The 43,508-nt window shown below is 36.7% G+C and carries 40 protein-coding genes and 2 pseudogenes; 21 read left to right on the top strand and 21 right to left on the bottom strand.

Annotation, left to right across the window (positions count from 1 at the left end; genetic code table 11):
- Nucleotides 1–325: 325 nt before the first annotated feature.
- Nucleotides 326–673, top strand: coding sequence for a four-helix bundle copper-binding protein (locus JMM81_RS20325; protein WP_256243369.1), 348 nt, complete (start codon nucleotides 326–328; stop codon nucleotides 671–673).
- Between the two features lie 160 nt (nucleotides 674–833).
- Here JMM81_RS20325 and JMM81_RS23305 read toward each other — a convergent pair whose 3' ends face one another.
- Both JMM81_RS23305 and JMM81_RS20320 read right to left on the bottom strand, forming a co-directional pair.
- On the bottom strand, nucleotides 834–1,187 hold the full coding sequence (locus JMM81_RS23305) for a four-helix bundle copper-binding protein (RefSeq protein ID WP_483862177.1): 354 nt from the start codon (nucleotides 1,185–1,187) through the stop codon (nucleotides 834–836).
- Nucleotides 1,188–1,646: 459 nt separating this feature from the next.
- Nucleotides 1,647–2,582, bottom strand: a complete 936-nt coding sequence (locus JMM81_RS20320) for an LCP family glycopolymer transferase (protein ID WP_256243368.1) — start codon at nucleotides 2,580–2,582, stop codon at nucleotides 1,647–1,649.
- 741 nt (nucleotides 2,583–3,323) lie between these two features.
- Here JMM81_RS20320 and JMM81_RS20315 point away from each other — a divergent pair.
- Nucleotides 3,324–6,623, top strand: coding sequence for a trifunctional glycoside hydrolase family 18/polysaccharide deacetylase/glycosyltransferase family 2 protein (locus JMM81_RS20315; RefSeq protein WP_256243367.1), 3,300 nt, complete (start codon nucleotides 3,324–3,326; stop codon nucleotides 6,621–6,623).
- A 520-nt stretch (nucleotides 6,624–7,143) separates the two neighbouring features.
- Here JMM81_RS20315 and JMM81_RS20310 read toward each other — a convergent pair.
- A complete protein-coding gene (locus JMM81_RS20310; protein ID WP_256243372.1) occupies nucleotides 7,144–7,785 on the bottom strand; it encodes a DUF421 domain-containing protein in 642 nt (213 codons plus the stop codon).
- Between the two features lie 553 nt (nucleotides 7,786–8,338).
- Here JMM81_RS20310 and JMM81_RS20305 point away from each other — a divergent pair.
- The gene (locus JMM81_RS20305; protein ID WP_256243366.1) at nucleotides 8,339–8,467 is read left to right on the top strand and encodes a hypothetical protein; all 129 of its coding nucleotides are present in this window, start codon (nucleotides 8,339–8,341) and stop codon (nucleotides 8,465–8,467) included.
- 113 nt (nucleotides 8,468–8,580) lie between these two features.
- On the opposite strand, the gene JMM81_RS20300 is transcribed toward JMM81_RS20305, so the two are convergent.
- Entirely contained in the window at nucleotides 8,581–9,372 is a 792-nt protein-coding gene (locus tag JMM81_RS20300) for a phosphosulfolactate synthase (RefSeq protein ID WP_256243365.1), read from the bottom strand.
- A gap of 161 nt (nucleotides 9,373–9,533) precedes the next feature.
- On the opposite strand from JMM81_RS20300, the pseudogene JMM81_RS20295 reads away from it, so the two are divergent.
- Nucleotides 9,534–10,076, top strand: a pseudogene (locus JMM81_RS20295) (MFS transporter); the annotation flags it as partial.
- Nucleotides 10,077–10,244: 168 nt separating this feature from the next.
- Here JMM81_RS20295 and JMM81_RS20290 read toward each other — a convergent pair.
- From JMM81_RS20290 to JMM81_RS20250, 9 genes and pseudogenes are all read right to left on the bottom strand, one after another.
- Nucleotides 10,245–10,532, bottom strand: coding sequence for a hypothetical protein (locus JMM81_RS20290; RefSeq protein ID WP_256243364.1), 288 nt, complete (start codon nucleotides 10,530–10,532; stop codon nucleotides 10,245–10,247).
- Nucleotides 10,533–11,098: 566 nt separating this feature from the next.
- Entirely contained in the window at nucleotides 11,099–11,983 is an 885-nt protein-coding gene (locus JMM81_RS20285) for a glycine betaine ABC transporter substrate-binding protein (protein ID WP_256243363.1), read from the bottom strand.
- Between the two features lies 1 nt (nucleotide 11,984).
- Entirely contained in the window at nucleotides 11,985–12,638 is a 654-nt protein-coding gene (locus JMM81_RS20280; protein WP_256243362.1) for an ABC transporter permease, read from the bottom strand.
- On the bottom strand, nucleotides 12,635–13,765 hold the full coding sequence (locus JMM81_RS20275; protein ID WP_256243361.1) for a betaine/proline/choline family ABC transporter ATP-binding protein: 1,131 nt from the start codon (nucleotides 13,763–13,765) through the stop codon (nucleotides 12,635–12,637). The genes JMM81_RS20280 and JMM81_RS20275 overlap by 4 nt, the downstream gene beginning before the upstream one ends.
- A gap of 134 nt (nucleotides 13,766–13,899) precedes the next feature.
- Nucleotides 13,900–14,076 carry a hypothetical protein gene (locus JMM81_RS20270; protein ID WP_256243360.1) on the bottom strand — a complete coding sequence of 59 codons (177 nt, stop codon included), beginning with the start codon at nucleotides 14,074–14,076 and terminating at the stop codon, nucleotides 13,900–13,902.
- Between the two features lie 442 nt (nucleotides 14,077–14,518).
- A complete protein-coding gene (locus JMM81_RS20265) occupies nucleotides 14,519–14,881 on the bottom strand; it encodes a Na-translocating system protein MpsC family protein (protein WP_256243359.1) in 363 nt (120 codons plus the stop codon).
- A gap of 178 nt (nucleotides 14,882–15,059) precedes the next feature.
- Nucleotides 15,060–15,637, bottom strand: a pseudogene (locus tag JMM81_RS20260) (carbonic anhydrase).
- A 28-nt stretch (nucleotides 15,638–15,665) separates the two neighbouring features.
- Entirely contained in the window at nucleotides 15,666–18,290 is a 2,625-nt protein-coding gene (locus tag JMM81_RS20255) for a DUF2309 domain-containing protein (protein WP_256243357.1), read from the bottom strand.
- Nucleotides 18,290–19,822 (bottom strand): NADH dehydrogenase subunit 5, encoded by a 1,533-nt coding sequence (locus tag JMM81_RS20250; protein ID WP_256243356.1) that lies wholly within the window; start codon nucleotides 19,820–19,822, stop codon nucleotides 18,290–18,292. Before JMM81_RS20250 ends, JMM81_RS20255 begins: the two co-directional genes overlap by 1 nt.
- Before the next feature lie 1,355 nt (nucleotides 19,823–21,177).
- Here JMM81_RS20250 and JMM81_RS20245 point away from each other — a divergent pair.
- The 10 genes from JMM81_RS20245 to JMM81_RS20200 all read left to right on the top strand — a co-directional run bounded on the left by JMM81_RS20245 (nucleotide 21,178) and on the right by JMM81_RS20200 (nucleotide 31,262).
- Nucleotides 21,178–21,882, top strand: coding sequence for a DUF421 domain-containing protein (locus JMM81_RS20245; protein WP_256243355.1), 705 nt, complete (start codon nucleotides 21,178–21,180; stop codon nucleotides 21,880–21,882).
- Between the two features lie 513 nt (nucleotides 21,883–22,395).
- Nucleotides 22,396–22,794: an uberolysin/carnocyclin family circular bacteriocin gene (locus tag JMM81_RS20240; RefSeq protein WP_256243354.1), complete on the top strand. Its 399-nt coding sequence runs from the start codon at nucleotides 22,396–22,398 to the stop codon at nucleotides 22,792–22,794.
- A 101-nt stretch (nucleotides 22,795–22,895) separates the two neighbouring features.
- A complete protein-coding gene (locus JMM81_RS20235) occupies nucleotides 22,896–23,552 on the top strand; it encodes a YIP1 family protein (RefSeq protein ID WP_256243353.1) in 657 nt (218 codons plus the stop codon).
- A gap of 34 nt (nucleotides 23,553–23,586) precedes the next feature.
- Nucleotides 23,587–25,188, top strand: a complete 1,602-nt coding sequence (locus JMM81_RS20230; protein ID WP_256243352.1) for a M48 family metalloprotease — start codon at nucleotides 23,587–23,589, stop codon at nucleotides 25,186–25,188.
- 80 nt (nucleotides 25,189–25,268) lie between these two features.
- A complete protein-coding gene (locus tag JMM81_RS20225) occupies nucleotides 25,269–25,796 on the top strand; it encodes a stage II sporulation protein M (RefSeq protein WP_256243351.1) in 528 nt (175 codons plus the stop codon).
- Nucleotides 25,797–26,953: 1,157 nt separating this feature from the next.
- Nucleotides 26,954–27,523 carry a hypothetical protein gene (locus JMM81_RS20220; RefSeq protein ID WP_256243349.1) on the top strand — a complete coding sequence of 190 codons (570 nt, stop codon included), beginning with the start codon at nucleotides 26,954–26,956 and terminating at the stop codon, nucleotides 27,521–27,523.
- Between the two features lie 11 nt (nucleotides 27,524–27,534).
- Nucleotides 27,535–28,269, top strand: coding sequence for an ABC transporter ATP-binding protein (locus tag JMM81_RS20215; protein ID WP_256243348.1), 735 nt, complete (start codon nucleotides 27,535–27,537; stop codon nucleotides 28,267–28,269).
- Between the two features lie 12 nt (nucleotides 28,270–28,281).
- Nucleotides 28,282–29,409 (top strand): efflux RND transporter periplasmic adaptor subunit, encoded by a 1,128-nt coding sequence (locus JMM81_RS20210; protein ID WP_256243347.1) that lies wholly within the window; start codon nucleotides 28,282–28,284, stop codon nucleotides 29,407–29,409.
- On the top strand, nucleotides 29,402–30,082 hold the full coding sequence (locus JMM81_RS20205; protein ID WP_256243346.1) for an ABC transporter ATP-binding protein: 681 nt from the start codon (nucleotides 29,402–29,404) through the stop codon (nucleotides 30,080–30,082). Before JMM81_RS20210 ends, JMM81_RS20205 begins: the two co-directional genes overlap by 8 nt.
- Nucleotides 30,072–31,262, top strand: coding sequence for an ABC transporter permease (locus tag JMM81_RS20200; RefSeq protein WP_256243345.1), 1,191 nt, complete (start codon nucleotides 30,072–30,074; stop codon nucleotides 31,260–31,262). The genes JMM81_RS20205 and JMM81_RS20200 overlap by 11 nt, the downstream gene beginning before the upstream one ends.
- Nucleotides 31,263–31,542: 280 nt before the next feature.
- Here JMM81_RS20200 and JMM81_RS20195 read toward each other — a convergent pair whose 3' ends face one another.
- A complete protein-coding gene (locus JMM81_RS20195; protein ID WP_256243344.1) occupies nucleotides 31,543–31,731 on the bottom strand; it encodes a hypothetical protein in 189 nt (62 codons plus the stop codon).
- Between the two features lie 2,030 nt (nucleotides 31,732–33,761).
- On the opposite strand from JMM81_RS20195, the gene JMM81_RS20190 reads away from it, so the two are divergent.
- Together JMM81_RS20190 and JMM81_RS20185 are read left to right on the top strand one after the other, a co-directional pair.
- On the top strand, nucleotides 33,762–34,139 hold the full coding sequence (locus tag JMM81_RS20190; RefSeq protein WP_256243343.1) for a PilZ domain-containing protein: 378 nt from the start codon (nucleotides 33,762–33,764) through the stop codon (nucleotides 34,137–34,139).
- 131 nt (nucleotides 34,140–34,270) lie between these two features.
- On the top strand, nucleotides 34,271–34,444 hold the full coding sequence (locus JMM81_RS20185; RefSeq protein WP_256243342.1) for a hypothetical protein: 174 nt from the start codon (nucleotides 34,271–34,273) through the stop codon (nucleotides 34,442–34,444).
- Nucleotides 34,445–34,493: 49 nt separating this feature from the next.
- Here the strand turns inward: JMM81_RS20185 and JMM81_RS20180 are convergent, their stop codons facing one another.
- The 4 genes from JMM81_RS20180 to JMM81_RS20165 all read right to left on the bottom strand — a co-directional run bounded on the left by JMM81_RS20180 (nucleotide 34,494) and on the right by JMM81_RS20165 (nucleotide 35,755).
- Nucleotides 34,494–34,625, bottom strand: coding sequence for a YvrJ family protein (locus JMM81_RS20180; RefSeq protein ID WP_256243341.1), 132 nt, complete (start codon nucleotides 34,623–34,625; stop codon nucleotides 34,494–34,496).
- A gap of 91 nt (nucleotides 34,626–34,716) precedes the next feature.
- Nucleotides 34,717–34,935: a DUF2922 domain-containing protein gene (locus JMM81_RS20175; RefSeq protein ID WP_256243340.1), complete on the bottom strand. Its 219-nt coding sequence runs from the start codon at nucleotides 34,933–34,935 to the stop codon at nucleotides 34,717–34,719.
- 34 nt (nucleotides 34,936–34,969) lie between these two features.
- Nucleotides 34,970–35,188, bottom strand: a complete 219-nt coding sequence (locus JMM81_RS20170) for a DUF1659 domain-containing protein (RefSeq protein ID WP_256243339.1) — start codon at nucleotides 35,186–35,188, stop codon at nucleotides 34,970–34,972.
- A gap of 84 nt (nucleotides 35,189–35,272) precedes the next feature.
- The gene (locus JMM81_RS20165; protein WP_256243338.1) at nucleotides 35,273–35,755 is read right to left on the bottom strand and encodes a sigma-70 family RNA polymerase sigma factor; all 483 of its coding nucleotides are present in this window, start codon (nucleotides 35,753–35,755) and stop codon (nucleotides 35,273–35,275) included.
- Nucleotides 35,756–36,314: 559 nt separating this feature from the next.
- Here JMM81_RS20165 and JMM81_RS20160 point away from each other — a divergent pair.
- Together JMM81_RS20160 and JMM81_RS20155 are read left to right on the top strand one after the other, a co-directional pair.
- Complete coding sequence (locus JMM81_RS20160) at nucleotides 36,315–36,791, top strand: YsnF/AvaK domain-containing protein (protein ID WP_256243337.1); 477 nt, start codon at nucleotides 36,315–36,317, stop codon at nucleotides 36,789–36,791.
- A gap of 79 nt (nucleotides 36,792–36,870) precedes the next feature.
- Complete coding sequence (locus JMM81_RS20155; RefSeq protein ID WP_256243336.1) at nucleotides 36,871–37,398, top strand: YsnF/AvaK domain-containing protein; 528 nt, start codon at nucleotides 36,871–36,873, stop codon at nucleotides 37,396–37,398.
- A 190-nt stretch (nucleotides 37,399–37,588) separates the two neighbouring features.
- On the opposite strand, the gene JMM81_RS20150 is transcribed toward JMM81_RS20155, so the two are convergent.
- Both JMM81_RS20150 and JMM81_RS20145 read right to left on the bottom strand, forming a co-directional pair.
- Nucleotides 37,589–38,848: a hypothetical protein gene (locus tag JMM81_RS20150; protein ID WP_256243335.1), complete on the bottom strand. Its 1,260-nt coding sequence runs from the start codon at nucleotides 38,846–38,848 to the stop codon at nucleotides 37,589–37,591.
- Between the two features lie 39 nt (nucleotides 38,849–38,887).
- Nucleotides 38,888–39,853 carry a hypothetical protein gene (locus tag JMM81_RS20145; RefSeq protein ID WP_256243334.1) on the bottom strand — a complete coding sequence of 322 codons (966 nt, stop codon included), beginning with the start codon at nucleotides 39,851–39,853 and terminating at the stop codon, nucleotides 38,888–38,890.
- Nucleotides 39,854–40,378: 525 nt separating this feature from the next.
- Here JMM81_RS20145 and JMM81_RS20140 point away from each other — a divergent pair.
- The 3 genes from JMM81_RS20140 (at nucleotide 40,379) to JMM81_RS20130 (ending at nucleotide 43,077) form a co-directional block, all read left to right on the top strand.
- Entirely contained in the window at nucleotides 40,379–41,161 is a 783-nt protein-coding gene (locus JMM81_RS20140; protein ID WP_256243333.1) for a hypothetical protein, read from the top strand.
- A 729-nt stretch (nucleotides 41,162–41,890) separates the two neighbouring features.
- Nucleotides 41,891–42,439, top strand: a complete 549-nt coding sequence (locus JMM81_RS20135) for a CBO0543 family protein (protein WP_256243332.1) — start codon at nucleotides 41,891–41,893, stop codon at nucleotides 42,437–42,439.
- 221 nt (nucleotides 42,440–42,660) lie between these two features.
- Nucleotides 42,661–43,077, top strand: a complete 417-nt coding sequence (locus JMM81_RS20130; RefSeq protein WP_256243370.1) for an OsmC family protein — start codon at nucleotides 42,661–42,663, stop codon at nucleotides 43,075–43,077.
- 121 nt (nucleotides 43,078–43,198) lie between these two features.
- On the opposite strand, the gene JMM81_RS20125 is transcribed toward JMM81_RS20130, so the two are convergent.
- On the bottom strand, nucleotides 43,199–43,369 hold the full coding sequence (locus tag JMM81_RS20125) for a hypothetical protein (RefSeq protein WP_256243331.1): 171 nt from the start codon (nucleotides 43,367–43,369) through the stop codon (nucleotides 43,199–43,201).
- Between the last annotated feature and the right edge of the window lie 139 nt (nucleotides 43,370–43,508).

Genomic DNA, 43,508 nt, shown 5'->3' with positions numbered 1-43,508 from the left:
TTCAGCCGGGGTTTGAACCCCTACTGAATCAGAGAGCTTTTTGCATTCATCCCCCACTTACAGAAGTGGCGGACTTCTGTACCTGTCGCAAGCTTTCGGTACAAAAAGCATTTGCTGAATGAAGTTAAAATCAATGAAAGAAAGTATTTTATCGTTTTGGGGATACAATTTCATCTGAGCTTGATGACGATGTGGCGATAACCCTTACACTAAAGTAAACAGTTTAATTACTAAAGGAAAAACTATATATAATCATGTCAGGTTTTGTATAAAAAAAGGTGAATAGAAGATAATAGCCTTGACTACATTTAATGGAGGTTTTAATATGGGTGTATTATCAATGTCGCCAACAAATATGGATAGTTGTATTGAAGTATGTGTGAAATGTGCAAGAGCTTGTGAAGAATGTACAACGGCTTGCTTACAAGAACCTGATGTACAAGCAAGAGTGAAATGTCTCCAAACGCTGAATGATTGTGCTGAAATTTGTTTACAATCAGTGGCTTACATGTCTCGAAATAGTGCATTCTCAAAACAATTCTGTCAACTTTGTGCAGCTATTTGTGAAGCATGTGCGATGGAATGTGAGAAGTTTCAAGACGCGCATTGTCAAGAGTGTGCTAAAATCTGCCGTCAGTGTGCTGAAGAATGTCGTAAAATGGCTACAATGTAAAGTAAAAAGCAGGTAACATATTGTTACCTGCTTTTATTCGAATTACTGGTAAAAAGGAGGAGTTTCATGAGGCTAAGTGAAGTCATCATTTTGGAACTACTGATGTTCATTTCAATATTTGCTCCTCTATCGATACTTGCTTTTCTTTCAATTTTTGGAGCTATGCAGACATAGCATAGGCACGACATTCTTGTGCGCAATGCAAGCAGACTTTACCACACCTTTGCGATAGTTCATCAGGGTGCTGCAAACAATGGTTACCACAAACTTCGCAAATCTGTGCACATAATGAAGCCATTGATTTTGCAAAGTAGCTACAACGGGCAATGTATTTAGCAGTTAAAGTACATATATCTGCACAGTCCCTAAGCAATCTTAATTGCTCTTTTCTATGGCTAGAACCTTCCATTTGTATAATTGAATACTCCGTAAATTCACAAATAGCTTCACAATTTTGAATAGTTTCCAGAACTCTATGATGGGACACGTGACTTTGATCTTGATGATGAGACATGTGACTTTGATCCATATGATGGGACATGTGACTTTGATCCATATGATGGGACATATTCTGATACATTCAATTTCCTCCTTAGAATTTAAAACTTGTAACACAATTCATCCTATGTATAGATGCTTGCCTATGATTTAGGCATTAATCTATTTATAAAAATTCTCCCCACGTTTCAAACAAGTCCTTTATTCTATATCTCTTATAAACGTCCTGCAAATCGATCAAAATAAATTTTTGTGAAACAAGATGTTTCAGGTCCTGCCTAGATAGTACCAGCCTATCTAATTTCCAAATATCTAGATGATGCCTGGCACCCATTTCGCTCAGTCGCTCTCACTGTGACCCAGACTATTTTCAGTTCCACGTTACCTCGTTGAAGTATAAAAAAGTGCCTGTCCCCTACAAGCCACGGGGATCAGACACCTTTTTTATTTCCTAATTTGCGCTTTGTGAAGAAAGCTATTCAATCGTTAAATGTTCTTTAAGCATTTTGGACAGGTTTGTACGTTCAGTCTCAGGTACAAAGTAGTAATAGACCTCTTCGATTTCTTTCCCTGTTCCGTTAATTTGAATTTGTTCAAAGTGATGCCGAGCTTCCTTGTAATTCGCTTGGATCACTTTTATTTCATCAAAGGTTAAATTGGTTTTCACATTATTTCCAATGACATCTAATATGTTCCCGTAGTTTGCCAGTGTTTTTGTGGAGGCACCTTCTTCAATTACAGCCTGGATAATCTTGCGTTGGCGTTCTTGCCGTCCAAAATCACCGTTTGGATCTAACTTACGCATTTGAGAATACTTTAAGGCTTCCTCACCATTCAATTGCAATGGGCCTACAGGAAAGTCTACCCCTTTATATGTAAAGTCTAAGGTGTTATTCACTGTAATCCCGCCAACAGAGTCTACAAGGTCTTTAAAACCGTCCATATTGACTTTCACGAAGTAATCAATCGGGATATCTAGGAAACTTTCAACCGTTTTGATTGTCATATCAATCCCGCCATATGTATAGCTATGGTTCATTTTATCCTTTGTTTCTTTCCCGATTATTTCGGTATGTGTGTCCCGGGGAACGCTTACCATTTTTACAGATTGGTCGTCAGGATTGATGGTTAATACAATCAATGAATCCGGACGTCCGCGGTCTCCCTCGCGCTGGTCAACACCAAGCAATAATATGGATATTGGGTCTTTCTTAGTCAAATCTACCACACGCTTTTCGAATTCTAAACGGTTAAGTGGTTCATGTGTTTGTTTAAATGTACTGGCAACAGAGTTATACACTGAAAAGCCGTACACTCCTGCACCTACAATAAGAAGCAAAATGACTCCAATGGTAATGTTAAACCCGAGCCGCTTTTTTTTATGCTTAGGAGATTTGTGTTCCTGTTTCATTCTCACACTTCCTTTGCGCTAAACTTGTTTCAGTTTATCATCTAAAAAAACAAACAGGTATACTTCAAATTCACTAGAAAAATGACGACTATGACTGTAATGCGGGTAAATAGATAACCTTGGATAGGTAGGATGACCCTTTTTGAAGATAGAAACCTTTATATAATACTTATTTTCTATAGATAAATCATCAAAATGAGCATTTCTACTAAAGGGTTTCTTACAATAAATGAGAGGGTTATCCCTAAATAACTGGAAACATCATATAAAAGGAACAACCTTGCTTTGGTTATAGAAGCGCTTGCTGGATTATTGGCCTAAATGAATTTCAAATCAAACATTTCCATTTTTTAGATAATATATAAGGATTATGCCTTAAAGACAGTCATTTTTCTGGTTTTATGTATTAAATATTGAACATATCAGCTTATTTATTTTTTAATAGTCTACTGCTACTCTTGTATAGGAATCATGTAAACTACCATTTGAGGGATAATTATCCATTAAAAGGTAGAAACGGATCAGGAAGTGTGTACCTCATTTTCAGCATAAAAAACAAAGGGATTGGAAACTTTAGATCCCTTTGTTTTTCATGCTGACTGGACTATGAAATCGCAAAGTTTTTGTGAACTTTTTAACAATATATGTCTGATTTACTAGTAAAAACATATGTCATAAAAAGTGGGGATGTGAAAGTGTTTAAGCAAAGGCAAATAAATGATGCAAGGTAGGTAGCCAACCATGTCCAAAAAGATATCTTCTTATAATAGAAGAAAAAAAAATAAAAAGGGGAACGCCCCCCTTGATAAACCGTTTATTTTTGAAACAAAATCAAACAAAAGATGGGGCGTATTGATCTGTTCTTTCACTCTAGTGGTCATCGTTTCCTGTATGGTCCTATTCATGTCTGGGTTAGGCATCTATTTTAATCCGATCATGCCTGAAGTAGAGACAAAAGAAACGAATGAATTTTCGCATATTGCTCCATCCGGAGTAACCGACTCTTCTGCTACTTTTTTACATACTGATACGAACGAAAAGTTTCTTCAAGAAAAGATAACCCACAACCAAGATGTGTATGCTTTCCATGTTAATTGGGATAAAAATAGTGAACTTTCATTAAGGCGTAATATTGATACGATCGATGTGCTGATTCCCCAATGGTTTCGTTTAACTCCTGATTTAGAAGTTGAAAGCAATATTCAAATGGAAATAGGGGAACTGGCAAAAAAGAATAACGTGAAAGTTGTACCATTAATTAACAATGAACAGAATGGCGAGTGGAACCAGAAAACAATACATAAGCTATTGAGTTCGCCTGAAGAACAAGCGAAATTGATAAAAAATCTACATACACAAATTAAAAAGTATGGATATGATGGAATCAATATTGACTTTGAGAATATCAACAAGAGTGATCGAGATTTATTGACCGATTTTATGAGGGACCTTTACAAGGTTTTTCATGCAGAAGGCCTATCTGTATCCATCGATGTACCGCCGGCAAATGAGGCATTCGATTACAAGGCATTGGAAAATCATGCTGATCAAATCATTTTGATGTCATACGATGAGAATGTCCTTAATCCTGGCTCGATTGCCTCGTCTTCATGGTTTAAAGAAAACCTCTCCCAAATATCCAAGGACAAACTGATTGTTGGTTTGGGCAATTATGGCTATGATTGGGATTGGGAAAGCAAACAAGCTGGGGAAGCCGTATCCTTTGATGATGTCACTAGGCTGATAGAAAAGGCAGACCTGAAAATACAATGGGATGACATGAGCCAAACGCCTTATCTTAAATATAGGGAGAACAACAAGGTGCATGAAATCTGGTTTTTGGATAGTGCGACCTTCTATAACCAATTGAAAATGTCTGCCCAGGCTGGAACCCAGGGAATTGCATTATGGCGTCTCGGAACCGAGGACCCCTCTGTTTGGGATATTTTAAAAGAAGAAAAGACGGAAGAATTGCTTACGGTTAAAAATGGAGACACTATCTATAGCACGGGAGAAGGAAATATATTTCGTGCTATAGAGAACGGGGCAGAAGGCGAACGCAGCCTTCAATTTGATGATGCTGGTTTCATTACAAGTGAAGCCTATGTAAAAAACCCAAAATCCTCAGAATTTGAACGGTTAAGCCAGCCATCCGATAAAGAGATCGTCTTAACCTTTGATGACGGGCCCGACCCTAAATACACAGAAGATATATTAAAAACCCTGAAACACTATCAAATCCCGGCCACGTTTTTTATCATCGGCAAACAGGCGATGCTCCATCAGGGTATCGTTGAACAAATGTATCGGGACGGCCATGAGATTGGCAACCATACGTTTTCACATCCATATATAAATCAACTATCGGATGATCAATTAAAGCTTGAACTAAATAGTACTCAGCGCATCATTCAAGGGATAACCGGCCATACGTCCTTATTATATCGGTCCCCATATGGAGATGAAGAAGCAAAGTACCTTCAGCCCTCTTTTCAAAGAATGCACGAGATCACTCAAATGGGCTATGTTACCGTTAATTATGATATTGATGCAAAGGACTGGAAGCTGCGTGATAGCAAGGCCATTGTTGAAAATGTGCTCAATCAGGTATCAAGCGGTGATATTATTTTGCTGCATGACGGGGGTGGAGACAGGGAGGCAACCGTTCAGGCCCTTCCAAAGTTGATTGAACAATTGCAAAGCAAAGGCTATACATTTGTGACGATCAGCAAGCTAATGGATGAAAGCCAAAGCAGTATCCTATCTCCGGTTCCAGATGTGGAAAACCCAATCGTGCAAAGCACAAAAGTGATGTTGTTCAATATAACGAACTTCAAGTACCTCATTTCCATTTTGCTTTATGGTGTGCTTTTTATTGCGCTTCTGCGCCTTTTAATCCTTGCTTGTTTAGCATTTAAGCATAAAAAACAGGCTCAGGACGAACCTCCGAGAGATTCCTTTACTCCATTTGTGAGTGTTATCATTGCTGCCTACAATGAAGAGAAAGTGATAAATAGGACCATTCAGTCGATCTTGAAAAGCGATTATCCAAGCCTTGAAATCCTTGTAGTCGATGATGGCTCTAAGGATCAGACGTCTTTGGTTGTATCGAAGCATTTCTCTGACAATGAAAAGGTTCACCTACTGCATAAGAAAAACGGAGGAAAAGCATCGGCCATTAATATGGGAAGCAAAAGGTCAGCAGGGGACATCCTTGTTGCGATCGATGCGGACACCATTGTCCCGCCTGAAGCGATTTCGCTGCTTGTCCGCCACTTTGCAGATGAAAAGGTGGCAGCAGTGTCCGGGAATGTGAGGGTTGGAAATGTGCACAATTTATTGACAGCCTGGCAGCATGTTGAGTATGTCACCGGGTTTAATCTGGAAAAACGTGCTTTTGACACCCTAAATTGTGTAACGGTTGTCCCAGGAGCCATAGGTGCGTGGCGCAAACAGGCCATTAAAGAGCTTGGTTATTTTTCAGCCGACACATTGGCAGAGGATACAGATCTGACCTTAAGTATTCTAAGACGGGGTCACAAAGTAATAATCGATGAACAGGCATATGCCTATACAGAGGCACCAGAAACGGTTAGCGATTTTCTTAAACAGCGGTTTAGATGGACCTTTGGAACATTACAATGCTTTTGGAAGCATAAGAAAGCGTTTGGGAGAAGGAAGCATAAATCACTAGGATTCATTGCTCTTCCCAATATACTGCTATTTCAATTTGGCGTCCCTTTATTTGCACCATTTTTAGATTTGTTGTTTATTCTAGGAATCGTAGTAGGCGATGTGAAAAAGTCATTATTGGTTTTTGGCTGTTACTTTATCACGGATCTCCTGATTAGTTTAGTTGCTTTCAGAATGGAGAAGCTTAGCCCAAAGCCACTGATGACCCTGATCTTGCAAAGAATGGTCTACCGTTACTTATTGCTTTTTGTTATCTGGAAATCGATTCTCACAGCCCTAAAAGGGAACCGGGTCGGCTGGAACAAGTTAGAACGGTCCGATAATCTCGATCTGAAGGATGCAGGATAATGGTACTTTGCCCCTGAGGCATTACTTGTGGAAAGCAAGAGGATGGTTTAAGACTAGTAATTACTTTAAGAAAACAATATGTATTTTATCCATGTACTGTAGGAAAAAAGGGTTCTGGTGCAAATACTTGAAGAAAATATAAAAAAGCGAAGGATTTCTAGTGACCCCTGGTCCTATGCAACTAGTCCAAACAGTTGATGGATGAATTCTTTTTGATTTTGGACAGACTTCTCCCTTTGGAGAGTCTGTCCTTTTTTAGAGTACTAGTATCAGTATGTCCAAGATTCAAAGATTACTTACAAGTGGTTTGGAATTTTTGCACCAGAACCCTTTTCCTTACTAAGCGACGTGCTATTCGACGCAGGGGGAGCCTTTCAGAGCGTTACCTCGTCATTCGACCCCTCGACATAACCCTTCAGTTTCAGAAACCTAAAACTGCCTGACCTTTACCGAAATTGTGTGACCACATTTCATTTGAGCCAGGAACATTTCGCACCAATCATTGCCCCCGTTATTGAGATTATTGTAAATGCTTGGGTGGGGCGTTTTTATGTACTTTATTCTGAACTTCTGCGAATATGTCCTCTTGGCTTTCGGCCTTATACTGTTTGTTTATCAAGTTTAAAGTGTCATTTATATGAGTAAGTTGCGAATTACTAGGTATCAAATTAATCATTGTTTGTTTGAAATCTTCAAATTCCTTTTTCGTTACAGGCTGAGCATCCTGTTTCAACTCAAAACCTAATTGACCATTTGGTTCTAATGTTGCCCATTTTACGTCACTAATTTTAGATACACTTTTTTGTCTGAGTTTCATTTCAAGTTGGTCCACCGATAACCTAAGTTTCATCAAGTTTTTTTCATTCAACATTCCGTTTTCGATTACCACCTTTGCTTTACCTGTAATCGCTTTTTCAAAACTGTCAGATTTCATTTGTATAAATTCCATTACTAATAGTGTTCCGACAAGAACACCACCAACCAAAAAGGTTGTCCAAATATTTTTTCCTGCTACAGGTTGAATTAATAAAGACCCAATCCCAATCATAATAACAGTTTCAGCCAATGTCATTTGTGGAATTGTTTTCCTACCTGCAATTCTCAAAAGTACTGTTCCCACAAAAACGATCAATATCGCTTTCCATATATAATCCCATTCCATAAAATAAATAACCACCATTCGTTTGAAAAGAGTTAATGATATCTTTCCCAACTTACCCTCTATTATCCATTAAAAACCTCCGTTATTACACCTTCCCTTCACCATAATATCGATCGAAGTTTTAACTTTGATCGATTGACTAGCTTTCTTAGCTTCCAGTAGGAAATGTTCCAGTGTCCTACCAGCCGAAGATTAGAAGGATTGTCCTGTTTTACAATTTGGAAGGTAAGGAAAAATATTAAATAAAAGCAACCGTATAGCTGCTATCCACTGTTTTGAAGGTTTTCGGCTTGTTCCGTATGGAAGCGTTAGCCGTAAATGGAACAGGAACCTATGAATTGTTAAGAAAATCGCCTTTTCCTTTCTTACAGGCTCTATTGTTGTCACCCAAAGAAGGTTCTGAAAGGATTCTGAAATTCATTGTTTTAACCTTTAGTTCACTAAATCCTTATTCTTAAAGGAAATCGCAGCCTAAAGGCTACTGTGGTTTGGAGTTGTATATAATCAACCAATGCATGGTGACACCAAAGTTGGAACAAGCAGTTTGCCAGAAATGGAACCAGACATTGCACTTTGGGGCTGGGCGGACGTTTATATGGGGAAAATGCCTTTAAAAGGGGTTACATTGCAAGTCAATGTTGAGAGTCAGTCCCTACCAAAGACTAAATTCAACAGACTATAAAAAAGCCCCCTTTAGAGGGCCTTAAGGAATTCGAATTGGAATTGCTAGTTCTACTTTTAGAATGTTTAAATATATGATGTTTTATACGTAATATATTTTTTGCTAATCATTCTTCATTTTATATAAAATGTCTTATGACGGTAATTTGTATTCACGTTCTCCTCCAAATAAAAGGTTTCACTTCTTAATCCACACCGTTGAGCTTCTAAAAGTAATACATCTCTTAATTTCACATTTCCTAAATTAACATTCGTTCCAATTTCATTAATAAAATACATTTGGTGTTTTGCAGTAGGAGCTTCAAAAATAATTTTTTGGCTATCTATATCTTTTACTAACTCGCTAATCAAATCGGATTTGATGTTGCCATTTTTTTGATAAATACCAGAAGTGCCTGAATCTCTCCCTTCTGTAATCACATATTCGCTTCCTGCCTCTAATAATAACCTTATTTCTTCCTTCCACTCGGAAATAGGCATCTCTTGATCAGAGTCTTTTGATCCTACTTCTGCTATAATGTGAAAATCCTTTTTGATTTCAGAAATCAATTTGAGACGTTCGTATAGAGAAATATTTAATGTACCGTTTGATATTTCAACCCATTCAATCCCTAGATTGCATAAAAACTTTAAATATTCAGTAACTTTTCTTTGTTGATAGCATTTTTCAAATAAAGTGCCTCCACAATACGGTTCTATTTGAAATCCCTTATACAGATCTACCTTTTCCTTTAAGTTTGGTGTTACATAAGCAGACCCTATTCCAATTTTAGCAATATCAATAACCGGATGATAATCATCTAAAATATTTTTTAATTCCCCGATCGAAGTTCCTAAATCGATAATGGACGTAAGACCGTATGTCCGCTTTCCTGTAGTCCTTTTAGGTATCTCTAAAAAATCCATTGCATTCAACTCCTTAATTTTTACGTTAGACTATTCAAAAATTGGGCAAAGGTGTAGATTTTAGGTTTGTACCCCCAAAAATAGGCAATAATCTTCAATAAATGCTTTCGTCATATCAAACAATAAAAGAGTTACAGATTCTACTATCAGGGGTGTCATTCATGCCAAAGCAAAAACAAAAAGGAATGACAATTATTGCAATCGGATCCATTCCACTTATACTTGTTTTAGGAAATTCTATGTTAATCCCCATTCTTCCAAAAATGAAAAACGAACTCGATCTTACGCAATTTCAAACTAGCTTAATTATTTCTGTATTTTCGATTTCCGCCGCGGTCATGATTCCGATCTTAGGTTATCTATCTGACCGGTTTTCACGAAAAGTAATCGTGATCCCTGCCCTCATTTTGTACGGAAGCGGAGGAATTTTGGCGGCTGCTGCCGCAGCTTGGTTTTCCAATGCCTATACATGGATTCTTGCAGGAAGGATTATGCAAGGAATTGGTGCTGCGGAAACAACATCCATGGCGATGGCCTTAACCGGGGATTTATTTAAAGGTGGAGAACAGAGCAAGGTTCTAGGTTTAGTTGAAGCATCAAATGGTTTCGGAAAGGTCGTTAGTCCCATTATTGGTTCTTTATTAGCTTTGCTTTTCTGGTACGCAGCATTTTGTGCCTTTCCGATCTTTTGTCTTGTTTCCATTTGATTTTGGACAGACTTCTCCCTTTGGAGAGTCTGTCCTTTTTTAGAGTACTAGTATCAGTATGTCCAAGATTCAAAGATTACTTACAAGTGGTTTGGAATTTTTGCACCAGAACTGCTAATGCTGATTCCACTTTCAAAAGGCGCCCCGTTTAAGGTTCCTGTCCCTTCATTTTTCACTTTCTTCTTTTATAGTCTCCATTATCTTCTTCTGAATTCTTAATTGTACCTTTTGATATTTTTTTGCACTTTTAACATTTGAGGTTCCAATTGCATACCTAACATTTACATTTGTCTTTATCAATTCTTTATATTGGTCATTTTGATAAATTTCTTTAAACCAATCCAATTCTTTCAATAACATTATATTCTTTTCAATTTTCTCATCACTTGGTTCTCCGCCAAACATACTAAATGACATGAGAATATTAGCCAAAATTTCCAAAATTGAACCCAATCTTACCATCTCCTCTACTAAAATATTTAACCTATAAGAGGTGCAAAACTATCAACATGTTGAAACCCAATCTAGATATAGGACATAAGTAACTTTTAATCATTAACTAGATTGAGTAAGCACAGTTTAATCTTACGTATTTCAGTACAATTTTTTTACGCATATTAATTTTAACTCAGAAAGACAAAATCCAGTTTCAGATAGTTGAATAGTTTATCCTTTTTTTCAAATAATACCATTTATTCCATTTGTATAAAGGTTTGGTTATAGAAAGTTCGCATTTTTTTAATAAACTTTCCATGAAACATTTTTCTAAAACAAGATTTTTCAAGGCATCCCTGCGGAGCAGACCATCAAAAACCATGAAGAAGCCAGCATGATCATTCATGCTGGCTTCTTCGTGGTTTTTATCCCTTCATCACACATTCAGGGTGTGCCCTAGATCGTACTACCCTATCTGATTACCAATTATCTGGATGTTGTCTGGCACCTTATAGCCGTTCGAGGAGACTTTGGATCGATTGTACAACGTAAGCTATTTGACGCTTATGTATATTGCCACTATACTACTCAATTAAACCAGCTTCTTGTAAAAATTCCTTTGCTACAACTTCAACCATAATGCCTTCGTTATCCACTTTAGCATTCATGGCTTGCATCGTCGGTTCATCAATTTTACCTTCTAGCTTCTGTAGTACTTCCTCTAATTCAGGATATCTTTCGAGCGTTTCTTCTAGTACTAGAGGAAGGGCGTGATAAGGTGGAAAGTAAGACTTATCATCTTCGAGTACTCTCAAATCGAATACCTGTAATTGACCATCTGTTGTGTAGGAATTGATTACATCCACGTCACCTCCAGCAATTGCACGATACATCATCCCATGGTCCATTCCCTTCACATCTTTAAACTCTAGATCATATTCTTCTTTAAATCCTGGCAAACCGTCCGGACGATCAATAAATTCGAAAACTGCTCCAAGCGTAAATTGTTCGGAAACCTCCGCAAAGTCACTGAATGTTTCTACGTCTAGTCTCTCTGCTTCTGCTTCATCTAATGCTAGCGTGTACGTATTATTAAACCCGAATGTATTAAATGCTACAATATTATCTTTTGCCACAAGTTCCTTCGTTTTTGCTAAGGTTTCTTCAGCGGTTCCAGGAGATTCACCATAATACGTAATCACAATCGTACCTGTATAATCAGGTATCACTTGAATACTGCCATTCATCAATGCATTCCAAACAACATTAGAACCACCAAGATTTTCTCTATATATTACATTTATATCCGTTTTATCTTCAATTAATTGACCCATAATATTTGATAAAATGATACTTTCCGTATTATTTCTTGAACCAATTGTGACTGAATCGCCACTATTTAATATGCATCCCCCTAGGAGAATAACAGTAATAATAGCCATAAAAGGTAAAATTAATTTTCTTTTCATCCTATTTCAACCCCTCTGGTGTAGACCAACGTTCAAGCTTATTAAAGAGGAACTCAAGCAAAATCGCTAATATAGCAGCGGGGATAGCTCCTAAAAATATTAAGCCATCTATTCCTCGTGTAATGCCTAAGAATATAAAGTCTCCAAGCCCACCAGCTCCTATAAATGCTGCCAATGTCGCATTTCCCACGTTAATAACAGCAGCGGTACGGACTCCAGCCATTATAATTGGCATTGCCAAAGGAAGCTCAACCTTAAGTAATATCTGTTTGCTCTTCATTCCCATTCCTTTGGCCGCTTCTAACGTTGCCTTATCTACATCTTTGATACCTGTATACGTGTTTCGAACAATCGGTAAAAGTGAATACAAAAATAATGCCGCAATTCCTGTTTTTACACCAATTCCAAAAACGGGGATTAAAAACCCAAGTACCGCAAGACTTGGAATTGTTTGCATAATTCCTGTCCCACCTAATATGAACGGTACTAGGGATGATACGCGCGTAATAAGAACACCTAAGAAAACTCCAAGTATAACGGCCATCAGCATCGAAAAAAACACGAGTTGGATATGGATAAATGTTGCCTCAAGCACATCTTCCCACCGCATTTGTGTTTGTTGAACAATTTGTTCCCATAAATTTAAGTTTTTCATCCGTTTGCCTCCAATTCTGTCCATTGGCTGGACAATGCGGAAAGCAATGTTCCACGAGTCACTAATCCTACTACCCTTTTGGTTTCATCGACGACCGGAATGATTCCGAGTGACGCTTTCGGCATCATCACAATGGCATCTTTGGCACTTTGCGAGCTCAATAGAAAGGGTTCAGAAGTTTGCATAATCTCTTCAATTGTTTTAATTTCTTCCATTTTCTTTATCACATCATAAGCAGATACAATTCCAATCATATGGTCACTCTCGTCAACGATAACTAACATTGTTTTTTTATGTTTGCGCATTATTGCAAGAGCTTTTTCAGGAGATCGACCTGGAAAAGAAGTTAAAACATTTTCCACCATAACCTCTGCAACTGACATGAGCTCAGGATTCTGAATAATTCGATGTTTACCAATGAACTCTTCGACAAAGCCATATGTAGGTTCTTGTAATAACTTCTCTGGAGTGTCAAGTTGAAGTAAACTGCCATCTTTCATAATAGCAATTCGATCACCGAGTTTTAACGCTTCATCCATATCGTGAGTTACAAAAACAATTGTCTTCTTAAGTTTTTGCTGCAAGGAAATTAATTCTCCTTGTATTTGCTCCCTTGTAATTGGATCCAGTGCACCAAATGGTTCATCCATCAAGATAATCCTTGGATTTGATGCCAAAGCTCTTGCAACACCAACACGCTGTTGCTGTCCACCTGATAATTCTTTTGGAAATCGGTTGCTATATACCTCTGGGTCAAGTCCCACCATCTCCAAGAGCTCTTTCACTCGCTTTTTAATATCCTGTTCATCCCACCCTTTAAGTTGAGGAACAATCGCTATATTCTCTGCAATTGTATAATGAGGAAAGAGGCCAATTTGTTGAATAACATAACCAATATTACGTCGTAACTCTGCGGCATTTAACTTTGTAATGTCATTCCCATCAATAGAAATCGTTCCAGTTGTATGGGGAATCATTCTATTAATCATTTTCATTGTCGTTGATTTCCCAGATCCACTGGGTCCGATAAGGACAACTAGCTCTCCTTCAAAAATTTCAAAACTGACTGAATCTACTGCTTTAAATCCGTCATTATAAACTTTACTTACATTTTCAAACTTGATCATATTTACCTCCTAATTTTTATCACATAAAAAAAAGCTCCCTTAGGCAATAAGTATGTGCTAGGAGCTTAGAATTATACAGATTACACTTTTCTTAAATAAGCACTATTTTGCCTGAGTAGGTAAGCAGTTATTCATCAATTAACACACCGTCTCCAATTGTATCCTCTTTCATCAATTTGTTCAACTTCTTCAGGCAACTCACCATTTCCACAACCTGCTAACGAAGAAATTTTAGGGTTAGAAACTTCATATATATCTAAAATTCCAACATCAAATTCGCTCCGCCGAATTTGCGCCCGGATTTTTATCACGCTTCAGAAAGCCACATCCTGTGGCTTTCGCCTGACTAGGACGTCCTGTCCGTCGTCGAGCTCGCTCGATAAATGACCTTTAAAAAATCGAAAGGCTCGCCGGAGGCTTAACTTCATTCAGCCGGGGTTTGAATCCCCATTGAATCAGAGAGCTTTTTGCATTCATCCCCCACTTACAGAAGTGGAGACTTCTGTACCTGTCGCAAGCTTTCGGTACAAAAAGCATTTGCTGAATGAAGTTAAAATTTCACAAAAATGGCTTTATCATGTACATTTCGCTATTACTTATGGTACGTTTCACCGTGATAATTCAAACAGTAAACTTGCTTATATTCTTTTTATTCTGTATCTTTCTAAAATCATTAAAGACTGTATTGGGAATTAAAAATGATATAAATAGCAGAATCTTTTATTTAAGGTGACATCCCTTTATTTCTTTACATTAAAGATTTTTCTCAAGATCATTAAATAATTTAAATACCTTCACTCGTTCACCTGTGCGAGAGCTTATATCAGTGTGAAAACTTTTCACTTTTTCTCCAGTAATAGTTAGTATAATATCTTTAAGATCTTCTATACCAGATTCAACTAACTCCGAACGAGTTTTCTTTATCGTTAACATTCCCTCTTTTGTTTCACAAACCGTATATTCTGCTGGTGTTAAAATACCTTGTAGATTCACAATTATCATATCCCGTAATATATCTGTCTTAACAGTTACAGACCCACGCCCAAGAAAGTCCTTTTCCCATTGAGTAATTGACTTACTTATCTCTGATTCTAAAGAACCTTTAGATTTTTTCATATATTATACATCTCCTGAACAAAAAATTGGTCTATTCCATATGTTTTTTAAGTCTCTAAGACGATTTTCTTCCTTATATGAGGACTCGTCGTCAATCCTGAATTCGAAAAATTGTCAAGCTGTTTCCCATGCATTGTAGATAGAACCGCTTTTTTCCCCATGTATGGGTGCATAGAAGTTAACTCCCCCTTCCATTCCAAAGTGACAAGTGATGATCAGGTAAGGTTTGACACTGTTTTATCAGTAGGAACCTCCACAATTGAGAATTTTCCATCATTATTATTTACTATTAACCCTCGAACTTTAACATGTGATGGAACTAATGGATGATGACGAATGATATCAACACTTTTTTCGATATTGTCACTACCATTTTCTTTTCCAGTTAGCCAATCATCGACCGTACCACCTGGAAATTCAGGTATACAATTTTGAAAAAGGTAATCCGTTGTTTGGAGTTTATCTTTTATTGAATCAAGTTGAGTTAATATATTAACTGTGGCAGTTCTCTTATCTTTTGTTCCTACAACAAAAATCTCCTCAACATTTTCCTGATAAATAGCAATGATAACAGACCTCATTATATCTCCATAAGGATTTGAGATTACAGGACCATAGCTTTGTATAGTCAGCATGTTTTCTGGTCGAATATTAGTCACTTCTTGTAAAATAGGCTCCAACCCGTTTTCAATGTCCGTTAGAAATAATGCTTTTTGATTTTTATCTAAATCCATATCATACACCCCTTCTTTACAAATCATTTGATAAATGTTGATTTTAGCAGTTACCAGTTTTCCCAACGTCCTTCTGGGTCAACACTCGCGAGTCGAACCCATCCATTTTGAACTTTTTCTCGAAATGCTGAATCATTCTTTAATAACCGTTCTACAAATTCGCTAGGTGCTTGGATGACAATCAGCAAACGAAGAGGAGAATGATAAGCCTCATGATCTGATTGCATGACGGATTGCCAAGGTAGTCCAGCTAATAAGTCACTTGCATTCCCCTGCATAACACCAAGACCTGCAGTAACGGTTTGAGTTGCTTTATTTCCGCTACCATAATAATGAGGTGCTACCGTTGATGCGTAATATTGTAAATTAATCCATTGGGTCACCGTTCCAGGTCCTGCAATAATATTTGCTAGGAGATCACCACTTTCATCCTGCTTCCAATCATAATTATGAAGGAAGGCTCTACCTTCCAAGTCACAATCCTGAGTTAGTTCACGTTGGCCGATAATAAAAGCGGCATTACGAGCTAATCCCCATTCCGGACGTATCTCACTCCAATCTTCCGCAAATCGGTGTGCCTCAGCCTTCGGATTTATAAGTTTCGATTGGAAATTCGGTAATTGGGCTAGACGCTCTGCATTTGCATTTTGGCTCACTTTCGGCATAATAGCTTCGATACGATCAAATGCATCTTGTGCAGCTTCGGAAAGTTCAGGAACATAAATCCAGTGTAATTCATCCACCGTTGTTTTATGCTCAGCGGCTACGAAAACGGTGTCCTCAGGGATTTCAATTCCTTCAGAAGAAAGCTCTTCTCTTACCTCTGGAAGGTTGCATAAAGCAGCTAAAACCCTTGCATTGAATCCACCTGCCGCTCCACCGCAAGCACCACAGTCGAGAGCAGCGGCATAAGGATTATTGGTACTTTGACTACCATGTCCGCATATTACGACTAATGATGCGAAATTCTCTGTTAGCCCCATCATTTTTAGAGCTTGGCGCGCATAATTCACTTTTTCTTCTTCAGAAAAACCAACAGGTATCTCCGCTTCTGTGTTATGAACATGATTAAGCAAGAGCTTTGTATTAGGTTTGCGTAACCAAGTCTCATGAAGGTTACGCATAAAACGATCTGCTCTTCTAGGCACAAAGCTACGGGCTACCATTTGCAGACTAAGCCAAGGTCCACTTAGCTCAGGTAAAAGTAAGCTCGCAAGTACATTCTGTTTCATCGTTTTAAATGTATTGCTTAAGGAATTAACTGCCTGCTTACGTTGTTGGTATTTTTCGAGTACATCTTCATCTACGAACTCTTTTATTTTATGTTGTGGTTTTAGTATTACTGGCAAGGAGGCGTGGCTGTGTTTACTACCAAGTTCACTAGTTGCAATCGGCAACCCGAAGAAACCAGCAATTCCAATCGTTTCAAACGGACCTTCTTTTTCTAGTTGACGACGAAAAGGTTCTGATCGTACATCAATGCAGAATGCTAATTGAGCTAATGCATATTTTTTACCGTTGGTCTCACGTTGTTTAGAGAGTATCTTCTGACTTAATCGATCTGTGTGTGTTTGTTCCCAAGCTTCTAACCAAAGCTTCCTGCAAAGCTTCTCATCAAAGCTGTAGGCAAATGATAAATATTCATTTTGTTTAGCGGGAGGCATATTTGACCATTCCTCGATTGAAAGGTCCCCCCAATGAATCCAAGATGCTAAAAGGGGAGTAATCGAAACTTTTTTCTCAGATCGTTGATTGGTCAAAGGTAAATAAGGCTTTATAAGAGCCCACTCCATGGAAATTCGAACTGCTAAATATTCTGTTAGGAGTGAACGTTCATGGCTAGATTGTTGAGAGCGCCAAAGTATCATTCCTGCCCATCCGGGTAAGGAAAGCAAATGACCTTCAAGATAAGTCTGTACCTCTGACCCAGGGATTTCTAGTGCGGATAACGCTTTTTTTATAGCTGTATGTGCCTCTTTTGGCCAATCTTTAAAACTTTTACGCTGATTTTTACTTAGTGCAGGATCATATTGAATGAGACGTTGCCAAGCACTATAGAAACCTTCCTCACGATTTGGCATTGTCCAACCTGCCTGAGAGTCATCAAGATATAATTTACACCACTTGATGACATGATGATCAAGAATATTGACTAACCTTTCACCATCCTGATTCTCGATATGCGAACTTATTGGTTGCATTGAAGAATTCTCGATACTATCCGTATTCAGTCCACTAAATTCCTCTACCAACTTCTCCAGCTTATGTGATGATAAAAGGTTAGAAGGTAATGGATCTAATTTTAGTGCAGCATGACAAAATTGCTCTGCCACGTCCCGTGGGACATTAAAGGAATGTGAATCAAGCCAGCGCTGTAGACCCATTTTCACAAAAGCTTCATCAATCTCACCTTTACTCTTTGCCGAAAGGATCATCGAAGCACTAGGATAGATATCAATATCACGAGTATTTTTTAACCAACCTGCAACCTGTTCAAAAGATTGCTTTTCAAGTCCCATCCACGGATTACGTGCTGCAAATGTAGAAATTGGCCAAAGTGGTGCAATCACTCGGCTAGCTGATTCAATTAGAACGTTAATATCACTTTCTTGAAGATCAATATTTGTATCTTTCTTTTTTACATTTTCTTTCATTAATATAGATGTTCTGCTCATCACTGATTACCTCCTTGAGATAAATATTGTTTAAGGTAGTTTGGATGACTTTCTACTGACTTTGTTTTTGCTTCACCTAATCGTACTAACCAAAGATAGAGTACTGCGAAGGAAGCAGAAGAACGATTACGAGCAACCCACGTACCTATAACACTACCAAATAGTAAGAGACATACGACAATGATGACAACTGACATTGGAGGTTGAACACTTTGATAAACAGTTGTATGCAACCACTCATAGAAGAGGTTATGAATGATAAAATAAACGATGGCAGCTCCTCCTAAAAATGATAAGCCAGCAATTCGACCAATTCTCCCCTCTCCAAAAGCTACGAGCTGTGTCCAAGAAACGGACAATGACCACCCTAAGATTAGCGCACTAATCAATTGATAGCCCTCTCCAGGAGCCATGAGCCAAAAAGCTAACCCTACAATTAAGCCTAGAGTCCGACCAGCCATGATCCATAAATAGGATAACCTTTCATTAACGCGAGTCGACACTTCGAAACGACGTACTGCCGAACCAGCCTGTAAAAACAGCGTAGCTTTGAACAAACCATGTAAAATAAGATGAATTATGGCTGCTATATACGCACCTAATGCACACTGAATGAGCATAAAGCCCATTTGTCCAATCGTGGAGCCTACTAACTGACGTTTATAGTCAACCTGGACTAAACTAATTCCAGATCCAATCAATACAGAAATACTTGCCAGAATAAGTAAAATAATCGAAGCTATATCACCATTAAAAAGAGGTGAAAATCGAGTTAGCATAATCCCACCTGCATTTACTAAACCTGCGTGCATAATCGCAGAAACAGGAGTCGGAGCAACAACAGACTCAATTAACCACCTGTGGAAAGGCCACTGAGCTGCTGGAATTATCACCGCTAATACAATCAAAAAATTAATCCCTGTTTTCTCCCATGCTCCAAGTTGACCTAAACTTTCATTTGTTAGAACTAATGATAACTGCCATTGACCTGTGACTTGAAAAAGCCAAATCACCGCGAATAATAATGAAAACCAACTTAATGTAAATAAGCGACCAGAAACCTTGGCAGCTTCACTAGCTACTTTCCATCCACTGTTTAACCTTATAAGTAAGGTTAAACTGACGAGAGTTGCTCCCCAAAATATAACCATCAAGCGGAGATCACCACTTAACCATGCAATTGAAGCAGAACCTGTAGTGAAAGTAAAAAGCGTAAAATATTTTCGATAAGAACGATCCCCCATTAAGTAACGTACAGAAAAACGCTGAATGATTAAACCAATTAAAAGAACAAAGAAAGCCATTAACCAAGCTAAGGTATCTAGGTACCAAGGCCCAACAACTTCATTCACTCTAGTATTAGCGAGAGCCAATAGAGAAACCAATGGAGGCAAAGCAACGATACCCATATGAATGCGAACAAAACTCAATGGTACTCGTGGATGTAAAAACAATAGTCCACTTAGCCCAGAAGCAGTAAGCATAATAAAAAATAATGTTAACAATGATGACAAACTCAGCGAAACTAACACAAAACAGTCTCCTCTCAAAATGATGTTAAAGTATTAAAAAAGTTTATTAAAAGTCATTTCATATATCCTTCCTTCTAAAAAGACATACATTTTATTTGCTCCTTTTTTGAATAAATTTGTATTAACTCAATAAAAAAAACCGACAACTTCAAAACTTCAATGATGATTTAAAATCATTGAATCTTGAAAATTGTCGGTTTTACTTCAACTAACTTCAACGAAGTTTTTTGAAGAACTACCTTTTTTAATGTCAAAATAAATTATATGTATAATTCTCCTTCAATACAAAAATGATATATCTCTAATCTAATACTTTAGATTATAAAATATATCGATTTACGTTACCTTTTCATTCTTATATTTTAGAAGCTTTTTCATCCAATCAATATGAAAATATTAAAATAATGCTAAAGCCCAATTATTTAAGAAGTTAAAAGTAAATATCTATCGAATATTAACTTGACAATAAATATATACTAAATTATAAAAAGTGTCAACAACACAATCTCCTTATACTCTTTCCCTTTTAAAGAAATTCCATTTGGATGTTTGAAGTAAGGTGATTGGAGTATCAATTCCTAATAACACAGCTTGTGTACTTTATATTAAATTTTTCGACCAAGTCTTTAATATAAATAAATATTCTTTAAAAACTAATCCCTCATCAAACAACAACTATTCAAATAAATATACTAGGAATTACTGTAATTTCAGCTCTGTTTATTTTTCCTTTTAGGTACCACTTTCATCTAGCTATAAGCCAATATATCCATTCAGGTTTTCTCCATTTAACCTAAATCTACCGTGATTAATGCCCCTAATTTGCTTCAAGCCCTTGTGGAGGATTTTTCCATCAACTGGGATTATCCCTATGTCATAGCAATACTCCCTATAAGCTTCCTCTAAATAAACAGTGTGAATTTTATATCTAGGATCTTTTATACATCGCTCGTCAATAAATGTCTGTACACTGTTGTTTTCACATAAATAATCATTATATATATCGTCAACTTCCTCACAACTAGTAAAAACGTAATTATTTTCAATTAATCTTTTTAGCCCATCTACAGCCCACTTTACAATATATGACTTTTCATCAATCAGTTTATTTACTAAATCTATATCTTATTTACTTTTTTCAGTTGGAAAATTGAATGGTACTATAATCAATCTGTCTGAAAATGCTCTTGTTTTATCTAAACCTACTATTCTAGACAATTCATTTCCAGCAAATTCTTGTCCCTTACAATCTGGTGGTTTTATTTTTTAATAATTTGTATTTATCGATTAAATCTTGGAAAAGATGATAGTGTAGTAATTTTAAAGTTTATAAAAATTATCTGGGGGAATAAACGGTGGAACTAATACAAATGTCTATTAAGCTAGTTATAGGATTCTTTTTGCTCTTTCTCTTAATTAGAATTATAGGTAAGAAATTAATAGACCAGTTTACTCCCTTTCATTTTATTTCAGCCATTGTCTTAAGCGAATTGTTAGGAAATGCTGTCTATCAAAAAAATGTACCTATTATCCATATCTTTTACACCATACTTATATGGGGAAGTTTACTATTTTTAGTTGAATACCTCGGTCAAAAATCTCTATGGTTAAGACAAATGTTCGAAGGGAAACCTTCAATGGTTATTCGAAATGGGCAGATTGACTTTGAACAGTTAAAAAAGAGTCGTATGAACATTAATCAATTACAAAGTTTACTTCGTCAAAGTGAGATTTTCTCCATTCGTGAAGTAGCATTTGCAATTATTGAAACGAATGGTTCTATAAGTGTATTAAAAAAATCACGATATCAAAAAACGACCTTACAAGATTTTAATATGCCTTATCAACTTGTTTATCTACCTATAACACTAATTAGAGACGGGGCATTAATCAAAAAAAATTTAGAGGAAATAAACAAAGATGACCATTGGCTGAGCAACCAGTTATTAGCCAATGGCATAAGTAAAATTGAAGACGTCCTCTTTGCTGAATGGTTAGAAAACGATGGGATCATTGTTATTCCTTATAAACCTGTCCAATGTAAAAAATCCCCTAGCTAAATTACTTCAAGAACATGGCTTTGTGAAAATTAAAAAATTTAGAAAGTGGTGTAAAAATGTTTGAATTTATGAAAGAAATACTCTTGGTTCTTGGGAGAATAATTACTATTTTACCCTTGCTATTGTTCATCAAATAGCTTTTTCCTATTTATGTTACGGTTCACCGTAGTTATTTAAGAGGCAAAAAGGAATTGGTAATTGGTTCCAGTCCTTTGCTTTTTTTAAATAATCTTTAATTGATTTTCTTTGTTGCATATACAATGCGGTGAAAATGATAGTTTAAAGATTCATTACAAAGCATTTCCTCCCGAAACAGAAAAGGCTTTTTGCTGTGTATATTACTATCAAAATCAAAAACCCTCACATACGATTACGGTAATCTCGAACAATTTAGCTATAATTAAATTAAATCAAAAATAGCAAAATAGTACTATTTAACTATTTTTGATATGATTCTATTGTAGCCTTTTGTAATGTATTGTAAAATTAAATCATTGGAAGGGGGTGGAAAAAATGGAAGTTACAACTAACCGAAAGCCTAAAATTTTTGTCGCTTTTGGGATGGTCTTATTATCTATTTTAGTGATGTTTGGAACTACTGGTTCACCAGTCAAATATAATCACACTGTTGCTAGTAATGCTAATATCCAAACGATAGAGCAATCATCATTAGAAGTAAACCTTGCCAAAATCATTAATAAATATAGTAAGAAGACCACCTGGAACCAAGCTCAGCAAAAAGCAAAAAAAATAGTCAATCTGGTAATGACGGGTTCTGATATTGCTGCTGCAGTATCACTTGTGTTAGGCTTCTTCTCCTTTGGAACCATTACAGCAATTGCTTGGGTAGCAAGGATGTCACTTAAGTACTATATTAAACGAAAAGGCAGAAGAGCTGCCGTTACGTGGTAATTTGATTAATGGTAGTTCTGAGATATTTCTCAGAACTACCACTTCTTTAATTTATCTTTAGATAACGTCAATACGAGTCAGATGATAAGGAGGTGTAAGTGGTGAAAGATTTATTAGCAGGTGTGAAATCATTTGGTACTGTGTTAATTGAACCAGTAACTTTGTTTCATAAATTAATTGAGAGGCCCAAAAATTTTTATCCATTTATTTTAATCTTTCTCACCGGCATTGCTTTAGTGCTATCCACTTCACAATTTACAATAAAAGAAATCTCTTACCTATTTGATTTAGAAGAAAAACTGTCTAATTCAACTATCATCATTAGTATCTTCACTTTCATTATTAGTGGCGGATTACTTATTGAATGGCTTATTCAAGCCATTATCATTTATTTTATGGTTTCTCTTCTTTCTACAGAAACACGAGAATTCAGAGCGGTCTCCAGTATTATTGGTTATAGCTGGGTCCCTATAGCAATTAAAGTTGTCTCTTTTTCATTGTTAGTTTTGTTTACTGGGGAAATGTACGAACCTAAAGGGTTATCTGGGGTATTAAATGGTTCCAACAATTCTCTCTTAATGAGTTTCTTGAAAAATATAGATTTATTTGTCATCTGGCAGTACATAATTATGTATTTAGGTGTTAGAATTTTGTTAGGTTACTCAAATAAATGGTTGACTGTGGTGATTATCTCACTTACTTTCTTACTAAATAACATTCTAAAGCTATTACCCGAAATATTTACTTCTTTTATTTAATTTTAAAATCCCTATACTGGCAGGATGTGATGAAATGTTACGAAAAGCCTCCCTTTCTTATCTTATTGCTAGCATCGTTACGATATTAGTAATATTAATTGAAGTAGGTTTCCGTTCAGCAGTTGTTTCGCCATTTGTTATACTTGATTCAAGCAAAGAAAATACGCCTAAAGTATTAATAGCTCATGCTTTATTTCAGGGTGACTATCTATTAACCTACCAAGATAAATCATTTAATAATAATTCAGAAGCAGCTTTTCAATTGGGTGGTCAACAACTAAATTTTACCGAAATTCCATTAACAAACGGAATTAGCACGATTAATACAGACTTGATGAATGAAAAAGCAGAGGTTTTCTTAAGAAGAGGTTTTGAACCTATAAACGACGAGAAGCTAAATGTGGAAGAGGTATCCCAAAACCCTCTTTTTACCAAATTTCAACTTACTAACCTTTCAGAAAGTCCATTAAAGGTTGAAACTAGATTTAAGTATAGTACCTCATTTATTACTACAGTCACTCTAATGGGAATCATTTTACCAGCATTATTATTTATATTTTTCAACCTAAATGAATCTATGAAAAACTTATTCACATTATTTATCCCTTTTGTTCTAGCCGTCATTCTTCCTTTGGGATTAAATTATTATTTCTTAATGGGATATGTGTTATCTTTTACGGGATCCTATATTGTAAGCATTTTTCTTTCTATACTAGTGCCAGGATTTATATCTATCTTATTGACAGCTTATTCATTTGAATATATTACGAAAGATCATTCATCTGAAGACTTAGAAGAAAAAGAAGCCTCGTTAGGCGACTCATTTTTATTGAATACCAGGGAGCAGATTGGTATTTTTGGCACCGTAACATTATCCTTGGTGTATTTCGGGTCTTACTTATTATTTCCTTTATCGATTCATTCCAAGATCATGGATAACCTTTATCTATTTTGTGCCTGGTACTTTGCCCTACTAGTTTTATTTGTTGCTGGATACATATTAATTCAAAAAATAATAAATAAATATGAAGTCTTAATTACAGACGACTTCATGGATATCGTAAAGGATATTGAGCGTAAAACAAACCAAAAGGTCAACATCTTGATAAAGAAAGATTCAATACACGATGTAAATGCGTGGATTTATTCTTTTCAGCTTCCATTTACGAAGACAGTAAATGTTTACGTTACCGAGGGTTTATTAGAGAAATTTGAGATTGAGGAAATTCGCGCCATTCTCTTCCATGAAATGGGACATATGAAATTAAAACACGCTCATTTTACCGTATTATTAACGTTCATTGTAACCTTACTTATGGGGATCAGCATGTATTATGCAAGACAGTTTATGCTTGCCAATGGATGGTGGCAATATATTCTTATTTTCCCGGCGGGGGTTTTTGTCATGATCTTTATCACAGAATGGTTACCAAAGAAGATCAGTAGGCTATTTGAGATACAAGCAGATAACTTTGCTATATCCCTTCTTGAGAATAAAACACTTTATGTTAACACTTTAGTTAAGTTAAGCAGCCTCATTGAAGAAGAGGGTGGAGATTCTAACAGAAAATCTGAATGGCGGGAAAGTCATCCCTCTTTTGAAAAAAGAATCAAAAATGTAAAGAAAACCATTTAAGACAAGGTGATTATTTGAATACTGAACAGCACCATTTCAAGGATATATGGCTATATCCATTTCTGAAGAGAAATTCCCGAGTGCTTACGCTCGCTTTATTGGTAGTTTTTATCAGCTTTTTCGGGACTCTCTTATTCTTATCATTAAATAGTGATATGACGCTATCTACTTCCCCTTATCCTTTTCAGGAAGATGTTAGTGAAAGCAAGAATGAAGAATCAATCGTTTGGTTCTCAATTTTTTCACATAATTTCATTATCTTGTTGCCTGCATTAATTGGGGTTTTGTCACTCGGTTTTTTGTCCATTCTATATGTTTCATTACAAGGGTATTTACTTGGCGTAACCATCTACAGCTTCTCTCAAACAATGCCAATTTCAACCCTGATTACTTTCACTATATTTCATGGAGGTTTTGAAATGATCGCTATAGCCTTAATCACGGCATTCGCAATAAAACCTGGTGATATCACTATTCAATCAATTCGAGGTAAACGCACATTTATACAGAGGACCGATTTAAAAGATATGGCTGTTCTTATAATGCTGTATGTTGTATTCCTATTAATTGCTGCAGTGATTGAAGGAATAATACTCGTAAATCTATAATTTCCAAAAGATAAATTGAAGTATAGAGGACGATGAATATGAGAGAACTCTATTTAATTAACAAGTATACATTAAGAATCACCTTAAACCGTTTACTATACGCCCTTAAAGATCGAAGAATATTGTTATATAAATATCTCCCTTTACTTGTGGCTAGTTTGATAATCATTGCTTTAATTACATTAAATTCCTTTTCTTCTTACATTATAGAATTCATATTGGACATGTTAGAACCGCTAAATAGAAGAGAAGAATTGACTTGGATCGGAAGCTTTTCCTTACTAATGATTTTGTCCATTCTAATCAGCAATATTTATCCAAGTGTATATCGTATATTGGAATTTAGGGACTTTGAGATTCTATCTTCAATCGTTCCCTCTGTCAAAAAAATAGTGCTCAGCAAGTTAATCGGACGTGAATTACTGAAAGGATCACTTCTGTTTGTCTTATTTGTACTCTTTTTCATTAATCTGACCATAAAACTTAATCTAAGTTTTTCAGTCATCATGTTTCTCTTCTTATATTTTTGTTTCATAATGGCTATTGCAAACCTTATAAAAATGTTTATTGTAATGAAAGTAACTTGGACAAAACTAAGGAAAGGGAATGTATTAAATTATACTCTGTTTCTTTTATTGGCAAAAGGAATGGTGGTTATCCTCATACTGGCCGTCTTATATCCTTTTCATGGCCTTATTCCTTTTGGACCAATAAGGGATTATTACTTGTTGATATACAACCATTCTCTTTTTCAGTCCTTAATTATGTTCCTTACTCCTATTGGGGTCTTTGACAACATGTTGATTCTTCCTGCTCTCTCAATGATAGTAGGGATTTTCATATGCTATATATTGAATAATCAATTAAACCATTTAGATGCATATCTGTTTATCGATTTTCTTCAGCAAAAGAATTCTAATAAAATTCATTCAAGAGCAAAAGGCGATATATTCCACATATATTTAAGAAGTTTATCAGCACTATTAAAGTACTTTACAGTCATCCCATTTTTGACAAGAAGAATCATCATCAAAGACTATAAACTTTTTCAAAGAAAGAAACAGTACAGATTCACTCAAACTTTCATTTTGATTATTTTTCAATACATAATGTTATTTATCCCTTATTATCTTTTGAATTCCAAGAATATTTTCTTCATGGATGAAAATCGTTTAACGATTTTAGCAATACTTCACCTTACAGGCGCATCTATGGTAATAGAAAAGCTTATTAATCGATTTTCTCCTGATTTTGAGGGTAAAAGCTTCATTTCCCTTTTACTTACTCCAGTAAAAGCGGAGCAAATTTGCTTAGCAAAGATACTTAGTTTGTTCGGAGTGGTACTGCCCTTTCCTATTCTTTTTAGTATGGCAACCTACCTAATGTTTGATGCCAGTTTCTTTTTTATTATGCCATTAGTTGTATTAACTACAGTCGCTATTATACTGATAGCATTAGTTAGCAGTATTACATTTCCAAACTTTGAAAGAGAATCCTATCTAGATCTGCCAAGTACAAGAGCAAATATAATGAGTAAACTGTTATCAGGACTATTTATCATCCTCGGAAGCACAGTTATTATTGTCACAAAAGATCTCTTCTTAACCGTGCTATTATATACATTTATGACTTTTGCGATTAGTTCATTTCTCTTCCATTTATGCTGCAAGAAACTAAACAAGACTGAATTTAAAAACTTCTCTTCATTAAGTGAATTTAGTGAGTAAGGAATGATCCGATGTTAAATGTCTCAAACATATCCAAGTCATACGGTAGCATCCCTATTTTAAAAGAAATAAGCTTCAATATCTTTCGTGGTGAAATTTTGGGGTTACTAGGTCCGAATGGTGCCGGCAAAACGACTACCTTATCTATATTATCGGGACTAATAAAGCCAGATAAAGGTTGTGTAAGTTTAAATAATATCCAAGAGCCAAATGAATATAAATCACAGATGGGCTTTGTTTCAGATGGTTTAGATCCTTATGATTATTTAACAGGAAGAGAGTACGTAACCTTCATGGGAGAACTAAGGGGAGTGCTTTCCAATCAAATTGACCACTTTATATTTGACCTGTCTCATTTACTCTCTCTTGAAAGTAAAATCGATACCTTAATCAAAACCTATTCAAAAGGAATGCGCAAAAAAATAGCTCTAATGGGGGCTTTAGTGCATAACCCAGCACTGCTGATCCTAGATGAACCTTTTACAGGACTAGATCCGGACAGCATTAAATCAATTAAAGATTATTTGGAAATCTTTACGCAAAACGGAAACTCCATCATATTTAGCACTCATATCCTTGAAGTAGCTGAAAAGTTATGTGACAGACTATTAATCATTGAAAGTGGTAAATGTATTGCTTCAGGAAGCATTGAAGAATTAAGAAAACAAAACAGTAGTTTATCCGATAATACTCATAGTTTAGAAGAAGTCTTTCACTTCTTGACCCACACCAATAGAAATAATTAAGGAATGATTGGTTTGAAAAAGCAGACAAAAATAATGATTGTAGCACTAGGAATCACAGTCAGTATATTATTCACTTTTTTCTCATTTGAGAACAAAAATTCTGACCCCCTGACAGTAGATACCACTGCCCTTTCAACAAAAGAGATTATTAACACGGTTACACTTCCAGGCAGACTGTCTTTCTCCTCTGAACAACGAGTATTTTATAATGAATCAATTGGTACAATAAAAGAAGTTCATGTTAACGAAGGAGATGATATTAAAAAAGGAGATCCTTTAATAACATATGAGAACAAACAGTTATCTTTAGAAAAAGAACAACTTGAATTAACAATTCAAGAAAATTACTTGAGAATCAACCAAATCGAAAAGCAAATCGAAAACTATTATAAAAAACAAAAAGAATTGAAAAAAGAGAACGTAAGTACACTCCAAAAATTGCAAAGTCAAGAGGAACTGGATCAACTTCAAATGGCGAAACGAATTGAAAATATAGCGCTTAAAAGAAACCTCTTGAGTAAAGAAACAATAGAAGCGGATCTGAATCAACTAATTTTATCAAGTAATATGGATGGTCAAATAGTAACAGTGAACGACAATGATCCTTTATTACTAAATACAAATACACCTTTAATACATATCGTGGATACCGCTAATTATTATATTAAAGGACTCATTTCTGAATATGAAGTACTTAAAGTTCAGAAGGGCCAGCATGTAAATATCAAATCAGAAGTAGTAAGGGGAAGAACATGGAGTGGGACAGTGACAGACATCGGTTTATTCTCTGAAGAAAATAGCGAAGCATCTGGTCAAAACGGCTTGGTTTACTATCCTGTTACCGTTTCTATCAACGAGCCGAATATTAAAGCTAAACCAGGGTTCAACCTAGTAATGGATATTGAAACGAGCAAAGACACAGTGAACTCCCTTCCACTTGAAGCTGTAAAACAAGATGAAAGGAATCATTTCGTTTACGTAGTGCAGGACAATAAAGCAGTAAAGAGAGATGTACAGGTCGGAAAATTCAATGAAAAATATATTGAAATAGTAGAAGGCATTCAAAAAGAAGACCTTATTGTTATCAATCCGCCAAAAGACCTTCAAAAAGGTATGGAAGTGAAGTTGAAAAATGATTGAAATGAATAATGTAAGTAAATATTATTCCACCGGGAATGATTCAGTGCAGGTACTTAACGATGTTACCTTCCTTATCGAAGAGGGGGACTTTGTTTCTATAATGGGACCTTCAGGTTCAGGGAAATCTTCCATCATAAATATTATGGGATGCTTGGATAAACCTACAGAAGGTTCTTACATATTCCAAAACAGGAACACTTCTAATTTATCTGATCACGAGCTTGCCTTATTACGGAATAAATATATTGGATTTGTGTTTCAACACTTCCACCTCCTTCCCAGATTATCAGCCATCAGGAATGTAGAATTGCCGTTGGTTTACGCTGGCATCCCTTCAAAGCAACGTAAAGAAATGGCTATACATGCCCTTTATAGAGTGGGCTTGAAAGGATATGAACATAGACACCCAAACGAACTATCAGGAGGACAGAAGCAGCGAGTAGCTATTGCCAGGGCCATTGTAAACGACCCGATATTAATTCTTGCAGATGAACCAACTGGTTCTCTTGATTCTGTTACAAGCAAAACCATTATGAATATTTTCACAACATTAAATAATGAAGGGGTAACAATTGTAATAGTCACCCACGAAAAGGGTATATCCAGCTTTACTAATAGAGCCCTCAATGTTTTGGATGGAAGAATCCTAGGAGGAAACAGGAATGAAAGATAACTTTCGTATGGCTATTTCTTCAGTCCTAGAACATAAACTCCGTTCCCTGCTAACGATGCTCGGGATTATCATCGGAGTATCATCGGTAATCGTTATTGTGGCAATCGGTCAAGGCGGCGAAGCATTATTAAAATCTTCTTTTGCTGGAAGCAATAATTCGATTGAACTATTCTACCAGCCTCCAGAAGAGAAATTAATGCAGTCCACGGATATTTCCAATCCAGAAAAACATTTTAGCAAAAAAGATATAGAATTACTTGAAGGAATCAATGGAGTTAAAAATGTGATTGGTCTAAGCACTGACTTCAAAACGTTTAGGTACAAAAAGGATATATTTGAAGCGAATATCAGAGCCATTAACAAAAACTATCTTCAATTTGAGCCTATCCATGTTCAAGATGGCCGGCAGCTTTCAGATGCCGATTTCCTTGGAGGGAGACGAGTCGGAATTATCAGCCAGTCTTTAAAAGAAGAATATTTCAAAGACTTACCCACCATCGGCGAGTTCATTTGGATTGAAAACCAATTAATTGAAATCATTGGAGTTGAAGAAAAAGCAAATGATATGTTTTCGTTAGGCGTCACTGAGGTCATTCTACCTTTCACTACATATAGTTCCTTATTCGGAAACAACTACTACAATCAAGTAACCATTCAGACCAATTCCATAGACGATTTGGAAGACGTGGGGAAAAAATCCACTGACTTACTAAATAACTACCATAACAAAGAAGGTGCTTATCAAATCTTTAATATGAAAGAAATATCAGAAGGCATCAGCAAAGTCACCAGAATCATGACGGCCATCATAGGGAGTATCGCTTCCATTTCGTTGGTAGTTGGAGGAATAGGTGTCATGAATATCATGCTAGTGTCCGTTACTGAAAGAACGAGAGAAATAGGAATAAGAAAAGCTTTAGGGGCAACCCATTCCCAGATACTAACACAATTCCTAATTGAATCCATTACCATCACATTCATTGGAGGTACTCTGGGATTACTAATGGGAGCAGGTGTAGCCCTTTCCATTTCCCACTTCTTAAACTTGCCTACCTTGATCTCCTGGGAATCTATTTTGGGTGCATTGCTCCTTTCAATTACTGTTGGAGTTATTTTTGGGATTCTACCGGCAAATAAGGCAGCGAAACTTGAACCTATTGAGGCTTTGAGGTATGAGTAATTTTTCAATCCAGTACATAATTAAGTTGTATTACTGTTTAAGCAGTGAATAGACTGAACTGCACTTAGTCTCTTACCAGTTTCGCAGATTTCAGAAAAAACCCAAAGCAATTTCTACGTAGAATTGCTTTGGGTTCACCTCAATTAATTAGAAATATCATATCCATAATAATTTGGAGCGTTTCTGGCACGAATAACAAGATTTATTGTTTAGTATTCTACGAATCTCGATATATCTCGGGTGGTCACTGTGGAGCGCGCCTGCTTTAGTGGACATGGTCCTATCGATCATCACCAGGATGATCTGCACTTTCCAGAGAAGATTCTCTATAAACACGGTTATCAGGGTAAAAAAGTGCAACAAAGGTAATAACAGCAGCAATAATGGCCAGTATTTCAAACCCCATATAAAAAAGAAACAGCGCAATTAAGAAACCCCATCCACAAATGATCTTTCTTACCGTACTCAAAAAATACCTCCCTCCTACAAAAACAAAATTCATTATATTAACTATTCGTTCTTCTTACCTTTCATGTTTCCAAAGGATAAGTACTGTATCCATTATTTTTCTAAATTAAAATTGATCATCACATCTTCGTTCCACAAAATATTTTTTAATATAAAAAAAGAATACTGAGTTTAATCACCGTAAATAAATAGAATATTCTTTATTATTAAATAATTATAATGCCCAAATATATGCTATTTGTCAATATCATGATCAAGGGCCACAGGGATTAATTCCTGATCCGACACCAACCACAGAATAACAGCTGTCCAAGAAAAACGATATAATGGAAAATATTTGAATAAGAAGTGTAATAGGAATGTATTCCTATTCTGTGTTTCTGTTAAGTGTGAGATTGAGAATACTAGTTGATACCATCACCATCTATATTCCAGCATAATAGAAATAAGGAAAGATAATGGAAATATTCAAGAATGACAAGTTTTAAGTAGTTTACTTAAAGCATAATAGAAACCATAACCGATCAATATTTTAATTTTATTTTGAAAATAGAGAAGGGAAGGGAAAAGGTATGTTTTATCCAACAGTTTATGATAAGAGGTCTAATTTAATACACATGGTAAAGGATCGGGGGACTTGTGAATGTGGTTTTGCCTATAATGTTTTTCCGACTTTTATTCAAAGTGATTTTAAGAAGATTAAGTTTAAACCAGTAAATGCTATTACTTGTTCTAAATGTAAAACAGCTAATTAATTTCTTTTTTGCTTTGCCATGCAGTCTGAAAACTCGAATGAAGTAAAGGTTTTAAGTCGTACTATTCAGAGTTAAAGAGACCGCTCTACCGTATCAGGCCAGCGACCATAACCTTCTGAATAACCCATGAATTATCTACATATCATTTATCTTATTATTCCGAATACCATTTATTAAGAAGTACCTCTTAATTGGTACTTTTACATATTTTAGTATTGACACTCCACACAGCTAAAGCAGTGGGATTCTTACCCCAAAGCTGTTACGAATCGATTAGACGAATTGTGGTTGTGTGGTTTTCTTGGGTCGCCTTTCTCCTTTGAGAAAAGAAGGATGGATACGATACTTCCTGTATCCCCATCAAGCTCAAACTGGCTGCCCGCCAGCGAAAACGTTCAGTCCTTCGACCGAATTAGTATAAGTGTTTTATCGTCTTTCGCATAACGACACCTATTGTTTTACCAATAGCATGAATGAGGCTATCGAACCTTATACAATATCTAATTATCAAAGAACAAAAATGTTTTATAGACTTGGTTTTTGTCTATAAGCCTATTTTACCACTTCAGATGCTCGATGTACAGAACATACTTTCGATATTTATCTATACATCGCATTTGACCTCACTATCATCCCATGTCTAAAGACGGTCTGCGACCTGCATGGGCTTTCTCATTCGGAAGATCTGTAAACGGTGTTATGGATGATTGAAAGCATTCATTTTATACTCTTTAACTTTAAGCAGAATTATGTCTAATTGAATCGTTCTATTATTATTTCGGAAAATAACGGAGAATTTGGCTATGAAAAAAAACTCGTAATGATTTGTGTTTTGAAATTTAGATTTATCATTTTAGGCGAGAAGACTCCCACTTCAATTTTGTGAAGGGAAACGCCCAAAAATAAGTGGGAGATGAATCGTCTTTTGGCGTAGCGAAACATGTGTTTGTGTAATATACCTGTACAAGTTGTTCTTTGAAAACTGAAGATAGGAGGTTCTAGCAGGAAAAACGTCTGCTAGGTAAAATCTTCAACGTTCTTTCGTCCCACACGTACCGAAGTTGCTAATCCTTAGCTAAAGTAGGACGTGTGGCAAGTCAACGTACAAGTTTGCATGACCGGCAGGAGGCTAAATTAGTCGTTTGTACTGCTAACCGTCGATGCGACGGGGTTAGCCTGCTCAATATCTGTTCGATAGAACGGAGTTCGCAGGAATCCCCCACTTCAAATTTCGTCAGAAATTAAGTGGTGGGTAGTTCAAATAGGAGAAGTAACGATGAAGTATAAAAGAAACTCACCTTTTCGCTATACATTTGAAGAACCCATTCCTGCTTATTTTAAAATTGTAAAGATTAATGAAGAATCAGTACATTCCTCCAAAGGATTAGCGAAAATCATGAATATCAGTCCGAGTGGAGTAAAACTAAATTCAGCATTAAATATACCAGAAACAGACCACAAATCTATAAAGTTATCCCTTCGTTTTAACGTAAACGAAGAGGAATTCACCTTTATTGGAGAGATTGTGTGGAAGAAAGAGATGGCTATAACGAATGATTATGGAATTAAATTATTAGTAGAGGAAGACGAAGAACAAGTTTTAATTGAACAATTAAAACTTCATTCGAAAAATGCTACTGATAGTGATCAATGACTAATTATCAAAAACTTATCTATGACTAACGACTTTTCAAAATAATGCAGAATTCTACTAGATCATATGTCTTTTTGAGTTTTCATCAAGCAAAAAAATGAAGTTGTTTATTGGATGGAGAAAGAAACAAGATGAATGAGACAACGGAATTTTCTTTTGACCGGGTTATGATGGATGGAATACAAGTTTTCGGGGATGTCCCCGTGACGCAGACCATCAAAAACCACGAAGAAGCCAGCATGATCATTCATGCTGGCTTCTTCGTGGTTTTTACCCCTTCATCACACATTCAGGGTGTGCCCTAGATCGTACTACCCTATCTGATTACTAATTATCTGGATGGTGCCTGGCACCTTATAGCCGTTCGGGGAGACTTTGGATCGATTGTACGACGGCGTCTAGTTTGGCTTCTATTCGATAGAGCAAATAGAGCGTGACCACAATCGGGAAACCGACCTCACTTATGAAAGGAACAAACTGCTCCAAGCTTCACACCTCATTTCCTACTAGATCCTCAAGAAAAAGGGACTGCCTCCAACAAACAAGCAGCCCCTCGAATCCATTCATTCACCCTTCATTACACAAGCTCATACTCCGTTACATTACGCTCAACCACACGAGCTTCCTTCGCACCTACCAACGTCCCATAACTTCCACCAAAAACATTCGAAGCAATCACAGCATCCATCACCAGCTTCACCTCAATCGGATCCACCGGCTCCTTCGGATGATCCAGCGTCAGCCTAACCGTCTTCCCTAAATGATTCGTAAAATGCAACTCCATTGTCTTTGCCATAATCCTCATCCTCTCCTTTTCACATCAATCCTAATTAACCAATAATTTCATATAAATCATTTTTCTCCACACCGCTCATTGGATAAGCAGACAGTGAAGCAATTGCTTGCGCCACTTGATATAACTCAGTAGCCGTCGCCGTTTCAACCACATTCGAATACGTCTTCGTTTTGAAGACCGGCTCCCCCTTCTCATTCACTCCTGTTTCATAACTCACACGCAACTTTAAATCCTTTACCATCGCTTCTGCCATTTTTTCATCCTCTCCTTTCACTCTCTTTATAGAGAAAAACGAACCAAAAGTGCTCTATCTATTTTATTTTTTTCAAAAATCCGTTCAGCAAGGCCGATGTCGTACTAAACACTTCTTCATCGCTTCCCTCTCCCAACCTCTTACGGTAGACAACTTGATATTCTCCCCTTTCGCAATATCCGCATTCGTCCATCCCTCATAGAAATGCAGCAAAACCCATTTCTTCTGCAAATCGGTCAAATGAAGAAAATAGCACAATAGCGTTTCCTTCTCCAACAAACTTGTCTCACATTCTAATTGATCCCAATACTCCTCACTCGGATAAAACACCCGATCATCCCATTTCGTTTCATTCTGTAAAAACATCAGCAGCCTTCCTCTGATCACAGAATAAGCATACGTCGAAAATTTCACTCCTTTTTGTTCATCAAATTTCTCACTCGCTTCCCAAAGAGCCAAAAGTCCAACTTGGTAAAACTCATCCTGATTTTTATACACATTCAAGGAACGGATAATCGAGTGAATCATATTTGAATGCTGCGCGACCAATTGTTCAAACTCTTCCATGCTAGAACGCCTTCCTCAAGCGGTGCACCTTTGTTGTATTCCCGGGTTCCTTTACGATAACGGGAAAGAAGCACACTTACGAACCTTGAAAAATGCAGTTTTCTAGCTAAAAATAATGTTCTTCTAGCCTTCTACAGTGACTTGCTAGAGAGAACTGAACCCATTCTGATCACAAATGGAAAAAAGACCATCTTTTTAGCAGATAGCTAAAAATCTTCCCACCCTTGAAAAAAATCACAATATTCTAATTTTTTGCAAACCCCCACCATTTGATAGAGCACTTTTTGGTATTTTTAGAACTTTTTCCCGATAAAAAAATGAAAGGGTGGTGCAAAAAGATGAATGTAAAATCAGGCACAATGCATCAATTTGAATTGAATCACCATATGAAAATGTGGGTAGTAGACGATAAACGTAAATTTTCGAGGGGAGACATCATCGGCTTAATTAGCAAAGCCTTTTTTAGAAACAGATATCAAAATCCAAACACATATTTTCGCTCACATAGGTAACATTACTAGTTGTACGATCCAAACACATTCCTTAGGAGGTTTTCAGCATGGGCTTTTTTGATTTATTTACCGAGGAAGAAACTCAAAAGGAAACTCAAAAAAAGGTACGTGAAGTAGATCGCACTGCCGATACAGAATTTGCAGCAGAAGTCGGACATCTTGATCTGCGTGAGGAAGAATTGGACATCGACAAACACCGGGTGGAGACAGGTGATGTGACGCTTCATAAGGATATTGTTGAGGAAGAACAATCAGTGAATGTCCCTGTTTCACATGATCAGGTCGTCATTGAACAAAGATCCATTGATCACGAACCAACAGATGAACCCATTACAGAAGAAGAAACGGTTCAGATTCCAGTAACTGCTGAAAAGGTTGATGTAGACAAGCATACGGTCGTTACTGGTGAAGTCTCCGCTCATAAACGTTCAGTTCAAGAAACAGAACAAGTACGCGACGTACTTCGTAAAGAAGTTGCAGATGTTGAATCGCATGGTACTACAGATCTTATTAAAGAGGACTAATTGTTCGCACCTACTTAACTTTTAGTTAAGTAGGTTTCTTTCCATCCTGTTTACTTGAAAAATAACTTCAGGAGGTCCTATGGGAAAATATATTATTGTTGGTGCAATAATCGGTAGCATAATCGGTTGGGTAACAGGTTTTACATTCGTAACAGGACTCGTTTTAGGAGCAATCATTGCCGGTATTATTTATACAATAAATGCGAGAAGAAACATTGACCGATCTTCTGAAAAAACAAATGGAAATAAAGAACAAACGCTTCAATTACGAGAAGAACAGCTGGACATAAAAAAAGAACGAGTACAAACAGGTGAGGTAAAGATTCATAAAGAAGTCGTCGAAGAACAGAAAACATTCACGGTTCCGATTAAGCGTGAAGAAATGGTAATAGAAGAAGGAGATGAGGAGGAACTTCGAATTACTCTGAAAGAGGAAGAAGTTGAAATAAACAAACACCCTGTGCAAGTGAATGAAGTATCGGTTACAAAACGTCAAATAGAAGAAATGAAACAAATAAAGGAAAAACTAAAAAAAGAAACAGCACACGTTGATGTTTCAGGTGATGCCGATGTCATAAAAAAGCCGCCATCTGAAACGAAGGACTGAACCACTTTCCGCCATATTCAGGTGATGACAGGTGACCTCTCACGGGAACGGTTCTCTCACTTCCAAAAGACTGAATTAGCGAGAGAACAGTCCCTTTGCTCCCAGTGCTTCATTCACTCATAAACGCCACTGGCATCATTTGGTAAAAAAACCGAAGGAAATTTCCCTCGGTTTCTTTTGGTAAAGTAAATTATTCTTTTGTAGTAGCTCCAACACTAATTTCTTCAGTTGCTTCTTCAGTTAATTCTCCGCCAGCTAGCAAAGCAGAATTTACTGCCGCATGTGCTTTTGCATTTTCACTTGCATTTACACTCGCTTGAGATTTTGCTTTGTTCACTGCAGATGGGTTTACTACTGTAACTTCAACTGAGCCTTCTTCAGTTGCTTCTTCAGTTGTTCCTTCAGTTGCTTCTTCAGTTACTTCTTCAGTTACTTCTTCAGTTGCTTCTTCAGTTGCTTCTTCAGTTGCTTCTTCAGTTGCTTCTTCAGTTGCTTCTTCAGTCACTTCTTCAGTTGCTTCTTCAGTCACTTCTTCAGTTGCTTCTTCAGTTGCTTCTTCAGTTAATTCTCCGCCAGCTAGTACGGCAGAATTTGCTGCTGCATGTGCTTTTGCATTTTCACTTGCATTTACACTCGCTTGAGATTTTGCTTTATTCGCTGCAGATGGATTTACTTTTGTATCTTTCTCTGCATCTTCTTCAGAAGATTCCTCTTCTTCGTCGTCTTCTGATTTTATTACTGCATCTGAATTAGGAATGACTTTATCAGAATTTGACTCTTCTTCACTATCTTCACTATCTTCAGTTCTTACAGCTGAATCTGAATCAAGGTCTGTATTGTCTTCATCTTCTGTAGCAGTCTCTTCATCTTCTTCAGTTTTTACCGTTACATCGCTCTCAAGATCAGTTGTTTCTTCAGAATCAGTAGCTTCTGTTTCTGTTGTTTCCTTTTCAGGATTAACAATTTCTTCTGGCACCGACTCCTGAACCGAAGCTTCTTCCGTAATTACTTCTTCTTCAGCTTGGTCAACCTTACCATGAACAGCTGAATTTGGGGCAGCATGCATTTTTGCAGTCTCGCTTGCATGCACACTTGCTTGTGATTGGTTAGCTTTCTCTGCTTTAGGCTTCACTGTTGCTTTAGCTTCTGCTTTAACTTCTGCTTTAACTTCTGCTTTAACTTCTGCTTTAACTTCTGCTTTAGCTTCTGCTTTAACTTCTGCTTTAGCTTGAACCTGAACCTTTACTTCTGGTGTAGCAGGAACTGCAGGCTTCACTTTAACCTCAGATTTTACGCTATTGGCACCTTTTACTTGAATAGTTTGTTCTGTTTTTTCCTTATCAGGGCCTGCAGCCTCAGTAAAATGGCCTCCAGCAAAAACCCCCATTGATAATGCTCCAGCAAGTACAAAAGATTTAGCAACTTTATTTGTGTTAAGGTAATGTTTCATTTTTAAATTCGCTCCCTTTATTATCATTTACCGTGGCTTTTAGCTGCGGGTTACGGTTTCTAATAAAGGAGCTTCCTGTGGCGGTGGTGAAGGTGGAGCATTCACCCATTGATTATTCAACCATGTATGCCGAGAAAGATAAGGTTGGACAAATTGGATTTCATAGTATGGATTCCATACAAACCATTTATCTAGAAAACTTATGGTGCTTAATCCCTGACTGACTCGATCATTCGATTGTCCCCCATGACCGCTCGTCCGCTGTGTTGGATTCAGCACCTGACTGACCTTTGGAATCTCTTCCTCACCTAATGGGACATCACCCTTTTCTTGCGGCGCCTCCACAAGGGAGTCAGAACGATTTTCTTTTTTGGCCACCGATAAGTGTATATCCTCCCCTTGAGGTTCAAATCTTACCGATTGGACTTGTTTTTTCACTTCTTTTTCAGAATTATGTAAGGAATCTAAAGTAGACTCTCCAGACCCACTTTCAGGAGTCGGCGTGTTCTTTCCTAACTCAGCAGCTGACCCTTTTTCAGATACGCGATCCTTAACAGCCTTCACCTTTTTATTTAAGGTAGACTGCACGTTACCTTTTGCCTGATCTGGTAAATTTTGCGATGCTGCAGCTGGTACTTTTTCAGGTTTGCGATCTTTAATGGTCTTCTCATTCTTATTTAAAATAGACTGCACGTTACCTTTTGCCTGATCCGGTAAATTTTGTGATGCTGCAGCTGGCTTGTTAGTAGAAACTTCAGCTGGATACTGTTTTACCTCACCTTGATTTTTCATAGCGGGATCAGGTACCACCACAGCCTTTTCCGTGGCCGGAACGTTAGGTTTTACAGCTGCTTTATCAATTCCTACTGAAGGATTAACGTGTCCAGAAGCTTTTTGAGAATCCTGCTGTCCACTAAGTTCGTTCTTCTCAGCAAAAGCATTGTCTGGTAAAAACATGACCGCTCCAACCATAAGACCTAATATAAGTAAATGACGAAATTGCAAGATATTATCACCTCCTTTCCTAATCGTAAACTTCATGGATAGTATTCGGGTGATTTTGTCGTTTTTTGTCTGTTCACTACACTTTATGAAAGAAACGATTCTTTTTACCTAAACTCACATCCTTCTTGGGTGCCAGGAACCATCCAAATAATTGGGAAAATTGATATGATATGCAGTGCATTGTTAAACAGGGGGACAGTTCTCTCTCTTCAAAAAAATAGACCTACAGAGATGATTCTCCGTAGGTCTATAGCAGCAAAAGAACCGTCCCCTTCCTTTCCTTTGCTTACTTATTATCCTTGTCTTTGTCATCAACTTGTTGCTTTTTTTCTGCCTTTTTAGCTTCTTTTTGATCCTTTTTCTTTTGTTTATTAGCAACTTCTGTAGTTTCCTAGGCTACTTTCGAGGCGTGCCTGGCACTAACCCTTGGCAGCGTTCACAAATTTGTTACAAATCTCCCCCATTTGATAGAGCACTTTTCAGCCCCCTTTCCCTATAAAAGAAATGAAAGGGTGGTGCAAAAACATGAATTTAAAATCAGGCACAATACATCAATTTGAATCGTTTTCTCAATTCGTCTCTCTTAAGGAATTTAATCACCATATGGAAATGTGGTTAGTAGACTATAAGCGTGAATTTTCGAAGGGGGAAATCATCGGCTTAAAACGATTGGTTCGTTTCTCAGCAAAAATCCCTGGCGTCTGTAATGCCAAAATTGGAACCGTCTTAAAAGCGATCCATGAAGAATACAAGGACAATGGAATTTCCCGCTCTACCTTTAAGCGAATGATCTTAAAAGCAAAGACCCTTGGCATCATCACTATCCATGAAACAGAAAGAAAAAATGGATCACAATCAAGCAACTTGTATGTCTTTAATCGTTTCCCCCAAAATGAACTACCTAAGCAAAGGAAATTGGACCACCCTAATAAAGCTATTAACCTTTCTAAAACTACTCAACAAGATTTAAATAAACGTAGCAAAGAAACGACAGAATTGGATCACACCTTTACAAGTGATAAGGTTCCACAAGATTTTGTCCAAGCAGTCAAATCCTTTTTTCCTGAAGCAAAGACGATTGAGGAGTACTGGAGAATGACCGTCATCGCTGCATATCGTAATAATCGCGAAAAGAACAAAAGCCAAGTGCTATCAACCGCGATTCATGCCTTCAAGCAGATGATCAACAAACTGAAATCACAAAGAATACGAAAGCCGATCTCGTATTATTACGGCGTGTTGAATAAGAAGTTTACCGACCTCTATTTTGAAGAGTTATTTGAGATGGGGTTCACTTATGATGCCTAACGAATAGGATAACAGGATGTGCCAAGTACCCACTCGGCAGCTTTATGTTGTTTATGTCCGCTGCACAGACCTTTTTGAAACCTGAGACAGGTCAAAATAACCACAAAAAGGAGAAGGATTGTCTCCGACCTATCTTCCTGTAAAAATAGTGATCTCTACTCATTTCGATACCTTGTAAATACTACAAAAAAGTACCTACTCAATCTGTTCGCAATAGAACAGATTGAGTAGGCATTTTAAATAATTATGAACAGATTTAAACACATTTAGACAAACTGTTTTTCGGCCCCACAAGTGGCTGCATCATATTTCATTTATTTTTTTACAAACCAGCTTTATCCATATCTTAACACACTCGCTTCGTCACAGCCCAATGGCTATAGACTATTGGTTCTGAACCCGATTTCATGGACCTCCCTCAACATGCCTCTTAGGAGACCGCTTCGTGAAACATTCTGTGAAACAAGAGGTTCCGGGTGGTCACACTAATAAATAATGTAGCTTGTATTGAACAACCGAGGAGCTATACATATGTAAAAATTCAGCATCCTTTGAAGCACTTTTTATTTAGATCATTGATCACGCGAATAATTTTTATCAAACGGTAATGCTCTTTCCCTTCTTCAAGTAACACGGCAGAACAATTTAATAAAGCTGTTTTGTTTCAAACTTAATTGTAAATGATAGGATGAAAGGACTATGATTTTAAAAAGGAAGTGACTGTTTAAAATGAATGAAACTCTGCAAGAACAAACCGAAAAAACTTATAACCTTATCGTTCAAGCGAATAATCAAATACTTGAAATTTGGAAGAATGATGTTCTTTACACTTGGCAGTGGTGGCTTGGGATAGGACTAACTATTATCCCTTGGCTATTATGGATTAAATATAGAAAAAAGGACAGTACCCTTCGATTATTAAGTGCAGGTTTTTTTGTCATTATTATATCTTCTTGGTTAGACTGTTTAGGGGTTGTATTAGGATTATGGTATTACTTATATGAAGTTTTGCCATTTATTCCATCCTATTTCCCGTGGGACTTTTCCCTTTTGCCAGTCATTATTATGGCTTTCATTCAAATTAAGCCTACTACACATCCACTGATTAAAGGAATTATCTTTTCTGGAATATCCTCTTTTCTCGCGGAACCTTTTTTTATATGGCTTGGATTATATCATTCATTAAACTGGGAACATATTTATTCATTTCCGATATATATCGTTATTTATTTAATTGCAGACTATATTAGCAAGAGAAAAACATGGAATAAAGTTTAACCTTTTCTTCAAGTAACGGGTTGCGTTGGTTGAATGATCCGGTTCTTTTTGACCAGAATAATTAAGTCTGCGTCACTAGTGACGCAGACCATTCGCACGAACAAAACTAATCATTATTTTATATTTACACAATATATTTCATGAAATATTATTATGTTATACGATATATTTTAATACATAGGGGCGCCCCTGTGACGGAGACAAAAGGATGGGATGAATGGATGGAAACAACATTAAAATGGTCAGGAAATGTAGCCTTTTCAGAGGTTACTTCCTCTGGACACGAAATAAAAATAGATGGTACTGAAGACATCGGCGGACAGAATGCTGGTACAAAGCCAATGGAGCTGCTTTTACAAGCAGTTGCAGGTTGTACGGGAATTAATGTTATTTGGATTTTGAAAAGAATGCGTTTAGAACCAATCTCTTTTCATATGGAATTAAAAGGTGATCGTGCTGAAGAACCTCCAAAGCCTTTTACAAACATTCATATTCATTATGTACTCGAAGGAGAACTGCCTGAACAAAAGGTAGCACGCGCCATTGCGTTAGCAAATGATAAATATTGTTCCGTTACTCATTCATTAAATGCAAAAATTACAGTAAGTTATTCGATTAATGGCATTACAGGAAAGTAAAATAGATAAACCATTCTTAGAAATGAATAGGCAACTTCTTGTCCCATTTCGAACAAGAAGTTGCCAGCAGGGGGACGGTTCGCGCGCTTCCTTCGGGTGGTCACTGTGACGCAGAACCAGGCTACTTTTGCTTCTGCTGCTTACTGATTATTTCATTTCTCTCGCCTCCATCAGACAGCTCTTCTGAGAACTCTTCACTTTGTATTTTCTCCTTGCCGACAAGCTTTGAGGTTCGGATAGTTGCAGCTGAAAGGTTATTGTTTGGAGCGCTTTGTTCATTCCAATCACCCATTTATATCACCCTCCTTTTTCTTTATTATCTGTTTAACGACCTAAAGTAACCAATTTTCCATTTCCTTTTTCATCCATATCTGATTGTTTTTCTTGTTCCACCAAACGCTTTTTTATCTTCAGTGAATGTCTGATGATAT

The sequence above is a fragment of the Bacillus sp. V3B genome (assembly GCF_024494465.1).
Lineage (GTDB): Bacteria > Bacillota > Bacilli > Bacillales > Cytobacillaceae > Bacillus_BD.
Note: the sequence above shows the minus strand (reverse complement) of the source record. Positions and strands in the feature narration are given on the sequence as shown.

What these genes read in the sequence shown, in the direction of transcription:
- JMM81_RS20325 (WP_256243369.1), top strand. Translation starts at nt 326, where the DNA reads ATGGGTGTATTATCAATGTCGCCAACAAATATGGATAGTTGTATTGAA.
- JMM81_RS23305 (WP_483862177.1), bottom strand. Translation starts at nt 1,187, where the DNA reads ATGTCTCATCATCAAGATCAAAGTCACGTGTCCCATCATAGAGTTCTG.
- JMM81_RS20320 (WP_256243368.1), bottom strand. Translation starts at nt 2,582, where the DNA reads ATGAAACAGGAACACAAATCTCCTAAGCATAAAAAAAAGCGGCTCGGG.
- JMM81_RS20315 (WP_256243367.1), top strand. Translation starts at nt 3,324, where the DNA reads ATGTCCAAAAAGATATCTTCTTATAATAGAAGAAAAAAAAATAAAAAG.
- JMM81_RS20310 (WP_256243372.1), bottom strand. Translation starts at nt 7,785, where the DNA reads ATGGAATGGGATTATATATGGAAAGCGATATTGATCGTTTTTGTGGGA.
- JMM81_RS20305 (WP_256243366.1), top strand. Translation starts at nt 8,339, where the DNA reads ATGGAACCAGACATTGCACTTTGGGGCTGGGCGGACGTTTATATGGGG.
- JMM81_RS20300 (WP_256243365.1), bottom strand. Translation starts at nt 9,372, where the DNA reads ATGGATTTTTTAGAGATACCTAAAAGGACTACAGGAAAGCGGACATAC.
- JMM81_RS20285 (WP_256243363.1), bottom strand. Translation starts at nt 11,983, where the DNA reads ATGAAAAGAAAATTAATTTTACCTTTTATGGCTATTATTACTGTTATT.
- JMM81_RS20280 (WP_256243362.1), bottom strand. Translation starts at nt 12,638, where the DNA reads ATGAAAAACTTAAATTTATGGGAACAAATTGTTCAACAAACACAAATG.
- JMM81_RS20275 (WP_256243361.1), bottom strand. Translation starts at nt 13,765, where the DNA reads ATGATCAAGTTTGAAAATGTAAGTAAAGTTTATAATGACGGATTTAAA.
- JMM81_RS20265 (WP_256243359.1), bottom strand. Translation starts at nt 14,881, where the DNA reads ATGAAAAAATCTAAAGGTTCTTTAGAATCAGAGATAAGTAAGTCAATT.
- JMM81_RS20255 (WP_256243357.1), bottom strand. Translation starts at nt 18,290, where the DNA reads ATGAGCAGAACATCTATATTAATGAAAGAAAATGTAAAAAAGAAAGAT.
- JMM81_RS20240 (WP_256243354.1), top strand. Translation starts at nt 22,396, where the DNA reads ATGGAAGTTACAACTAACCGAAAGCCTAAAATTTTTGTCGCTTTTGGG.
- JMM81_RS20230 (WP_256243352.1), top strand. Translation starts at nt 23,587, where the DNA reads ATGTTACGAAAAGCCTCCCTTTCTTATCTTATTGCTAGCATCGTTACG.
- JMM81_RS20220 (WP_256243349.1), top strand. Translation starts at nt 26,954, where the DNA reads ATGGATGAAAATCGTTTAACGATTTTAGCAATACTTCACCTTACAGGC.
- JMM81_RS20215 (WP_256243348.1), top strand. Translation starts at nt 27,535, where the DNA reads ATGTTAAATGTCTCAAACATATCCAAGTCATACGGTAGCATCCCTATT.
- JMM81_RS20205 (WP_256243346.1), top strand. Translation starts at nt 29,402, where the DNA reads ATGATTGAAATGAATAATGTAAGTAAATATTATTCCACCGGGAATGAT.
- JMM81_RS20200 (WP_256243345.1), top strand. Translation starts at nt 30,072, where the DNA reads ATGAAAGATAACTTTCGTATGGCTATTTCTTCAGTCCTAGAACATAAA.
- JMM81_RS20190 (WP_256243343.1), top strand. Translation starts at nt 33,762, where the DNA reads ATGAAGTATAAAAGAAACTCACCTTTTCGCTATACATTTGAAGAACCC.
- JMM81_RS20185 (WP_256243342.1), top strand. Translation starts at nt 34,271, where the DNA reads ATGAATGAGACAACGGAATTTTCTTTTGACCGGGTTATGATGGATGGA.
- JMM81_RS20175 (WP_256243340.1), bottom strand. Translation starts at nt 34,935, where the DNA reads ATGGCAAAGACAATGGAGTTGCATTTTACGAATCATTTAGGGAAGACG.
- JMM81_RS20170 (WP_256243339.1), bottom strand. Translation starts at nt 35,188, where the DNA reads ATGGCAGAAGCGATGGTAAAGGATTTAAAGTTGCGTGTGAGTTATGAA.
- JMM81_RS20165 (WP_256243338.1), bottom strand. Translation starts at nt 35,755, where the DNA reads ATGGAAGAGTTTGAACAATTGGTCGCGCAGCATTCAAATATGATTCAC.
- JMM81_RS20160 (WP_256243337.1), top strand. Translation starts at nt 36,315, where the DNA reads ATGGGCTTTTTTGATTTATTTACCGAGGAAGAAACTCAAAAGGAAACT.
- JMM81_RS20155 (WP_256243336.1), top strand. Translation starts at nt 36,871, where the DNA reads ATGGGAAAATATATTATTGTTGGTGCAATAATCGGTAGCATAATCGGT.
- JMM81_RS20150 (WP_256243335.1), bottom strand. Translation starts at nt 38,848, where the DNA reads ATGAAACATTACCTTAACACAAATAAAGTTGCTAAATCTTTTGTACTT.
- JMM81_RS20140 (WP_256243333.1), top strand. Translation starts at nt 40,379, where the DNA reads ATGAATTTAAAATCAGGCACAATACATCAATTTGAATCGTTTTCTCAA.
- JMM81_RS20135 (WP_256243332.1), top strand. Translation starts at nt 41,891, where the DNA reads ATGAATGAAACTCTGCAAGAACAAACCGAAAAAACTTATAACCTTATC.
- JMM81_RS20130 (WP_256243370.1), top strand. Translation starts at nt 42,661, where the DNA reads ATGGAAACAACATTAAAATGGTCAGGAAATGTAGCCTTTTCAGAGGTT.
- JMM81_RS20125 (WP_256243331.1), bottom strand. Translation starts at nt 43,369, where the DNA reads ATGGGTGATTGGAATGAACAAAGCGCTCCAAACAATAACCTTTCAGCT.